This is a genomic window from Providencia sp. (assembly GCF_040396775.1).
Lineage (GTDB): Bacteria > Pseudomonadota > Gammaproteobacteria > Enterobacterales > Enterobacteriaceae > Providencia.
Genome location: NZ_JBEBNT010000015.1, coordinates 1 through 57,671, shown reverse-complemented (window position 1 = coordinate 57,671; position 57,671 = coordinate 1). Strand labels below are relative to the sequence as shown.

At 41.6% G+C, this 57,671-nt stretch carries 50 protein-coding genes (1 of these 50 running past the window's edge); 22 read left to right on the top strand and 28 right to left on the bottom strand.

Annotated elements, in window-relative coordinates; genetic code table 11:
* The 5 genes from ABWP91_RS15055 to soxR all read right to left on the bottom strand — a co-directional run.
* Positions 1–474 carry the 5' portion of a cyclase family protein gene (locus tag ABWP91_RS15055; RefSeq protein WP_219245536.1) on the bottom strand. It extends 309 nt beyond the left edge of the window, so 474 of the gene's 783 nt are visible here — the first part of the coding sequence; it begins with the start codon at positions 472–474; its stop codon lies off the left edge, out of view.
* A 10-nt stretch (positions 475–484) separates the two neighbouring features.
* The gene (locus ABWP91_RS15050) at positions 485–1,027 is read right to left on the bottom strand and encodes a flavin reductase family protein (protein WP_353243931.1); all 543 of its coding nucleotides are present in this window, start codon (positions 1,025–1,027) and stop codon (positions 485–487) included.
* A 15-nt stretch (positions 1,028–1,042) separates the two neighbouring features.
* The gene (locus ABWP91_RS15045) at positions 1,043–2,287 is read right to left on the bottom strand and encodes a styrene monooxygenase/indole monooxygenase family protein (RefSeq protein WP_353243930.1); all 1,245 of its coding nucleotides are present in this window, start codon (positions 2,285–2,287) and stop codon (positions 1,043–1,045) included.
* A 32-nt stretch (positions 2,288–2,319) separates the two neighbouring features.
* Entirely contained in the window at positions 2,320–3,105 is a 786-nt protein-coding gene (locus tag ABWP91_RS15040; RefSeq protein ID WP_353243929.1) for an SDR family oxidoreductase, read from the bottom strand.
* A 236-nt stretch (positions 3,106–3,341) separates the two neighbouring features.
* Positions 3,342–3,839, bottom strand: coding sequence for a redox-sensitive transcriptional activator SoxR (soxR, locus tag ABWP91_RS15035; RefSeq protein WP_353243928.1), 498 nt, complete (start codon positions 3,837–3,839; stop codon positions 3,342–3,344).
* A 99-nt stretch (positions 3,840–3,938) separates the two neighbouring features.
* Between soxR and ABWP91_RS15030 the strand changes: the two genes are divergently transcribed.
* From ABWP91_RS15030 to ABWP91_RS15015, 4 genes are read left to right on the top strand one after another with little or no spacing between them, the layout of a single operon-like run.
* Positions 3,939–4,367: a DoxX family protein gene (locus ABWP91_RS15030; protein ID WP_353243927.1), complete on the top strand. Its 429-nt coding sequence runs from the start codon at positions 3,939–3,941 to the stop codon at positions 4,365–4,367.
* 12 nt (positions 4,368–4,379) lie between these two features.
* Positions 4,380–5,489 (top strand): efflux RND transporter periplasmic adaptor subunit, encoded by a 1,110-nt coding sequence (locus tag ABWP91_RS15025; protein WP_353243926.1) that lies wholly within the window; start codon positions 4,380–4,382, stop codon positions 5,487–5,489.
* A 9-nt stretch (positions 5,490–5,498) separates the two neighbouring features.
* The gene (locus tag ABWP91_RS15020; RefSeq protein ID WP_353243925.1) at positions 5,499–8,603 is read left to right on the top strand and encodes a MexW/MexI family multidrug efflux RND transporter permease subunit; all 3,105 of its coding nucleotides are present in this window, start codon (positions 5,499–5,501) and stop codon (positions 8,601–8,603) included.
* Positions 8,600–8,782, top strand: a complete 183-nt coding sequence (locus ABWP91_RS15015; RefSeq protein ID WP_353243924.1) for a hypothetical protein — start codon at positions 8,600–8,602, stop codon at positions 8,780–8,782. Before ABWP91_RS15020 ends, ABWP91_RS15015 begins: the two co-directional genes overlap by 4 nt.
* Positions 8,783–8,842: 60 nt before the next feature.
* On the opposite strand, the gene arnT is transcribed toward ABWP91_RS15015, so the two are convergent.
* The 6 genes from arnT to ABWP91_RS14985 form a co-directional block, all read right to left on the bottom strand.
* Positions 8,843–10,486 (bottom strand): lipid IV(A) 4-amino-4-deoxy-L-arabinosyltransferase, encoded by a 1,644-nt coding sequence (arnT, locus tag ABWP91_RS15010; RefSeq protein WP_353243923.1) that lies wholly within the window; start codon positions 10,484–10,486, stop codon positions 8,843–8,845.
* 389 nt (positions 10,487–10,875) lie between these two features.
* Complete coding sequence (locus ABWP91_RS15005) at positions 10,876–12,150, bottom strand: bifunctional O-acetylhomoserine aminocarboxypropyltransferase/cysteine synthase (protein ID WP_353243922.1); 1,275 nt, start codon at positions 12,148–12,150, stop codon at positions 10,876–10,878.
* A 297-nt stretch (positions 12,151–12,447) separates the two neighbouring features.
* A complete protein-coding gene (locus tag ABWP91_RS15000; protein WP_353243921.1) occupies positions 12,448–13,707 on the bottom strand; it encodes an aromatic amino acid transport family protein in 1,260 nt (419 codons plus the stop codon).
* Positions 13,708–13,983: 276 nt separating this feature from the next.
* Positions 13,984–15,342: an anaerobic C4-dicarboxylate transporter DcuC gene (gene dcuC / locus ABWP91_RS14995; protein WP_353243920.1), complete on the bottom strand. Its 1,359-nt coding sequence runs from the start codon at positions 15,340–15,342 to the stop codon at positions 13,984–13,986.
* 289 nt (positions 15,343–15,631) lie between these two features.
* Positions 15,632–16,090: a regulatory protein RecX gene (locus ABWP91_RS14990; protein WP_353243919.1), complete on the bottom strand. Its 459-nt coding sequence runs from the start codon at positions 16,088–16,090 to the stop codon at positions 15,632–15,634.
* 63 nt (positions 16,091–16,153) lie between these two features.
* Complete coding sequence (locus tag ABWP91_RS14985; RefSeq protein ID WP_353243918.1) at positions 16,154–17,611, bottom strand: DUF4026 domain-containing protein; 1,458 nt, start codon at positions 17,609–17,611, stop codon at positions 16,154–16,156.
* 253 nt (positions 17,612–17,864) lie between these two features.
* On the opposite strand from ABWP91_RS14985, the gene ABWP91_RS14980 reads away from it, so the two are divergent.
* From ABWP91_RS14980 to ABWP91_RS14945, 8 genes are all read left to right on the top strand, one after another.
* Positions 17,865–18,047, top strand: a complete 183-nt coding sequence (locus ABWP91_RS14980; RefSeq protein WP_353243917.1) for a hypothetical protein — start codon at positions 17,865–17,867, stop codon at positions 18,045–18,047.
* Positions 18,048–18,280: 233 nt separating this feature from the next.
* Complete coding sequence (locus ABWP91_RS14975) at positions 18,281–19,282, top strand: hypothetical protein (RefSeq protein WP_353243916.1); 1,002 nt, start codon at positions 18,281–18,283, stop codon at positions 19,280–19,282.
* Positions 19,282–20,427 (top strand): BamA/TamA family outer membrane protein, encoded by a 1,146-nt coding sequence (locus ABWP91_RS14970; RefSeq protein ID WP_353243915.1) that lies wholly within the window; start codon positions 19,282–19,284, stop codon positions 20,425–20,427. Before ABWP91_RS14975 ends, ABWP91_RS14970 begins: the two co-directional genes overlap by 1 nt.
* Positions 20,427–21,572, top strand: a complete 1,146-nt coding sequence (locus ABWP91_RS14965; protein WP_353243914.1) for a DUF4056 domain-containing protein — start codon at positions 20,427–20,429, stop codon at positions 21,570–21,572. Before ABWP91_RS14970 ends, ABWP91_RS14965 begins: the two co-directional genes overlap by 1 nt.
* A 480-nt stretch (positions 21,573–22,052) precedes the next feature.
* Positions 22,053–22,859 carry a protein bax gene (locus tag ABWP91_RS14960; protein ID WP_353243913.1) on the top strand — a complete coding sequence of 269 codons (807 nt, stop codon included), beginning with the start codon at positions 22,053–22,055 and terminating at the stop codon, positions 22,857–22,859.
* A 346-nt stretch (positions 22,860–23,205) separates the two neighbouring features.
* Complete coding sequence (locus tag ABWP91_RS14955; protein WP_353243912.1) at positions 23,206–24,624, top strand: MBOAT family O-acyltransferase; 1,419 nt, start codon at positions 23,206–23,208, stop codon at positions 24,622–24,624.
* Positions 24,611–25,777, top strand: coding sequence for an SGNH/GDSL hydrolase family protein (locus ABWP91_RS14950; protein ID WP_353243911.1), 1,167 nt, complete (start codon positions 24,611–24,613; stop codon positions 25,775–25,777). The genes ABWP91_RS14955 and ABWP91_RS14950 overlap by 14 nt, the downstream gene beginning before the upstream one ends.
* Positions 25,749–26,975 carry an SGNH/GDSL hydrolase family protein gene (locus ABWP91_RS14945; protein WP_353243910.1) on the top strand — a complete coding sequence of 409 codons (1,227 nt, stop codon included), beginning with the start codon at positions 25,749–25,751 and terminating at the stop codon, positions 26,973–26,975. The genes ABWP91_RS14950 and ABWP91_RS14945 overlap by 29 nt, the downstream gene beginning before the upstream one ends.
* 70 nt (positions 26,976–27,045) lie before the next feature.
* On the opposite strand, the gene gntU is transcribed toward ABWP91_RS14945, so the two are convergent.
* The 3 genes from gntU to gntR all read right to left on the bottom strand — a co-directional run bounded on the left by gntU (position 27,046) and on the right by gntR (position 30,439).
* Positions 27,046–28,401 carry a gluconate transporter gene (gntU, locus tag ABWP91_RS14940; protein ID WP_353243909.1) on the bottom strand — a complete coding sequence of 452 codons (1,356 nt, stop codon included), beginning with the start codon at positions 28,399–28,401 and terminating at the stop codon, positions 27,046–27,048.
* Positions 28,398–28,940 (bottom strand): gluconokinase, encoded by a 543-nt coding sequence (gene gntK / locus ABWP91_RS14935; RefSeq protein ID WP_353243908.1) that lies wholly within the window; start codon positions 28,938–28,940, stop codon positions 28,398–28,400. The genes gntU and gntK overlap by 4 nt, the downstream gene beginning before the upstream one ends.
* A 503-nt stretch (positions 28,941–29,443) precedes the next feature.
* On the bottom strand, positions 29,444–30,439 hold the full coding sequence (gene gntR, locus ABWP91_RS14930; RefSeq protein ID WP_353243907.1) for a gluconate operon transcriptional repressor GntR: 996 nt from the start codon (positions 30,437–30,439) through the stop codon (positions 29,444–29,446).
* A gap of 200 nt (positions 30,440–30,639) precedes the next feature.
* On the opposite strand from gntR, the gene ABWP91_RS14925 reads away from it, so the two are divergent.
* The 8 genes from ABWP91_RS14925 (at position 30,640) to ABWP91_RS14890 (ending at position 39,142) form a co-directional block, all read left to right on the top strand.
* Positions 30,640–31,677, top strand: a complete 1,038-nt coding sequence (locus tag ABWP91_RS14925) for an ABC transporter substrate-binding protein (protein ID WP_353243906.1) — start codon at positions 30,640–30,642, stop codon at positions 31,675–31,677.
* Positions 31,678–31,685: 8 nt separating this feature from the next.
* Positions 31,686–32,690: a FecCD family ABC transporter permease gene (locus ABWP91_RS14920; RefSeq protein ID WP_353243954.1), complete on the top strand. Its 1,005-nt coding sequence runs from the start codon at positions 31,686–31,688 to the stop codon at positions 32,688–32,690.
* Positions 32,687–33,454: an ABC transporter ATP-binding protein gene (locus ABWP91_RS14915; RefSeq protein WP_353243905.1), complete on the top strand. Its 768-nt coding sequence runs from the start codon at positions 32,687–32,689 to the stop codon at positions 33,452–33,454. The genes ABWP91_RS14920 and ABWP91_RS14915 overlap by 4 nt, the downstream gene beginning before the upstream one ends.
* Positions 33,455–33,465: 11 nt before the next feature.
* Positions 33,466–34,284 (top strand): class I SAM-dependent methyltransferase, encoded by an 819-nt coding sequence (locus ABWP91_RS14910; RefSeq protein WP_353243904.1) that lies wholly within the window; start codon positions 33,466–33,468, stop codon positions 34,282–34,284.
* A complete protein-coding gene (gene modD, locus ABWP91_RS14905; protein ID WP_353243903.1) occupies positions 34,281–35,126 on the top strand; it encodes a ModD protein in 846 nt (281 codons plus the stop codon). The genes ABWP91_RS14910 and modD overlap by 4 nt, the downstream gene beginning before the upstream one ends.
* Before the next feature lie 131 nt (positions 35,127–35,257).
* Entirely contained in the window at positions 35,258–37,255 is a 1,998-nt protein-coding gene (locus tag ABWP91_RS14900) for a TonB-dependent receptor plug domain-containing protein (protein ID WP_353243902.1), read from the top strand.
* Positions 37,256–37,708: 453 nt separating this feature from the next.
* Positions 37,709–38,665, top strand: a complete 957-nt coding sequence (locus tag ABWP91_RS14895) for a winged helix-turn-helix domain-containing protein (RefSeq protein ID WP_353243901.1) — start codon at positions 37,709–37,711, stop codon at positions 38,663–38,665.
* Positions 38,666–39,142 (top strand): FidL-like protein, encoded by a 477-nt coding sequence (locus ABWP91_RS14890; protein ID WP_353243900.1) that lies wholly within the window; start codon positions 38,666–38,668, stop codon positions 39,140–39,142.
* A 104-nt stretch (positions 39,143–39,246) separates the two neighbouring features.
* Here ABWP91_RS14890 and ABWP91_RS14885 read toward each other — a convergent pair whose 3' ends face one another.
* From ABWP91_RS14885 to ABWP91_RS14845, 9 genes are all read right to left on the bottom strand, one after another.
* Positions 39,247–40,281: an isoaspartyl peptidase/L-asparaginase family protein gene (locus ABWP91_RS14885; protein WP_502935817.1), complete on the bottom strand. Its 1,035-nt coding sequence runs from the start codon at positions 40,279–40,281 to the stop codon at positions 39,247–39,249.
* 51 nt (positions 40,282–40,332) lie between these two features.
* Positions 40,333–41,076 carry a fimbrial biogenesis chaperone gene (locus ABWP91_RS14880; RefSeq protein WP_353243898.1) on the bottom strand — a complete coding sequence of 248 codons (744 nt, stop codon included), beginning with the start codon at positions 41,074–41,076 and terminating at the stop codon, positions 40,333–40,335.
* Between the two features lie 66 nt (positions 41,077–41,142).
* Positions 41,143–42,306 carry a hypothetical protein gene (locus tag ABWP91_RS14875; protein WP_353243897.1) on the bottom strand — a complete coding sequence of 388 codons (1,164 nt, stop codon included), beginning with the start codon at positions 42,304–42,306 and terminating at the stop codon, positions 41,143–41,145.
* Between the two features lie 53 nt (positions 42,307–42,359).
* On the bottom strand, positions 42,360–44,915 hold the full coding sequence (locus ABWP91_RS14870; RefSeq protein ID WP_353243896.1) for a fimbria/pilus outer membrane usher protein: 2,556 nt from the start codon (positions 44,913–44,915) through the stop codon (positions 42,360–42,362).
* Positions 44,916–45,036: 121 nt separating this feature from the next.
* Positions 45,037–45,729, bottom strand: coding sequence for a fimbrial biogenesis chaperone (locus ABWP91_RS14865; protein ID WP_353243895.1), 693 nt, complete (start codon positions 45,727–45,729; stop codon positions 45,037–45,039).
* A gap of 9 nt (positions 45,730–45,738) precedes the next feature.
* Positions 45,739–46,290 (bottom strand): fimbrial protein, encoded by a 552-nt coding sequence (locus tag ABWP91_RS14860; protein ID WP_353243894.1) that lies wholly within the window; start codon positions 46,288–46,290, stop codon positions 45,739–45,741.
* A 17-nt stretch (positions 46,291–46,307) separates the two neighbouring features.
* On the bottom strand, positions 46,308–46,880 hold the full coding sequence (locus ABWP91_RS14855; RefSeq protein WP_353243893.1) for a fimbrial protein: 573 nt from the start codon (positions 46,878–46,880) through the stop codon (positions 46,308–46,310).
* On the bottom strand, positions 46,864–47,610 hold the full coding sequence (locus ABWP91_RS14850; protein WP_353243892.1) for a fimbrial biogenesis chaperone: 747 nt from the start codon (positions 47,608–47,610) through the stop codon (positions 46,864–46,866). Before ABWP91_RS14850 ends, ABWP91_RS14855 begins: the two co-directional genes overlap by 17 nt.
* 77 nt (positions 47,611–47,687) lie before the next feature.
* Positions 47,688–48,239: a fimbrial protein gene (locus ABWP91_RS14845; RefSeq protein WP_353243891.1), complete on the bottom strand. Its 552-nt coding sequence runs from the start codon at positions 48,237–48,239 to the stop codon at positions 47,688–47,690.
* Between the two features lie 1,086 nt (positions 48,240–49,325).
* Between ABWP91_RS14845 and zur the strand changes: the two genes are divergently transcribed.
* Positions 49,326–49,841, top strand: coding sequence for a zinc uptake transcriptional repressor Zur (gene zur, locus ABWP91_RS14840; protein ID WP_353243890.1), 516 nt, complete (start codon positions 49,326–49,328; stop codon positions 49,839–49,841).
* A 189-nt stretch (positions 49,842–50,030) separates the two neighbouring features.
* Here the strand turns inward: zur and lexA are convergent, their stop codons facing one another.
* Both lexA and ABWP91_RS14830 read right to left on the bottom strand, forming a co-directional pair.
* Positions 50,031–50,648: a transcriptional repressor LexA gene (gene lexA, locus ABWP91_RS14835; protein ID WP_353243889.1), complete on the bottom strand. Its 618-nt coding sequence runs from the start codon at positions 50,646–50,648 to the stop codon at positions 50,031–50,033.
* Positions 50,649–50,784: 136 nt separating this feature from the next.
* Positions 50,785–51,159: a diacylglycerol kinase gene (locus ABWP91_RS14830; RefSeq protein ID WP_353243888.1), complete on the bottom strand. Its 375-nt coding sequence runs from the start codon at positions 51,157–51,159 to the stop codon at positions 50,785–50,787.
* Between the two features lie 126 nt (positions 51,160–51,285).
* Between ABWP91_RS14830 and plsB the strand changes: the two genes are divergently transcribed.
* A complete protein-coding gene (gene plsB, locus ABWP91_RS14825; protein WP_353243887.1) occupies positions 51,286–53,787 on the top strand; it encodes a glycerol-3-phosphate 1-O-acyltransferase PlsB in 2,502 nt (833 codons plus the stop codon).
* Between the two features lie 86 nt (positions 53,788–53,873).
* On the opposite strand, the gene ubiA is transcribed toward plsB, so the two are convergent.
* The 3 genes from ubiA to pgi all read right to left on the bottom strand — a co-directional run bounded on the left by ubiA (position 53,874) and on the right by pgi (position 57,336).
* On the bottom strand, positions 53,874–54,728 hold the full coding sequence (ubiA, locus tag ABWP91_RS14820) for a 4-hydroxybenzoate octaprenyltransferase (RefSeq protein WP_353243886.1): 855 nt from the start codon (positions 54,726–54,728) through the stop codon (positions 53,874–53,876).
* Between the two features lie 150 nt (positions 54,729–54,878).
* Complete coding sequence (gene ubiC / locus ABWP91_RS14815; RefSeq protein WP_353243885.1) at positions 54,879–55,382, bottom strand: chorismate lyase; 504 nt, start codon at positions 55,380–55,382, stop codon at positions 54,879–54,881.
* Positions 55,383–55,689: 307 nt separating this feature from the next.
* Entirely contained in the window at positions 55,690–57,336 is a 1,647-nt protein-coding gene (gene pgi / locus ABWP91_RS14810; RefSeq protein ID WP_353243884.1) for a glucose-6-phosphate isomerase, read from the bottom strand.
* Between the last annotated feature and the right edge of the window lie 335 nt (positions 57,337–57,671).

The following is a 57,671-nucleotide window of genomic DNA, read 5'->3' as shown; positions in this document are numbered from 1 at the left end:
AGCTGCTGGATCATCCGCTTTTTTCGACCAATCCGTTCTAAAAAGTACCCAAGCCGCTTTAGGGATTTTGCCGTGTTTTTCTTCCCATTTTTGCAGAAATTCGACCGTTAGCACCCAGTCAGGGTTTTGCGCCACTTCTTTGCTCGCATCAACGACCACGGCTGGGGCAACAAAGTTTTCAACCGGAATGGTATCAACCGTGTTGTTCGCTTGGTCTTTACCACTGATCCAGTGAATAGGGGCATCAAAGTGCGTACCGGTATGTTCACCGCAACTAAAGTTATTCCAATACCAAGCAGGGCCGTTATCATCGTAACGGGAGATTTGCTCCATACTGAACGACCACACCTGCCCAAACTGCTCAGGTAATTGCAGCGCAGGGAATGATGGCGATAAGGTTTGTGTTAGATCGACAACCTGAATATTGCCTTGCTGTAATTCTTTCGCGAATGTCATCAATGCTTGCTGATTCATGGTGTTTCTCCTACGCCAACGGCGATTCATGTAAAGCGGTAAAGCCACCGCCATGGAACACTAACGGTTTCCCTGTTTCACTACCGATACGGCGCACATGCCCCACCATCAATAAGTGGTCGCCGATGGTGTCTTGCTTATGGTTATCACAAACTAATGTGGCAATAGCGCCGTGCAATGCAGGCACACCTTCAGGGGTTAAATGGATAGCCACATCTTCAAACTTGTTTTCAATACGTGGATTCGCAAAGCGCATAGCAAGTTCTTGGTGCCCGTGTCCTAAGATATTGATGGTGAAATGTGCGCAATCACGAAATACCGCTAAGTTTGGTGAATGATTCACTAAGCTCCATAAAACTAATGGTGGGTCGAGTGATAACGACGCAAACGAGTTAATGGTTAGCCCCACATCACGGCCATCTGCGGTTCGTGTTGTCACGATTGCGACCCCTGTTGGGTAGCACCCGAGCAAGTTGCGCAAGGTTTTAGATTCAAATTCGGTATGACCCCATTCCCTTTCGCACATGAATGTATCCTCTGCAATCATAGACATAGTCAATCCTCCTCGCTAAGCGCGGGCTTCTTCCATCATTTGTGATTGAATGTAGGCCTCACATGCCGCGCCATCTTTCCACCATGGGAACAGCACTGGCGGGTAGTTAAAGGCGTTCGCGATGGTATGTGCGAGGGATGGCAATTGCTGGGCTGCACCTAACAGGTGCAGAATATGTGGCTCTGGTGGCGCTAATAATGAGTTTGTCCATTCCACAACATGGCGACCATATTTCCAGAACTGTTCGAAAGTGTCGTCCATCCACTGTGCGGTATACGGTTTATCACCGTGGGCGAGAATTGCGTCATAGTAGACCTTGCAAGCCTTAGTCGCGTTATTCGAACCTTGGCCTGTTAATGGGTCATTTGTAACTAATGCATCCCCTAAGCCAAACACAATCTTGCCCGATGGCAGGGTTAATACAGGCTTGCGCACCGTTGGTGCAAATCGCCCAGCTAAGATGCCGTTATCATCCGTTAATTCGATATTGCGACAGCGTGACGCTTCCCAAGGTAAATAGGTGTTGAGGATTTTTTTACTGTACGCCAAATGTTCTTGTGGAGTACGCGCTTCACCCCACTGATCCATTGGGCCTCCCGGAATACCCTCGAAAACCATAATGTGGCAATCACCGCTGTTGGTCAGGGATGGAAACACAAAGTATTCGCCAATACCGGGGATCAAGTTAAACGACACTTGAGAGTATTCAGGTGTCGGTAACATGCCGTGCACATACGTCAGTGCCAAAGCGCGTTGGGGTTTATCATATGGCGAGCGAGTTTCATCGCGCTCAAGCAGTTTAACAATTTCCCCTTTCCCACCCGCTAGCACAACAAGGTCATGGGTTTCAGCCAAACGCTCCAGCTCCGCAACGCCAACATCTTCAATACGTAAATTGCCGCCACGTGCTGCAAACAGCTCCATCCAATACGGCATTTTGATACGCTGATCGACAGCTTGCGCATAGTTATCTAAGCGTGAGCGCCAAGAAATCGCTTTTTCACCCGCTTTTTCAGGGTGAGGAACGGTAAAACCAATGCCTTCGACAGGAGGGCATTTGTCTTCCCAAAAGTTAATTCCTAAATCACGTTCAAATTGCAGCGAAATATCAAACATGCATTGGCTCGACATCACACGGCCATTTTTAACATCATCTGGCGTACGGTTTGTGGCGACAGTTACTTCATAGCCTTTATCTAACAGACCTAAAGCCAACGGCATACCCGCTTGACCACCACCTACGATAGCAATACGACGCATAGTATTTTCCTCAGTAACGTTAAAATGGTGTCTTATTGTGCAAGACGGGGAATTGCAGGTTTAGCCTGTTCAGGCCCCATAGCGGAGTAACCGCCATCAACAGCGTAATCTGCACCAGTCACGAAACTCGCCAGATCAGAAAGAAGGAACGCAACAACTTGAGCCACCTCTTCAGGGTCGCCCACGCGTTTTAATAAATGGTAATCCGCAGCAACACGGTCAGTTTTTTGGCGGTCGCCACCAGTGATTTCATCCATCACACGGGACCATGTCCAACCAGGGGAAACAGAATTCACGCGAATGCCGTCATCGGCATAATCCATCGCTTGGCTGCGAGTGACTTCCAACATGGTGGCTTTCGATGCGGGGTAGAGCCAACGACCCGTTTGAGCGACAGAAGACGAAATACTGGTAAAGTTGACGATGGCGCCTTTACCCACTTTCACAAAGTGTGTTTTGGCAAATTGCGCCGCCATAACGGCACTGACCACATTAATATTTAACGCAGTTAACCAATCTTGTCGTGAAGATGACTGGCCTTCATCAAGGTAAGTCGCGGCCAGATTAACCAAAAAATCGAGTTGCCCATACTTTTGCGCAACGCGGTCAATACCCTGCTTGAGTTGTTGGTCATCAGTGATATCCACAGGTAAGAAATCAATATTTAGCTCACTTTGCGCGACTTTTTCACCATTGGCGGCGTCAATATCAAAAATAGTGACTTTAACACCATAACTGCTCAGCACTTTTGCCACTGTTGCACCAATTTTGGTCGCACCCCCAGTCACAATTGCAATTTTGTTATTCAAACCTTTCATCTTTGGCGCCCTCTTTTCGCTCTCATTTCATTACAACGAATTCACAAAAAATTAACATGATTGATAATTACGCAGAATGAGCGAAAAGCTGTAGCCGCTGGGCGCAAAAAATATCCACCCAGTGCGGCAATTTAGTCAATAAGGCGATGATATATGAAGAGAAATAGCCACTTTTCGCAGCAGCTATCCAAAAAATGAAAAGTGTGAATGATGACGGGAAAAGAGTTTATTGCTATTTAAGGTCGCTCTAAAATTCGGGCGCCCGGGCCTTTTTTACCCAATACGTCATCAGGGTTACGTAACGGGCAATCACTTAACGATAAGCAGCCGCAACCAATACAATTATCCAATTCATTACGTAAACGCGTAAGTTGCCGAATACGTTTATCTAATGACACACGCCATTGGGTGGACATCTCTTTCCACTGTTCCGATGTCAGCGCGCTATTCGCGGGGAAGCGCCCTAATGCCTCTTGGATTTCTTGTAATGGAATACCTGTACTTTGCGCGACTTTAATAATGGCGATATAGCGCAACACCACCGCATGGAATCGCCGTTGATTACCGTGTGTTCGGGTACTTTTTATTAATCCCTTTGATTCATAAAAATGCACAGTAGAAACAGGAACACCTGAACGTTTTGCGACCTCACCAACCGTTAATGCTCTTTTAGGATCAATATTTATTTCCCCATTTTTTTGGGGTTTTATCGCTTTTGTGTCTTTATCTGCCATTTTTGCTTACCTTCGCTTGACCTCAACTTAACTTAAGGTTTTATAGTGCAGCCCTATGACTTTGTCAATTGATGTTATTTTTTAAAAGGGGATAGGTTCATGCCATTGGTGATCGCCAAAATGTTAGAAAGCAATAGCTTATGGTTTATTGCTCGCTTACTCGTCTTGGTTTTATTTATTTCATCTGGATTAGCCAAAGTACTTAATTATGAAAATAGCCTCGCTGAAATGCGTGCAGCTGGTTTGAATCCAGATTGGTTCTTCAATATTGCCTCTGCCGCCGTGATGCTGATTGGCTCTGTTTTCGTGTTACTTAACCGCTTGTTATGGCTGGCAACAGGGGCGCTTGCCGTCTTTTTATTTCTCACCATTGTGATTGTGCACACTTTTTGGAGTTACACGGGAGAACACGCACAAATCGCCATGTTTTGGGCTATTGAACATATTGCCGTCATTGGTGGGTTAATGGCAGTGGCAATTGCAGGGCATTTTCGCCGTCTTTATTTCGCGCTGAAAACGCAGAAATAGAAGGAAAATTAAATGAGTAAAAAAACAATAATCACACTGTGTACTATTTTGGTCGCAGCAGGGGGCGGTAGCGCCATTTATTCGACTTATGCACAAAACGATGAAGGCGAAAAAGCCGCTTATCAATATCCACCAACCAAAGTTGCTCTCGCTTCAGTCAGTTTAGATACTGCGCCACGAACGTTTTATGGTGTCGGGGAACTGGAAGCAGGCAGCCAAGTGCAAGTGGCAGCGGAAACGAATGGCCGCATTACCCAAATTACCTTTGAGTCCGGCCAACAGGTTAAAAAAGGCCAAATTTTAGTGCAACTTAACGATGCAGTTGAGCAAGCGGATTTATCTCGCTACCAAGCGCAGATGCGCAATGCGGCACGCTTATATCAAAGAACAAGCTCGTTATCCGCACAGCATTTAGTGGCAGAAGCGCAAGTCGATAGTACTCGCGCAGAACGCGATATTGCCCAAGGACTCATTCGCCAAACTCAAGCATTAATCGCACAAAAAACCATTCGCGCGCCTTTTGATGGCACGATTGGTATTCGCCAAGTGCATGAAGGTCAGTATTTAACCCCTGGTGAAACTATCGCAAGCTTAGTCGATACCAAAACGCTAAAACTTAATTTCTCGTTAGATGAGCAAGCGTCCCCGGAGTTACATCAAGGGCAAGTGGTTGATGTTACTGTGGATGCCTATCCAAACAAAACCTTCCCTGCTCGCATCACCGCTATTGACCCGCTCATTGGTAAGTCTCGCACCGTTGCGCTGCAAGCAACGTTAGAAAATAGCGATGGCACCCTCAAAGCTGGTATGTATGCCAACGTGAATGTGGTTCGCCAAGCCAGTAATGAAGTGCTCACTATCCCAGAAACGGCGGTCACTTACACAGCTTACGGGGACACTGTTTTTATTACAGAAGGTGAAGGTGATGCCATGGTCGTCAAGCGCGTTTCCGTCAAAACTGGCCAACGTTGGGATGGCAAAATTGAAATTGAACATGGGTTAAGTGCTAACGATAAAGTGGTCACATCAGGCCAATTACGCCTTAATAATGGTTCTGCAATTACGCCAGTTGCGCAAGATACGTTGTCTGAACCCACGGCACAAACTGAGCAAGGTTCATAAGGAGGCGCTATGAAATTTACGGATATTTTTGTACGCCGCCCTGTTTTAGCCTTAGTGGTCAGTGCATTAATTGTGTTGATTGGTTTATTTGCCCTGAGCAAATTACCCATCCGCCAATACCCACAGTTAGAAAGTGCCACAGTGACTATCACCACACAATACCCCGGAGCATCAGCAAAACTGATGCAAGGGTTTGTCACCCAGCCTATCGCCCAAGCAGTTTCTTCGGTTGAAGGCGTCGATTACTTGTCGTCGTCATCTGTGCAGGGCAGCAGCCTTGTCACGGTACGTATGGAATTAAACCGCGACTCCACTCAAGCCCTTACGCAGGTGATGGCGAAAGTTAACCAAGTGCGCTACAAGTTGCCAAAAGAAGCGTATGACCCAGTCATTGAGTTATCTTCTGGGGAATCAACCGCGGTCGCCTATATTGGGTTTTCAAGTACGGATTTATCCATACCTGCGTTGACCGACTATATTTCTCGCGTGGTTGAGCCGATGTATTCCTCCATTGAGGGCGTTGCGAAGGTACAGGTATTTGGTGGGCAGCAACTCGCGATGCGCTTATGGCTTGATGCCGACAAACTGGCAGGGCGCGGGCTATCAGCGGCTGATGTTGCACAAGCCGTGCGCCAAAATAACTACCAAGCCGCACCGGGTAAAGTCAAAGGCGAATATGTCATTTCTAACGTCTATGTGAATACCGACTTAACTAATGTGGATGAGTTCCGCGACTTAGTGATCCGCAACGATGGCAACGGTTTAGTTCGTTTAAAAGATGTGGGAACCATTGAGCTGGGAGCAGCCTCGACAGAAACCAGTGGTTTAATGAATGGTGAACCCGCAATTTACCTTGGCTTGTTTGCGACACCAACGGGTAATCCGCTCGTTATTGTTGATGGCATGAATAAATTAATGCCAGATATTGATAAAACGCTACCACCGGGTGTGAAAGTGGAGATGGCCTTTGAAACATCACGGTTTATTAAGGCCTCTATTGACCAAGTTATCAATACGTTAGTCGAGGCTTTGCTGATTGTTATAGCCGTGATTTACCTGTGTTTAGGGTCGATTCGCAGCGTGATTATTCCTATCTTAGCGATCCCGTTGTCCATGTTGGGTGCCGCTGCTCTTATGATGGCTTTTGGCTTTAGTATCAACTTATTAACCTTATTAGCCATGGTCTTGGCTATTGGGTTGGTGGTCGATGATGCTATCGTAGTGGTGGAAAACGTCCATCGCCATATCGAAGAAGGTAAGTCCCCTGTATTAGCCGCCTTAATTGGTGCGCGGGAAGTGGCAGGGCCCATCATTGCGATGACCATTACCTTAGCCGCCGTTTATGCGCCAATTGGTTTGATGTCTGGCCTAACAGGCGCGTTATTTAAAGAGTTCGCCCTAACCCTTGCAGGTGCAGTGATTGTTTCTGGTATTGTGGCATTGACTCTTTCCCCTGTCATGAGCTCCTTTATGCTGAACTCAAAACAGAATGAAGGCCGCATGGCACGAATGGCAGAAAAGTTCTTTACCACGCTGGCACACTATTACACCATTTTATTGAATTTTTCGTTAAAAAACCGCTGGATAACGGGTGTGATTGCCGTGGTAGTATTCATCAGCTTACCCATGCTTTACCAATCCGCCCCGCGCGAATTAGCCCCTGTTGAAGACCAATCCGTGGTATTAACCGCGATTAAGTCCCCTCAACATGCCAACCTTGAGTATGTCGAACGGTTTTCTCGTAAATTGCACGATGTTTTCATGGAGCTCCCTGAAACCGAAAGTACGTGGATTATTAACGGAACTGATGGCCCTTCCGCTAGCTTCGGGGGAACTAACTTGTCTTCTTGGGAAGAACGGGATAGACCTGCTTCTACCATTCAAGCGGATTTACAGGGACGCGTTGGCGATGTCGAAGGGAACAGTATTTTTGTTTTCCAATTACCTGCGTTACCCGGTTCCACTGGGGGGTTACCGATTCAAATGGTGCTAAAAAGCCCGCAAGATTACTCGGTGCTGTATAAAACCATGGAGGAAATCAAGCAACAGGCACGAGAAAGCGGCTTATTTATGGTCGTGGACAGTGACCTCGACTATAACAACCCTGTGGTTGAGGTGCGAATTAACCGCTCCAAAGCCAATAGTTTAGGTATTCGTATGCAAGATATTGGTGAGTCCCTGAACTTATTAGTCGGCGAAAATTATATTAACCGTTTTGGGATGGATGGTCGCTCTTACGATGTGATCCCACAAAGTATGCGTAGCCAAAGGCTAACACCAGAGGCGCTTTCCCGCCACTATGTGAAAGCCGAAACAGGCACGATGATCCCGCTGTCTACGGTCGTGGATATCCATACGCAGGTTGAACCGAACAAACTCACGCAATTTAACCAACAAAATGCGGCAATTTTCCAAGCTATTCCTGCACCAGGCGTAACTTTAGGACAGGCAGTCGCTTACCTTGATAACATTGCCAATGAACTTCCAGCGGGCTTTAGCCATGACTGGCAATCCGATTCGCGCCAATATAAACAAGAAGGTAACACCCTCGCCTTTGCCTTTATGGCGGCGCTCATCATTATTTATTTAGTACTCGCAGCGCAGTACGAAAGCTTGGTCGACCCGCTGATCATTCTTATCACCGTTCCATTGTCGATTTGTGGTGCGCTAATCCCACTCGCATTGGGATATGCCACATTGAATATTTACACCCAAATCGGCCTTGTAACCTTGATAGGTTTAATCAGTAAACATGGAATATTGATGGTGGAATTTGCCAATGAATTACAGGCAAATGAAGGATTAGACCGCCGCCATGCCATATTAAAAGCAGCACAAATTCGTTTACGCCCAATTTTAATGACCACCGCAGCGATGGTGATTGGTCTAGTTCCATTGTTATTCGCCACAGGCGCCGGTGCCAATAGCCGCTTTGGCCTCGGGTTAGTCATTGTCACTGGGATGTTAGTTGGGACGTTGTTTACACTGTTTGTTTTGCCAACCATTTATTCATTATTAGCCCGTAATCACAGTGCGACTGCATTGACACCAAGGCGTTATGAGCTTGCTGAAGCCAATCGCCTGATCAAAGAAACTCAGGAGACTTCACTATGAGAAATACCGTAATAAACACACAGAATAATCGCCGAACGGCCAATGCTGTAGAAATGAGTGCAATGAGTGCAATGAGTAACAGTATGGCTATGCTATTAATTTACCATGGATTATCCACTAACACAGGAAAGACTAGCACGGAAGATAATGGAATAATTTCCACTAAACCAACCCGTTAGTTCGCTTTTCTTTCAGACCAAACCGCATAATTCAGACTGAATTATGCGGTTTTTTCTCTTTTACCCTTCGTAGAAAGCTAAAACCAGATTACCCTCGCGGATAATTATCGGGTTACCAGGAAGCGCGTCAATCAGTTCGTGTTTCGAACCCTCCACCACCACCGCTACATTTTTGTATTGATGGCTTTCCAGTAATGCAGGTAATTGGCCTAAACCGTAAAAACGGTTTGCAGCATCAGGATACTGTAGCCCATAGCCTAATTCCCCTGTTTGATGCAACATCGTAATATCACTGCGTTTTAATACCCAAGCCAGCGCTGTACCTAAGCCAACATTGTTAGTTAATAATACCGATTTGTTTTCCAATTGATTGTAATACTTAGCAATCAACTTTTGGGGGGTATTATTGCTTGCCACATAATTTGGGATCACATGGCCCACACTTAAGCTAATGGCAACCGTGCATACTGCGGCTAAATACCAGAGCCGCTGCTTCATTGAAATAGCCGCCACCACTAGCCAAAAAATAAATGCCCCTGCCGCCAGCCATAATTTATGACTTTCATCTGCTTGGTAAATATTAATTTTAGGGATATACGGTGAAGCAATGATTACCCCCGCAGCAAGGCCGCCAACGACCATATTGATCACCGCATTTGCACGGATGGCGAGTGTTTTTTTCTCCGTTAAGATTTTTTCAATATACGCTGCCATTAAAATCGCAACGGGTGCAATACATGGCAAAATATAGGTAAGTAGCTTGCCTTTCGTGATACTAAAAAAGACAAACGGCGCAAGGAACCATAATAAGAAATAAAAATGCATCCCTTTTTGCTGCCATGCTTGGCGTAAAGCGCCAAATAAGTAGCCTAACCACGGCAAAACTGCCGCCATCATGATAGGAATATAAAACCAAAATGGGGATTTGTTTTGGGCGTTATCGGCCATAAACCGTTGAATATGTTCAACCCAGAAGAAATAACGCCAAAAGTCAGGCTCACGGCTGGCGATCACAAATGCCCATGGCAGACAAACTACAAACGCCGTGAAAATCGACACAAATGAAAAAACAAAGACTTCTTTGAACTTTTTAAAGTAAAACCCGGCAATCGAGCACACTAACACAGGTAAAACTAAAACTAAGAACCCCTTCGTTAATACCCCTAAACCGCAGGCCACCCCCAGCAAAATATACGCTAAGAGTTGATGAGAAAATCGCTTAGTGGTCAGCCCCCATTGAAAAAAGAAAATGACCATGGTGATAAATGCGGTCACGATAGGGTCAAGGATGTTATAAGTGCCAATGGTAAACACCATCAACATGGAGAGATAAATAAACGTGGCATTAAACGCAATACGTGGGTTCTTCCACGCCATTTTAGCGCTAAGATAAACAAATAACCCACTGATTAATGTACTAAATACAACACCAAGACGAACAGAAACGTTATTCTCGCCAAATAACATTTGGAAAACAGCGCCAACCCAGTACCCAAAAATCGGTTTTTCGAAATAGCGAACATCCAGCAGTTCTGGCACGCTCCAATTATAACTGATGATTAATTCACGGCTAATTTCAGCATAACGGAGTTCATCGGGTTGCCACAACAGCCGCCCGTTTAACGGTAAAAAATAGGTTACAACAATAAATACAAATAGCAGGCACCACTTAAGGCAGGCAATTTTATTATTTGCCATAATCATCTCATCTCAACCATTCTTGTTATTAATATTTAATATTTTTAAGTTGTTAGCGTGCAAGCAACGCTCATCCTTCTTTATTAGGCTATTATCATTGCGACAATTAAACCCCACATAAACAAATCAATAATTACACGGCTTTCGCATTGCTGTTTATAAACAATCAATAAATGAATACCCTATTTTATTCATCATCAAAAAAGAGATAAGAATCACGAGTTAAGACTCGTTATATAAAAAATAGTTCACTCCATAACGGTACGCTATGAATATTAAAAATTAATTAATTCTTAATATTTAAAATTAAAATAAAATCATTTTTATTTACACCCAAAAACAAAAACCAGCCATGGTATTACCCATCACTGGCTTTTATTGGTAGTAGCTAACGATTATTTTGCAGCGATTAGTGCTTGCTCAAGGTCTGCGAGGATATCATCGATATGTTCAATCCCTATCGATAAACGGATCATATCCCGTGAAACCCCTGCTTGAGCGAGTTCTACATCATTCAATTGGCGGTGAGTCGTGGATGCAGGGTGGCAAGCCAGTGACTTCGCATCACCAATATTCACCAGTCGAACAATCAGCTGCAACGCATCAATAAAACGCGCTCCCGCTTCTTGACCACCTTTAATACCGAACGACATAATACTGGCAGGTTTACCGTTCATGTATTTTTGCGCTAACGCGTGTTCTGGGTTGCTTGGTAGCCCTGCATATTTAACCCATTCCACTTGTGGGTGCTTTTCAAGGAAATTTGCCACTTTTAGCGCATTTTCTGTGTGTCTATCCATTCTTAGCGCCAAGGTTTCTAAGCCTTGTAAAATTAAGAATGCATTAAATGGGGACAGTGCCGCCCCTGTTCCACGTAAAGGCGCAACACGGCAACGGGCGATGAAAGCGGCTGCACCAAAGTGTTCTGTGTAGCTCACACCATGATAGGCCACATCTGGCTCAATCAATAATGAGAAACGGTTTGGGTATTTCGTCCATGGGAACTTCCCTGAGTCAATGACCATACCGCCCAGTGATGTACCGTGACCACCGATATACTTGGTTAATGAGTGAACAACAATATCCGCACCATGTTCAAAAGGACGGCATAAATACGGTGTTGCAACGGTATTGTCCACAATCAGCGGTACACCATGGCGATGGGCGACTTCCGCCAGCGCAGCAATATCAACGATAAACCCAGCGGGGTTCGAAATAGACTCACAAAAAACCGCACGGGTTTTTTCATCAATCAACGCTTCCAATGCAGCTAAATCATCATGTTCTGCAAAACGGGTTTCGATACCTAAGCGGGGTAAAGCATGAGCCAATAAGTTATAGGTTCCACCATACAATTTTGCGACGGAAACAATGTTATCCCCAGCTTGGGCAATGGTTTGAATCGCGTAAGTAATCGCCGCCATTCCAGAGGCAACCGCTAGACCTGCGACACCACCTTCCAGTGCAGCAACACGTTTTTCCAACACATCGTTGGTCGGGTTCATAATTCGCGTGTAAATATTACCTGCGACTTTTAAATCGAATAGATCCGCACCATGCTGCGTATCATCAAATGCATAAGAGGTAGTTTGGTAAATCGGAACGGCGACAGACTTCGTTGTCGGGTCAGGAGAGTAGCCAGCGTGAATCGATAATGTTTCTAATTTCATTTGTTATCCTTGTTATGATGCACTGGAAAAACACTGCCAGATTAGGTATCTAATAAGAGGTTTGATGCTGTGTTAACTCTAGATATTACCTAAGACTCTTCGCTAGACAACTATCTTAACTTGAAATTATTTCATATGAGTTAGTTCATTTAGTTATAAATGAGCGTGATTTTCACTCTCTTTAGCTTAACCATCTGGTTATATTAATGTCGATACTTATAACCTATTGCCTATTGATATAAAAAAGCCACCGCTCATTAGGCAGTGGCTTTATCTAAATATCATTCTTTCTATTATTTACTGAAATGCGCCGTAAATAACGGAAGTAATTGACGCTAATCCGCAGATAAACGTAAAGATTTGCGCCAGTTTTGAGGTGCTAAATTTCTTCATTGCAGGAATAATATTCATCGACACCACAGGCAGAATGAATAGAATAGCAGCAATCATTGGTGCCCCCATCGTTTCAATCATACCTAGAATGCTTGGATTGCGAATGGTGACAATCCATGTGGTGATCACGATAAACAGCATTGACGCCATTTCAATTTTCTTCAGTGAGAAAGAAGAACGTGATTTGATTAAACCCACTAAGCCTTCATGCGCCCCTAAGAAGTGACCAAAATAGCTTGATACGATGGCAGCAAAAGCAACGATTGGGCCTAAATAGGATAGAATCGGAGATGGGTTAATATTTGCAATGTGTGATAACACACTAATATTTTGCTCCTTCGCGACCGTCAATTCTGCTGGGCTCAACGATAACACCACCGAGAAAACAAAGAACATCACGAAACCTGTGAGCATCAGTGCCGCGCCGCCCGTGATCATATCCGTTTTAATAATCGCTTTATCACCAAACTGCTGGCGTTGGTCTTTGGTAAATTGACTAATGATTGGGCTATGGTTAAATGAGAATACAATCAATGGGATAGCCATCCACACCACCACGGGCATTGAGCTCCAATCTGGTGCAACTTCGAGCATTGACATATTCCATTCAGGAACCAAATACAAAGACAGCGCTAATAAAATAAACACCAGTGGATAGACCATAAGGGAGGTTAGCTTTAGCATTAAATCACGGCCAAAAACTACGCCCGCCGTCATCGCCGCAATCAGTACCCCAGAGAGCAACCAGCGAGGAAGTGGGTCCATGCCAATCTGATTAACTAAGAATGAATCAACGGTATTTGTTATTCCAACGCCATAAATCAACACGATGGGGTAAATCGCAAAGAAATAAGCAAAGGTAATAATGTTCGCGCCTGTTTTACCGAAATGTTCTTCAACTGTATCAGTAATATCCGCATTTGGGTTTTTAGACGATAAAACAAACCGTGCAAGCCCTTTATGTGCCAACCAAATCATCGGCGTTGCAATTAATGCCAAAACAACTAACGGCCAAAAACCGCCAGCACCTGCTTTGATAGGGAGAAATAAAACCCCTGCGCCAACTGCTGTGCCAAATAAAGAAAGTACCCAAGTAAAATCTTTATACGTCCATTTACTTACTGGTTTATCTGTTGCAGTAGCAACTTTTTCAATTGTGCTCATTATGTAATTTTCATCATTAACGTTATTGTAAAAAGATGAGCCGATTTTGCATTAAATGCGTATCAGTACCTAATTTAATCGATTTATTTCGTTCAACTTTTTGGCACAGATCTCGTTAATAACGTTAAATAAGAAAATGTATTGTCATTATTCTGCTAAAAAATATTTTTCCATGTTATTGAAATAATATTTTTTCTATATAAAGCATTTAATTTTATGTGTGATAAAAAAATGGCTGGGTCATTAACCCAGCCATTGATAAAAGCAATTAATAATTTACAGGTAAATAGGGACTAAAATCTCAGTGGCAATAACCACCACAACGAGGCCCACTAATACTGGCACAGACGTTCTTTTCACCACTTCAAACGGTGAAATTTTCGCCATACCTGAAACCGCAACCACAACCCCGGAAACTGGGGATAAAGTACGACCCAAGTTAGATGCTTGTAGCATAGGAATAACCAAGTAAGCTGGGTTAACACCCATTTGTTTTGCTAAGTGCGGGATCAATTCCACAAAAGCATAGAATGGTGCATTACCTGAACCCGTTGTCATCGCGGCTAACATAGTGATGATCACTAAAGCAATCATCATCACAATAGCGCCTGAACCAAAGGATTGAGCAAGGTTAATCAGCCCTGAAATAAAGCCGATAGTGCTTAAACCTTGTGCAAATACCCCAGCTGCCACTAATAACATCACCACGGTCGCAAATGCATCTGCCATGCCTTTATAGCAAACTTCTAAACCGCCATAGACGTGTTTGGCACTGAAACTACGCAAAAACTCAATGATTGCCGCTAAAATAATACAGCCAACAATAATTGTGACAATGTGCAGTTCAGGCGCCCATTTACCATCAAACACTAACACGCCAATGATTGGAGTGAAGGGTAAGATGGCATAAAAAGAAGGCGCATGGGTTTTGATTTCATTCACATCTAGCATTTCTGTTTTAACGTGCTCTTTTCTGTCCAGATAACGTTGCCAGAAGAAATGCGCAATCGACATCGCCACAATCGCCGCGATGGAAATCGGTAATGTGGTTTTAAAAGCAAAATCAATTAATGGCATTTCCGCAGCTTGTGCCGCCAAAATCACGTCACCCGATGTGGGTGCCAAGATAATCGCCGCAGGTGAAGCACAAATTGCAGCGGCGGCACCACGGCTGATCCCAACATTTACCATCACGGGGAACAAGGTTGCCATTAACAGCACCCCTAATCCGGTTGCTGATGAAACCGCTAGTGACATTAAACATGCCACAATATAAGCCGCTACCATTAATAAGTAAGGGGAGTTGATCATTTTCAATGGTTTAGAAGCAATTTTCACCACCACATCATTGGCACCAATGTGAGTCATATACGACGCAAACCCACATAACACCATGATCATCATACCAAGGTCACCGCCTCGGCTCATGAGGAGGAATTTAATGTATTCCAAAATGTCTGTTACACGCCACCCCGTCGTTGGAACAGAACCTGGTAGAATACTTTTCCCCATAATCGCGGTAATGATCAGCAGTAAAATACCCCCAGTCATTAACACGCCCGTTGCCGAATACCCTTTTATGATATAACGCCCAACTCCAATGGCGACAATAACGCCGATTAAGAGCTCAATCATTTGTTTCTCCTGCCTGTCTTATTTTGTAATTATAAAAAAATTACTCTGCCTAATAGTTAAGCAAAATTCACTGACAATGATCATGTCAGAAGATGTTTTTTAATATAGAAATGCGTAAAAACACAAGAGAAATAAATAATAAATATTTTGATTAACTGGGTTCGCAGTTAAATTTGTCGATTATTCTTTAAGCAATGGAAGATAAGGCTTTTATTCATAAGGAAATGATTAGCACAACACGCCAACTTAATGGCATTTCAGTTTATAAAGATTGATTAAAGCAGTAGATTTACCCATTAAAGAGTTCGTAAATCATATCACCAAAAAAACCGCGATATTGCAGATAACGAATTTGCTTACTTTTCTCTTTAAAGTCGTTTGGTATGTCATCACCAAACTTTTTGCTGCGCACATCGGCGGCTTTTTCAAACCAATCCACCTCGATATTGGCAAAATGTTGATCGACAAGTGTTTGTGGGAAACCCTTTTGGCGCATTTCTTGTTTGATGCGTAACGGCCCGTAACCTTTGCGTATATAGCCTTGCAGCAATAAGGCAACCACGCGGTTATCATCCAGGAAATGTTGTTCACTTAACCTTTCCAATACCCTTTCAATTAAGGTTTCGTCGATGATACCGTCATTTTTTTCATACATACGCCGTTTCATTCGAGCAAATAACTCCGCTTTTCCATAATCACGGCGTGAAAGCATAAATAGAGCGTATTGGTAGAGGTCAGATTCATTCATGAAATTAAGCTTTTAACGGTAAAATGGGCGCATTGCGCGCCCAGTCTACCATGGCAAACGCAACTAATGAACTTGTGCGCCACTGAGCAATTTGTAAATGGTGTCAGGCGTGTAGCTGCCGTCTTGGAAATAGATTGTCCAATCAGTAATATCATCACGGGTTAACGGATAAACCTCCCCTTCTTGCATCGTTTGCACATAGAACGGATGGTTGATTAAGCGCCCTTCAAATTGGTTACCATTCCATGAAACAGGCTCGAACCACATATGTTCATGACCATCAAAGTCCTCTTCTGCATCGTGGTAACCAATGCCACATTTCACCAAGAAGCGCCATTCTGACTCTTGCTCTTCATCATTTTTACCGAGGAATTTAGCAAAGAAGCCTTTTTTCTGCGCCACGGGTTTCGGCCCATAGTTATCCAGCATATGAGTGAAGTATTCCCAACGCAGCTTCGCTTTACGGGACATATCCGCGGTTTCTTCATCGGTGCGCATAAACATCATCGCATTTTGCTCTTCAAACCCCTCAAAGAAGCTTTCCAGTGTTGGGTTTTCTTGCGTTACGCGAAATAACATGGCGGAAGGGTGCTGGTGAGATTCATCTCTATCATGCCAATCCCCCATAAAGCGCTCTGAAGTTTCATCACCAAATTCGAAATTCATCTCTTCCAGCGGTTTTAAATCGTCTATTGGCGTTGATTTGCCCACGTGCAACAAACCTTCTTCAAAAGGTAATGCCACCAAGTATTCATAACCTGATTGTGTTTGCCCAATAAAAATCGGTTCATTGAAGACAATTTTACCGTGGGTGATGCTGTTATTCACGAAACTCCAGAACAGTTCGGGAATACCATAATAAGACGAAATTGGGTGCGGGATAATGATTTCGGCTTCAGATAACCCACAACGAGCTAAGCCGTGTGTGTGGAACCAATACATGGTCGGTGCACGTTCATCTTCAGGTTTATCTTCATTGTCGTCTTGGTCGTAAATCGCATGAACAACATATAAAGAATCAATGCTTGGCATTAAATCATCAATTAATTGGAAGTTTAGCCACTCACGGGTAAACACTTTCCCTGCCGCTGAAATATCTAGCCCCAATAATAAATCGGGTACTAAAATCTGGATGATTTTTAATTGTTGCAGGTAATTGACCAGCGGTTGGTCTTGGAAGACACACTCAACAATCACTGCTTGCGGTGCAGCACTGGCTTCGGCATACAGTTCAGGGGAAATTGGGTCAGTCGCAAAATAAGGGTTAATCGCATAATCTGGGTCGCTGTCCACTAACGCCACATAAAAACGCAGCGCTTCTTCCCCTTTTTTACAGCTAAAAAAGAAGCCATCTTCATCAGGAATATAATCAATTTCACCTTCAGTGAAATAGGTTTGTTCTTCTAAGCGCTGTTCAAGTAATGCAGAGGTCAATTCAGATGCGGGAATAGCAACCATCATGGAAGCTTCTTTTTCACCTTCACCCGCAGCTGTATCAAGGTAGTATTGTTTATTGTTCATTATTCAGACCTGTTAAGAAGTGACTGAGGCGAGGATATCAGCTTATATTCATTAAGAATATTGTGAATATTCTTAACCAATTCAGATTGTGATTTGATCCCCCACATTTCATCTAAGTAGATAAATTATCATTATTCGACAATGATTTATTCTACTTTTCATACGCTATTGGCTGAGGCACAATAGTGCTCTTTCTCTTATTTACCTTAAAATAACGGGTAAATAATTCCATTCCAATATAGGTAATGAAAATATGGCTGACTTAACACAAGCGCAAAAAGAATACGTTGATGACCTCGCGATGCAGCGTGTTTTCAATATGAATAATGACGACGTCTTTGTGAATGCATTGGAACAAAAAATTCACCAGATGGAAGATCATCTAAAAGCATACTTCCATGAGCGTGTTCGTTTTCACCAACAAAATAAGCCATAAGCCCATTTTTTGTTCAAGCCGATATGGTTCTATATCGGCCTTGTTTCTTATATCAGAATAACGCTCTTAAACATTCCTTCAACAGGTTCTACATTAACTAAATCCTAATAGATAAAAAGCATTAAGCGCCACCCACATAACCTGTATTAATGATAAAATTCCGACTATCATTGCAAGATTATCAATGAACCACTTTGTACACTTCGTTATTCCCTAAATATTGAGTTAACTTTATGAGACGCATTCAACTCAGCACTGCGCTGATCCTTTCATCCGTTATAAGCATTCCCGCCAGTTTTGCCGACAGCGATCGCCCTTTATTTTCGGTCACAATGAGTGAGTCTGGTGTACCCCAAAGTAATGACCAAGGGGGTATTACTCGTTCTTCTTCCTCAGAGTCACGAGTACTGCCTATTTGGGGGGATGAAGCCCGCGCCAGAGGTTATGACTTGCCTGAACCTTTTGGGGTGAGCTATGGGTATATGAATATGCGTCAGGATATTGTAGTGGATAGAATTGGTTTTATTACCCCTGAAAACCCTGGTTTTTCAAATGCATTACATATTGAAGCAGGCCACACTCGTCAAAAAAGTGAAACTCACACATTAAAGCTTGATTCATGGGTATTTCCCTTTCTAAATGTCTACGGTTTATATGGCCACACGAAAGGTAAATCGCATACCACACTAAAAGGTGGAAATATCGACTTTGGTGGTGGTTTTGTTATCCCATTAGATCCTATCCTCAAAGGCGAACCCTTTGATTTAGATTTTAAAGGGAAAACTTACGGTGCTGGCTTTACATTAGCCGGTGGCTATAACGACTTTTTCACCACGTTAGATTTAAACTATACAAAAACCGATCTTGATATTATTGATGGTGATATAAAAGCACTAATTATTTCTCCACGCGTTGGTTATACCTTTACTTTCAATCCACTCATTGAAGGACAAGGGGATACCAAAGTTCAAATATGGACAGGTGCGATGTACCAAGACATCACCCAGCGTTTTAAAGGTGATATTAGTAAGCTTAGCTTACCAGCTAAATTCCAAGGTATTATTGACTCCATGGATGAGCCAGGCATGAAATTTGATGTTAAACAACATCTTGCCCATAAATGGAATAATACAGTTGGGGCACGCGTCGAATTTACACGTAACTTTAACGTGCTCACTGAATTTGGTTTTAATAATCGCAATACTTTCTTTGTTTCTGGGGAATTCCGTTTTTAATGAAGCAATTAGCTCTCATACAGGGGCTGGCACTCGCCAGCCTTTTTATTCTCTTCCCTGCGAAAGCCGATATTCTCCCCGACCGTCCGCAAATTGATGGTTGGCTCAATGAGCTTGGGGGCGAAAACCACTTTGATGAAAGTAAAACGATTGATTGGGGCGTTTTGCCTGGCCCGTTTTATACCCCAGAAATGGGCATTGGTATTGGCACCGCGCTGGTTGGGCTCTACCGAATAGACAAAGACGATAAAGCAACGCAGCCATCTTCTATTGGGCTCAGTGGCTTTGCCTCTTCCACTGGCGCTTTTGGTTTAAATTTCACCAATTATAATTTTCTCGATAACGACCAATGGCGGTTATTTGTCTCTGGTACAATAAATAATGTGCCCACCTATTATTGGGGAAAAGGCTATGCAGCGGGGAAAAATGACCATAATAAAGAAAAATACCATTCCCAAGAATTTCAAATCACCCCAAGAGCACTCTATAAGCTAACGGATGCCACCTATGTAGGCCTTGGCTGGAACTTTTCATCGATCAATGCCAGTGACCCCGATGACGGAGCAAAAACCTATTTTGCGAAATCCGTAGGGGGGCGGTCAGTGTTAAATTCAGGGATCAGCGCTTACTATAGCTTTGATACCCGTGATTTTTTACCCAACGCGCATCAAGGCCAGACTTTTGAGGTGGTTTATACCTATTTCACCCCTGATCTGGGTAGCGATACTCGTTTTCAAACCACACAGTTACAATATGCGTACTATCATGAATTAACACCAAGCACCGTTGTTGCCCTTGATAACTATGCCCGTTTTGCCACAGGCAATGTGCCGTGGAATCAGCTTTCACTACTCGGTAATGGCAACCGCATGCGGGGTTATTACGAAGGGCGTTATCGCGATAACAATATATTTACTAGCCAAATAGAAGTACGACAAAAGCTGGATTGGCGCCATGGTGTAGTTGGTTGGTTAGGCACGGGAACGATGAGTGATGCATCATCAGATTTAGGTAAAGGTCACTGGTTGCCAACTGTTGGTGTAGGCTATCGATTTGAATTTAAACCGAGAATGAATGTACGTTTGGACTTTGGTATGGGCCGTAATAGCTCTGGGGTCTACTTTCAGGTGGGAGAAGCATTTTAATGGGCAAGTGGTTGACTGCACTAAGCTTTACACTCTTTTTGGCCGCTTGCCAAAGCCGCGAGCCACTTGAGCTCCCCGCAGTAAAACCTGTGCTAACCACACATTCATTCGAAGAAGCCCCTAAAGCTTGGCCTGTTATTACCGCATTGTCCCCACCACAAGGCTTACGTGCCTGCTGTGCTTTTGGCTATAACTTACAAGCCGAGCTGTGGGGCATGCCCGTTCCATTTTATACTATCGATAATATTGTCGAAGCCGATAAGCTTGGCGATCACCATTATAATGATAGCTTTTTGGGCGCTACCGCAGCGTTAATGGGACTCAGCAATGAGAAAATCGGCTTACTCTATACTGAACAAGGCGGGTTTATTGATATCTCCCATGTTAGGGATACCGCCGATTATACATTCTACTTGTTCAGTCAAATTTATCCGCGCTTAGGTGAAGCATGGTCACTCACCCTCAGTGATGAGCTTGCGAGTCGACAGATCCATTTTAGTGCATTTACGCCGCCAAAATCCCCTGAGCAGCGCTATACCCTCAGTGCCTATCTTGCTGCAAAGCTCGCTTTTCAACTGGCCGCTTGGCATGAAATCGCGCAATGGTATGGTTATCAGTCTGTCCCAGGGTTTTCTGAGGGTATTTCTGCATTTTCGCCAGAAGACCTTTACTCGAACCTCCTCGGTGCACGCCTTGCGATGACGCTAGTGATACAAGGGCGCGCAGCCTCCTTACCCGTTTATTCACAATCAATGGCGGATATTTTACCCCCCGCCCTTGAGCAATTAGGCAAAGCGGATAGAAAAACCACCCAGAAAATGTTTGATAGTGTCGATGGCTTATGGTGGAACAGTTATCGGCGTGTCCCTGAAAAATTTCTTGTTTTAACAAGGGACTATGAGACTGCTGATAGCCGACTTCCGCTGCTTCCCATGCAAATGGTGCCCTTTGAAAAATTAATGCTAACCTTGCCAAACCAATACCATCAGTATGATTTATCCTTATTAGCACAGCTTCGCTTGCTACCCACAAAGCATATGGAAAAATTGCCCGTTCCTATTCAATATTGGACTCAGAGTGATTTTTCTAGGTTAGCCGAAGAGGCAAAAAAGCAGGATTTACAGCAACAAATATTGCAACATTAGGCCTGCTTTTTCTGTGATTTTAACACACCAAATTCCCTTCATTCCCCTTATTATTTGATGAGCAAAAAAGGCATTTTTTTTCGTTATCGAACGTAATTTTTATTGCACTTAGGTCTCGGTCATCACATCTAAGAAAAGGACGAGTTTCTCATTTTGACCAAAAAACAGGCTGTTGATCGCTTATTTTTTACACAAAATACCCTTATAGTAACCACGTGATCTGTTTGCTTTTTAACCTAATTTAACTTAAGTTAACTCATAAGATAGGAAAATAGTGAAATCTTTTTTATACATCAACATGCGTGAATATACCGAAAATGACGAATAGGTGATTTTAAATCATCACATTCACAAAAATATAAAAAACACAACAAAATAATACAGTAATTTTACTAATGTCAGCGGGATATATGTAGCTCGTGAAAAATTATTCTGCTACTATTCGCTCGAATTTTGTTCAGAGAAACTTAGGAGAAGCAAATGCCCTCTCGAACGATGAGGACAAAAGCCGTCTTCGCTTTCTTATTTTTATTGTTATTTTCGAGCTTGAGTATCGGCTCCACCAGTACCAGCAAAATGCTCAGTAAAGACTACTCAAGTAGCACTGTGCAAAATGTCAGTCAGGCGAAAACCTCACTGCCTGACTTGCGAAAATACCCCTCTGGTACGCCACGAAAGAAAGCATTTTTGAAAACGGTTGTCCCTGTAATTGAAAAAGTGAACAAGCAAATTTTGGAAGAACGTAACTGGTTGTTATCCGTTCGTGCAAACAAGAAGTGGAGCGCTCAAGAATTGCGCCGTCTTAGCCAAATTTGTGATAGCTATGGTGTGAAATGTAGTAACCCAAAACGTGTTAATTGGGACAAACTACTTAGTCGTGTTGACATCATGCCGACGCACTTAGTTGCAACACAAGCAGCAACAGAGTCTGGTTGGGGTACATCACAACTTGCTCAACAAAATGGTAATTTATTTGGTATGCGCTGCGGTAGCGGTTGTAAGACCAATAAAGGTAAGATTAAAGGTTACTCAACTTACTCAACAGTAGAAGAAACAGTAACCGCCTACATGAAGAATATGAATACTCACAATGCTTATGAGTCTCTGCGTAATTCGCGCGCTAAGCAACGTTTATCAAAAGATGAGTTAGATACAAACAAACTTATCAGTGATATGAAAGGGTACTCAGAGTTAGGTTCAACCTATAACCGTTATCTACAAGAGATGTACGCGAGTAACGAAGAATTGATTACACAAGCTCAAAAAAGAGCATCCACTCGCATCTAAATTTTTGTATCACCAGGTACAAGACATAAAAAATCCACTTTGCTAAGTGGATTTTTTTTATTCTTTTTTCAGCGCGTTTATTTGATTTTTGATTTTTGATTTTTGATTTTTGATTTTTCAGATCTCAAGAGTTGCTCTAAATAATTCAAGTGGTGGCAAGGCGGCAAGAGAAGATATCCCTAGGAACATACATAAGTATGTGACTAGGGTAGCTGAACGCAGCCAACAAAGTCACCACTTTAACTATGACGAGCAATTTGACGAGCAAGATTCTGATTGCATACAACCAGATAATAAATATCATAGGCTATCTTCTACCAAAATAATTAACATCTTTGAGTCTAATATGAATTTCTTCTCGTTTGAGTTTCTTGGCTCTTTTTTAATTTTTTTTCTTATTTATTGGGGTTGTCAGCCCAGTGCAAAACTACAAAATGGCCTTTTAATTACTGCTAGCTACTTTTTTGTTTATTCTTTTAGTCCTGAATTTGCTTATATTTTATTTGGTTATACCCTTTTTATCTATTTATTAACTAACTGGGTAACAAACTGGCTTTCCAATCGTTGGATTTATGTCATTCTTGCCACAGGTATTATTGGGTGTTTTACTTACTTCAAATATTATTCTTTCTTTCAAGAAAGCATCCAACAAACATTAGATAAACTCGGTTTTAGTGTTGGGCTACCTATTTTAGAAATACTGGCGCCGCTCGGGCTTTCTTTCTATGCGTTCCATTCCGTTAGCTATACGGTTTCTGTGTGCCGAAAAGAGATTCAAAAAGCCGATTTTTTTGATGTGACACTATACCTTGCATTTTTTCCGAGTATTGTTGCAGGCCCGATTAACCGTGCTAAAAACTTTCTCCCGCAAATCCAAGCTGAAACTCGCACGATTCTAGATAGCCGCAAAGCAATCCTTTTAATTTCATTAGCCTTGGTAAAACTGTTCTTATTTAGTTCTTATTTATCTGAGAACTTTGTTAACCCTGTTTTTGATGCCCCTGTGGGTTATAGTGCTGGCGAGATCCTTGTTGCCACTTACGCCTACGCTTGGAATATCTATTTTAACTTTTCAGGTTATACCAACCTTGTGACTGGAATTGCCTTATTATTAGGCTTTAGAGTACCCGTTAACTTTAATGCCCCGTATATAGCCGCTAACTTAAAAGAGTTCTGGGCACGCTGGCATATCAGTTTATCTACCTTTATTCGCGATTATATTTATATCCCCCTTGGTGGTAACCGCAAAGGTTTTAGCCGAATGAATACCAACGTCTTCCTTGCAATGGTAATTTCAGGGCTTTGGCACGGTGCAGCAATGACATTCGTCTTATGGGGGGCAATTCATGGGTTAGGCATTGTGTTACTTAACCTTAAGACTTTGTGCATGGAAAAGCTGGGCTGGACAAACGTCATCCCCAATAAAACACTCTCTACTTGGGTTTCACGCATTATTACATTCCATTTTGTCTGCTTTGCGTGGATCTTTTTCCGTAGCCAATCCTTTGATGATGCAATATTAATGCTTAACCAAATCATTGCACCGGGCTTTATTGCGTCTATTCAAGCCAGCCTTGGTTTATTGATTGCATTCTGGGTCTTATTCATTGTTTATCCTTATTTTGTGCAGGGCTACTATGTTGTCGCAAAACGCTATCAAGACGTGCCTTGGTATTATTACCCTATCCCCCTAGCCATTATTTTAACCATTATGTTTATGCTTTCGCCTTCAGGAATGCCGGGGTTCATTTATGCTAACTTCTGAGTTTAAAAAGACCCTTGCTAGAATGGTTCAGGTGCTGCTGATTGTCTTAGTGGCAGGTTCGCTATTGATTTGGCTCAACCAAGGCTCTCTAGAGCGCTTCTGGCAGCAAAAATACCACCAAGATACGCCATGGGCGAAAATGGCAGGTAACCCCGTCTGGGACTATGGCGCTTATTTGCATGATGGTGCGTTAGAAGCAGGCTCCACATTTGCTTACCACGCTTCAGGGCAAAAAGCCCAAGAAGAGAAAGAAGCAGCGCAGCTCGCACTGGAAAACCAAGGCAAAAAATTGGCTTTCCCAACGGACTTCCAAGTGGGTCTGCACTTTCTTCATGGCTATATTTACCCAGCTGAAAGTTTGTCTGTCACTTTCCCTGAATTACTGAAACGCCCGCAAGCGAGAGAAAAAGTAAAAGGGGTGAATTTTGGCGGCTTTACTGTCAAAAAAAACCAGCCGATTGTTACCAAACACATCGCCAATATCGAAAAAGGTCAGCAGGTATTATTTGCGGGTGACTCCATGATGCAAGGCGTAGCACCTCATGTAAAAAACATGCTATTGAAAAAATATAATATCGATAGCATTAATTTAAGTAAGCAAAGTACTGGCCTCGCTTACCCACGCTTTTTCAACTGGCCACAGACGATTGCTAAAGCGTTGAATGATAATCCAAACATTAAAGTATTAGTCGTATTTTTAGGGCCTAATGACCCGTGGGATATGCCACCACAAACGGGTTATAAATACGTCAAGTTTAAGAGTGAAGATTGGGAAAACGTTTACCGTGAGCGGATTAGTGATATAATATCCACCGCCCGCCAGCACAATGTTGATGTTATTTGGGTTGGCCCCCCTAATATGCGTAAAAATACGCTATCTGATGGTATGAAATTCTTACGAAGCCTCTACCAATCTGAAGTCGAGAGCAACGGTGAAATCTACTTCTCCGTCAATGATGTCTTTAAATATAAAGGCGATACCTACTCTGACTATATCGGCGACGAAAGCAGCACAATTAAATTACGAAGTGGTGATGGCATTCATTTCAGCGGAAAAGGCCAACAGATCATCGCGGAAAAAGTGTTCTCACTGATCCACTTCGCAGAGGAAGAAAAGGAACCTCATGAAACTGAACAACCTGCGTCAAGCTAAGTCCAAAATTTTGGCTGGCAGCGTTATTGCGCTGCTGTCATTGGGCTTATTGTCTTGCCAGAACACATCAGACAAAGCACGTACACCGAGCTCGACAAAAGGTCAGAGCGCGGTTGAACGTGGGCAATTAGTGAATAATGCAGAACCAAACCTGCGCCAATTCGCCAATAAATTGCGCCAAGGCAACCAACAAGTACATATTGTCCAAATTGGTGACTCTCACACTGCGGCTGATTTTTTCAGTGGCAATCTGAGAACGTTATTTCAGCAGCGCTATGGTGATGCAGGCCCCGGCTTTATTCCGCCAATTTCGGTTCCAGGTCAACGCACTGCGACCATCAACCGCATGAGTGAGAAAAAAGAGTGGTCACTATCGTCAAGCCGCAAAGATGAGCGCTTTGATTACCCGCTAGGGGGCTTTATTGCAGAACCACAAGCGGCGAGCAGTAATGTGTTATTGAAACCATTACAGCCCGCACTAGGGGCTTACCAGTTACAAGCGTTGTATCAGGGCGCAAGTGACGCACAAATGCGTGTATCCCCTGCGGTTTCACCGAGTGTGGCGTTACCTGCCACAGGGAACCAGTGGCGCTTCTCAACGCCAGTAAATACCCAATTACCTGCGCAAGTTTCCGTGAGCAAAGATAGCAGTTTGAAAATCGGTGGTTGGTTAGTTCGCTCAACAAAGCCTGGCGTGATGGTGTCCGCACTCGGAATTAACGGTGCAACCTTGACGATGGTCGATAAATGGCAGCCTCAGTGGAGCGAAACCTTAGCGCAGATGTCCCCTGATATGGTGATTTTGGCCTACGGCACCAACGAAGCTTTCAATGACACATTAGATTTAGCCGCTTACGAGCAAAACTTGCGGGCAAAAATTCGTTTAATCCGCCAGCAAATGCCAAATAGTGTGATTCTATTGGTCGGCCCGAATGATTCACTGAAATTTAGTAATGCAGCCAGCTGCCAAGCCCAAATGCCTGTGAATTTAATGAGTGTGATTCAAATTCAAAAAGCCGTCGCTGCGCAAGAAAATACACTGTTTTGGGACTGGCAAGCCTTTATGGGCGGTCCATGCTCAATTCGTACGTGGGCAGCGCAAGACTTAGCGCGTCCTGATAATGTGCATTTATCTGTCGAAGGTTACAAGAAGAGCGCACAGGGCTTATACAGCCAGCTCAATCAGCTTCTACAATAATTACCTTCAGTTCATAAACAAAAAAAGGTCAGCCTCATGTGCTGACCTTTTGTATTTTATCTAAATGAAATTATAAGAAAACGAAGAAAATCATCCCTACCACAGCCCCTGTTGTACCGAGGATAGTTTCCATTACTGTCCACGTTTTCAGGGTTTGTGCTTCTGTTGCACCCGTAAATTTACCAAATAACCAGAAGCCTGAGTCATTCACATGACTTAAAATAAGTGAACCACCCGAAATACAAATTGCTAATGCAGCTAGCTGTGCACCAGAGTAGCCCAGTTCACTGATAACAGGTAACACTAGGCCGACGGTTGTTAGACACGCGACTGTTGCAGAGCCTTGGATCACACGCACCGCGCCCGCTAATACGAAACACGCCACCGCAATTGGTAAACCCGCACCAATCAAAGAGTCACCTAACGCAGGGCCAACACCTGAATCCACCAAAATTTGTTTGAATACCCCACCGGCACCGGTAACCAGTAAGATGATCCCAGCTGGCTGAATCGCTGCCGAGCAGATCTCCATCACTTTTTCTTTGTTTAGGCCATAACGGAAGCCTAAACCATAGATTGCCACCAAACATGCCAACAATAGCGCAGTGAATGGGTGACCAATAAATTCTAACCAATGTTCAGCAGTTGAATTCGCCTCAACAAAATGGGTTCCAATGGTTTTTAAACCGACAAGAACGAGTGGAAATAACACTAAACATAAGCTGAATCCAAAACTTGGCATTTTGCCATGCTCCGTTTTCGGCGCTTGGTAATCCGCAGGGATATCAATATGAACAAACTTACTGATAAAACTACCAAATAATGGCCCCGCTAAAATCATACTTGGGATAGCAGCACATAAACCGATTAAGATCATCCAGCCATAATCCGCACCCATTTGCGATGCAACGAGCATTGGCGTTGGCCCAGGTAGTAAGAAGGCTGCCGCAGCCGCGACCCCAGCAAATAATGGGATTGCCAAGCGAACAACGTTATGACCAGTACGGTTAGCAACCGCAAAAACCACGCCAATCAATAAGACGATTGCCACATCAAAAAACAGGGGTAAAGCACAAATAAGCCCTGCAACACCCACAGCATAGTGCGCTCGTTTTTCACCGAATAGGCTCAGTAATTTATTGGCAACTTGGTCTAATGCACCTGTTTCATGCAAAATTTTACCAAACATGGCACCAAGCGCGACCACGATTGCTAAGAAGCCTAGGGTTCCAGCCATCCCTTTTTGCATGGTTTCCGTGATTTGCTGCACTGGCATCCCAGAAAATAGACCCGCACCAATGGAGACAATCATTAAGGCCACAAAGGCATGTAAGCGCGCATACATCACTAAAAATAATAATAAGACGACAGAACCCACCGCAGTGAGCACTAGCGTGAGCGTGCTAAGGGTTTCAACGGTATTCATACTTTATCTCCCGCAACAATCTGCGTAATCGTTGAGCAGGTATTACCGATGACGTCTTCAAGAGACTGGCGAATGTCCACAACATGCACATCAGTTTCTGCTTCGTTAGGTTCTTCTAAGGTCGCAAATTGCGTTTTGAGCATTTCAGGTTTGAAAAAGTGCCCTTTACGCGCTTTGAGTCGTTCCTCAATCACATTAGCATCGCCTTTTAAGTAGATAAAAAATAAATTTTTATTATCTTCTCTTAAAATATCACGATAAGTTTTTTTCAGTGCAGAACACACCACTAATGAAATATCATTGGTTCTTTGCATCGCAAAAATGGCTTGGTTCAGTGCCACCAGCCAAGGTTGGCGGTCTTCATCATTCAGGGCATGCCCTGATGCCATTTTTAAAATATTCGCTTTAGGGTGCAGAAAGTCACCGTCCAAAAAAGCGGCATGTAATTGCTGTGCAACCCCATTAGCAACCGCTGATTTACCGCTACCCGATACCCCCATTAAGACAAATGTGTAGTTTTGTTTTTGGGTATCACTCATAGGAAACTCCTCAGGCTTTATCGTTGTTCTATTTCATCACCCGGCGATATGTTACCGGTAACCTTGTTACGGGTAACATTATTATCAGTACGGGCTTATTGCAATATAATTGGCGAATAAGAGAACAGATCTGTGATGTTAATCTCAATCTGACTTTAGTGAAGATAGGTGAAGAAAAAAGCAAAGCTAACGATATTGAAATTAGTTAACTACTACCTTTAGTATTCCTCTAAATAATTCGAATTATAGGTAGGCGGCAAATTGAGGATATCTCAGGGAGCATACATAAGTATGTGATTAGGGTTGGTCAGTGCAGCCAATACTTTTAGTGCATACGCCGCAGTTTAGATTTAAAACTATATTAAACCACTCTATTTCCCTAAATAATTCGAATTATAGGTAGGCGGCAAATTGAGGATATCTCAGGGAGCATACATAAGTATGTGACCTGAGTAGCCGAAAGCAGCCAACACCCCTATAATTTGAAGTATGACGGGAAATAATTAGATGCTCTCGCCCGTGAGTAGAGAAAACCCCACATCAAAATGCGTCCCCGCTAACTTCTTACCCGCCATTCGCGCCAACAATACCTCTGCCGCTTTACGCCCCATTTGGTCTCTTGGGGTAAGAATACTGGCCAACTTCGGTGTCATGACTTGCCCTACATCGTGCCCGTGAAAACCTGAAATGGCTAAATCTTGCGGAATATTAATCCCCAACCGTTGGCACTCAAATATTGCCCCAATAGCTAAGTCATCATTGGTACAAAACAAGCCATCAGTATCAGGGTATTTTGCGCGGCAATCATGCAATAGTTGTGCACCTAATGAATAGGATGAGCTGGCTTGCGTCATCACGTTACGCGGCTCAAGGTTGGCGTCTAACATTGCTTGTTCGTAGCCTTTTAAGCGGATAAACGTTCGCTCATCATGCCTCGCCCCGATATACACCACTTTGCGACAGCCTCTCTCAATCATGGCGTGAGTCATTTGGCGGGAAGCTTCAAAGTTATCAATCCCCACGGCAATATCTAAGCAAGGAGAAACACTGTCCATGATCTCAACAACAGGGATACCCGCCGTTTTTAACATCCGCAAGGTGCGCTCTGTGTGCGCTCGCTCAGCCAGAATAACGCCATCGATATTATACGATAACAGCGACGTGAGCCTTTCTTCTTCTTTTTCAGGCAAATAACCGTAGTGGGCTAACATGGTTTGATAACCATGGCGGTCTGTAACTGCCTCGATACCCCGGATCACTTCCGCAAATACTTGGTTGGTTAATGAAGGAAGCAGAACACCAATCGCGTGACTGGTCGCGTTCGATAAAATATCTGGTGCTTTATTAGGAATGTAACCTAAGTTTTCGAGCGCCTCGGCGATTTTTTCACGCAAGGACTCCGAAACCTGCTCTGGGTTGCGTAAAAAACGGCTCACTGTCATTTTCGTGACGCCAACTTGGTCTGCTACATCCTGCAACGAGGGTCTTTTCTTCTTCATAAGTCCAAAGTGATATTTATTAAGTTAACTTTCTCTATGTTCAGCTATCTTTTTATTGATAGCAATGTTTGTTACTGATTTACATCACACAAATGTCGAGTTTTTCTAACAACTCAACTTTTCAGGTTGACTCTCTAGTATGACTCCGCTAATTTTCGCGCTATATAACTATTATCATAACGAGCGTATTCACATTTATTATGGCAATCAATCGTAGACAATTTCTTCAATCCAGTGCCTTACTTGCTACTTTCTACAGCTTGCCAAGTTTTGCTAGGGGCCAGCGCCTTGTCGAAGAAGCCCTTTTTGGCAAGCTTCCTGCGGCAAACCATATTCAACGAGTGATCAGCTCAGGGCCGCCCTCTGATTTACTGATGTTTGCCCTCGCCCCTGAAAAAATGGTGGGGTTTGCCTCAATTTCATTGAAAAAAGGCCATACTGGGCTTTTTGCACAACAATGGCTCGATTTACCCGTTTACGGCCGCTTAGCGGGGCGAGGCAGTACGCTATCGTTAGAACAACTTTTGTCTTATAACCCTGACTTGATTATAGACACAGGTAATATCGATGACACTTATCGCTCACAAGCGGAGAAAGTGGCGAAACAGACCAATGTTCCCTATTTATTGATTGCTGGTGGGTTAAAAGACTCACCTCAGCAACTCACTCAGCTTGGTGAAACACTCGGTGTTGAACCCCAAGCACAAAAACTCAGCCAGCTTGCCCAACGTTATTTGGATGATGCTGTCGCCTTTGCCCATAAACCTCAACAAAAACCGTTAAGTTTTTTCCTCGCTCGTGGGGCAAAAGGGTTGGAAACAGGCGCTAAAGGTTCAATTCATACCGAGGCCATTGAAATACTTGGTTTTCGTAATGTTGTGGATATCCCAAATTTCCGTGGGCTCACCACTGTTTCCATGGAGCAACTCTATCAATGGGACCCTGACATCATTATAACGCAATATGATGAGGCCATTGAATTTATGACGACCTCCCCACTGTGGAAAGGGTTAGATGCCATCGCAAATCAGCAATTGCTTGTCTTTACGGGCATGCCATTTGGCTGGTTAGATGGCCCTCCTGGGGTTAATCGCCTTCTTGGCATGCGCCGTTTACAAAGCCACTTTGATGACCGTATTGCCGCGGCGATGAAGCAAGATATCGCTGAATTCTTTGAGCTTTTCTATCATTCGCCATTAACCGCTGAGCAGGTTGATTTACTGATGGAAAAATCATGAGTGGAATGATGAACAAAGGGGTTAAGCCCTTATTATTAATTCTCATTTTATTCGTTAGCTTAGTGATTGCTTTAACGAGTGGTAAGTATTCACTTACCCTTGATGAACTGTACCGCCTATTTGCCAGTGTATTTTCTTCTCAAGTTGATGTTAGCGATCCGCGTAATGAAACCGTTTTTTGGCAAATACGTTTCCCTCGTACATTAGCTGCAATTATTATTGGTGGGGGGTTATCCATTGCGGGCGCGGCTTACCAAGGCATGTTCCGCAATCCGTTGGTTTCCCCCGATATTTTAGGGGTATCAGCGGGTGCTGGAGTTGGTGCTGTTGTCGGGATTTTCTTCGGGCAATCACTGATTTATATTCAATTAGCCGCCTTTATTGGGGGCTTAATTACTGTGGCTATTGTGTGCTTTATTGCGCGTCTTGCTCGCCAACACGACCCCATTTTATCGCTAGTCCTTGTGGGTGTTGCCATCAGTGCCATTTGTGGCTCCGCCATTTCATTAATGAAAATCTTGGCAGACCCTTATACTCAATTACCCTCGATTACATTTTGGTTACTTGGCGGGCTGTCATCCATTACGCAGGAAGACCTTTTGTCTGTCTTGCCATTAATGTTAATAGGCATCATTCCCCTGCTATTATTGCGCTGGCGCATGAATTTACTGAGTTTATCTGATGAAGAAGCCAAAAGCCTTGGGGTAAATGTGAGTCTAACCCGCGCTATCTTTATCGTCTGCGCCACGTTACTCACGGCAAGCGCGGTATCCATTGCTGGTATTATTGGCTGGATAGGGCTGATTGTGCCCCATATTACGCGAATGATAGTGGGTGCTAACTTTCGCTACCAGCTCCCCGCATCATTGGCGATTGGGGCAATTATGCTGCTGATTACGGACACCCTCGCTCGAACCATCGCCGCGATTGAATTACCGCTGGGGATCCTCACCTCTGCGGTAGGTGCGCCGTTCTTTTTGGCAATTTTATTGCAAACAAGGCGGGTCAAATGAGCATAATAACCCTCAATAACGTTGCAATTGGCTATCACAACACCACAATCATTGACGGCATCAACCTTTCCCTACCTGAAAAGGAAATTACTTGCCTGCTTGGTGCGAATGGTTGTGGCAAAACCACGTTAATGAGGACGATATTAGGTTTACTGCCAGCTATCCACGGCGATATCTTACTCAATAATCAGTCTATAAAATCGCTAAAACAGCGGGACATCGCGAAAGTGATTGCTTACGTACCGCAAGCTCACGATACGCCTTTTACCTTTACTGTATTAGATATAGTGATGATGGGCTTAACCCCACATATTTCCCTATTTTCTGTCCCGGGTGACGCCGAAAAAAACCAAGCACTTCAACAACTCGAACGGTTGAACATCCCTCACCTTGCAACTCGCCTTTACAGCACTCTTAGTGGCGGCGAAAAGCAATTGGTTTTAATCGCCCGTGCATTAATCCAAAAACCTTTGCTACTGATTATGGATGAACCTGCCGCTAGCCTTGATTTTGGTAATCAAATTCGCCTACTTGAGCAAATTGAGAAATTGAAAGCCCATGGCATGACGGTGTTGATGTCGACCCATCACCCACAGCACGCCGCCGCCATCGCCAACAATGTCATTTTGCTGGATAAACAACAAAAAGCACGACAAGGCTTATCAAAAAGTATGTTAACACTTACTAACTTGGCAGCACTTTATAATGTGGATGAGCGCAGTATCCAAGCTCATTTCCAGCTTCCATCAACATTTTCTTATTAAGGTCAGGGATCATGTTAATCAACCAAATTGATTTTTCTAAAATGTACCAAGAACATATGCAGCAAGCGCATAGGACTCGTAAGGAACCCGAGCATTGGGATAAAAAAGCGCAGCAAATGGCGCAAAATTGTGCCAACCCTAATGACCCTTATTTAGTGCGTTTTCGTGAGCTGATGGATTTTACGGGTGCACAAACTTTGCTGGATGTGGGTTGTGGCCCCGGCTCAGTTAGCCTGTGCCTCGCCAATGCGTTTAAAGAGGTTATTGGCATTGATTATAGCGGTGGCATGTTAGAAATGGCGCGACTTCGTGCTAAAGAGCTCGGTATTTCCAATGCCCACTTTGAACAACTGGCGTGGGAAGATAGCTGGGATACACTGCCTAAAGTGGATATTTCTGTCGCCTCCCGCTCAACATTAGTCGATGATTTAAAAGCGGCGCTACTTAAGCTTAACCGCCAAACAAAGCTGCGCGTTTACACCACGCATACCATCAACCCAACCTTTATTGATGAACATATTATCCGTGAAATTGGCCGTGAAGTAATTCGTTTACCAACTTATATTTACGCGGTGAATATCCTGCACCAAATGGGAATCAATGCACGAGTCGATTTCATTAAGAGTCCAAATAAAGGTGGCTTTGATAACTTTGAAGCCTTTGTGGATAGCGTCAATTGGTCACTCAAAAATATCACACCAGAAGAAACCGATATTCTGCGCCGTTATTATGATGTTCAAACGGCATCAGGTAAGAAAATATCTTACCCATCAAGGGACTGGGCGATGGTCTCGTGGGATGTCGTGGATGAATCGGAACTTACACTATGATTTATCTACCTGATGCATTAATTGACCAGCTTTTGTTAGACGACATTCAATATGGCGATTTAACCACCCGCGCCTTGGGGCTGCACTCCCAACTTGGTGTGATGACATTCGCCTCCAAGCAAGGGGGCTGCGTTAGTGGTATTCACATTGCAAAACGCATGTTAGAAAAACTCGGCATCGCGTGTGAGTGCCTCTCTTATGATGGGCAACTTGTTGAACCGCAGAGTATTTTAATTCGTGCGACAGGGCCGATTGATGCCTTACACCAAGGCTGGAAAGCGGTGCAAAACGTCCTTGAATGGTGCGGTGGTGTCAGCCATTACACCCAGCAAATGGTCACTATCTTGCGCCAATATCAACCCAATGGGCAACTTGCCTGTACACGAAAAACCATTCCAAACACTAAGCCTCTTGCCTTAACTGCGATTTTGGCCGGGGGCGCCATTATTCACCGAACAGGCAGTGCGGAAAGTATTTTACTGTTTACGAACCATCGCCAATGCCTTGAAAACCCAGATGATTGGAATGCGCATGTGCAAGCTTTGCGCCAAAATGCCCCCGAAAAGTTAATCATTGTGGAAGCCGATGATTATCAACAAGCAGAGCTTGCTATCAAAGCGCAAGCCGATATTGTGCAGCTCGATAAATTGCCAACAGAGCAAATTCAGCAATTACAGCAGCTGGCTGGCGCGCAGGATCGGCCTTGTCAGTTATCTTTAGCAGGTGGAATAAATTTAAAAACCATTGAGGCGTTTGCCAAAACAGGTGTGTCATTGTTGGTCACATCAGCACCTTATTATGCAGCGCCTCGATATATAAAAGTGAAGATTTTTAAGCAGTAACCTAAGAAGTCTGCGTTAAAAGCCATTCGCTAAAACAGCCTACCCCCGTAGGCTGCATTGACTTATGGCTAACGACGCACATCGTTATATAAAAAATAATATATCGAAATTAATAAAACTGGAAAGACATAATGAAAATAAAACAAATAACCTATTTGGTTGGGATGGCTTTATTCGCAGCACAGGGGCACGCCGCGTCTGACTCTAAAGCAGAAAAAAATACGGACGTGATGTCTGTTTGGAGTACGCCATTAGCGGCGGATGCCAATGTCATCACGGAAGAACAAATGAAGCAACTGAATAAAACCAATGTAGCGCAGGCGCTGAGCACCATGCCCGGGGTTTCTATTCAAAAATCAGGTAACCGTAACGAAACACAGGTCAATGTGCGTGGCTTTGATAGCCGCCAAGTGCCTATCTTCTTTGATGGTATCCCGACCTATGTGCCTTATGATGGTACGTTAGACTTAGGCCGTTTTATGACTAGCGAGTTAGCGAGTGTTGAGCTTTCGACGGGCTATACCTCATTACTGCAAGGGCCAAACTTAATGGGTGGTGCAATTAACTTAACCACCGCAACACCGAAAAAGCCATTCGAAGCCAATATCAGCTTAAACCAAGGTTTCGCCCGCGGTGCAGATAATGCCCACAATATCAGTGCTCGCTTGGGTGGTCGTAATGACTTAGGGTTTATTCAAGTCAGTGGTAGTCAGTATAAGCAGCGTTTTATGGGGATCCCGGGCTCCGAGAGTGATAATCCATTAGCGGGAAATAATGGACGCCGTCCTAACTCTGCAACAGATGACAAACGAATGATGGTCAAGGTGGGTTGGACACCACGTGAAGCCGATGAGTATGTTGTGACCTATCTTAAACAAGATGGTGACAAGAACAGCGCACCGAGTGTCACGAATAAAAAACAGCAATACTGGCAATGGCCCGCTTACGATAAAGAAAGTATCTATTTTAATGGGACAACCCAAGTCACTGACGGCATAGCCTTACAAAGCCGTTTCTATCACGACACCTTTAAAAATACCTTACACCAATACAAATCTGTCAAAGATTACGAAAAAGGTATCTATAACTACAGCCGTTATGATGACTACAGCAACGGTGCCGATATGCGCATTGATTTCACCGTACGTGAACTCGATATGTTGTCATTCGCCGCACACTGGAAAGAAGACGTTCACCGTGCCCGTGCAAGAAAAGATGTGCCTTTCGACCGCTATAAAGACAATACCTATTCCATTGCAACCGAATATCAATGGGTCGCTACAGATAACTTAGATATTATCGGTGGCATTGGTTATGACTGGCGTAAAAGCGCTGATGGTAAGCGTTATGATTATAATAAGGAAAATTTCGAAAAATACGATGGTAATAACCAGCATGCCTTCAACTGGGAAGCCATGGCACGTTACCACTTAGCAAACGAGGATACAATCCAATTATCTATTTCTGAAAGAAGCCGTTTTCCAACACAAAAAGAACGCTATACCAAAGAAAAAATGAAAAGTGACGATACCTTCGTCATTAACCCTCATATCGATGCAGAACGCGCCCTAACCTATGACTTAACCTATAAAGGGCATATCAACCCGAAATGGTCATATACCTCCAGCGTATATTATAACCACGTTACTGATGCCATCATGGCACACCGCGTAGGTGTTAATAAAAATGGCGGCTATATCCTTGAAAACCGCAATAGCGGGAAAGTTGATTATTTTGGCTTAGATTTAGGAACCACTGGTGAAGTAACTGACTGGATGGAAGTTGGTTTAAGCTACGGTTATATCCATGCCGATCCTAAACATTACAGTATCAAACACGTTACTGAACTGCCAACCCATAAAGCCTTTGCTTGGGTGAAATTTACCCCTTATGAGCCATTTAGCATTACGGTGACTGAAGAAGCCAGAAGCTGGGCATTTAACTATGTGGATGCTGAAAGTAAAGTGCGCGGATTTGCCAAAACTGACCTGCGTTTAGATTATGACTTAGGCCAAGGTGTTTCAGTCAATACTTCAGTGAATAACCTATTTGATAAATCCTATGAATATACAAATGGCTATATCGAAGAAGGTCGTAACTATTGGTTAGGTCTTGAATATAAATACTAGCCCATAATATATTAGGCAGAGATTTAATTCTTTGCCTAATATTTATTATAACATTCAAAGAATTATTTAATTTATTATTAAAAAATAAAAACATTAATTCTATGTGAATATACCTAGGAATTATCTCAGTTCATAGGATAATTCCTACAAGAGATGATTTTATAGTTTTTTATATTTTATTAACATTAATAATGATTATTAATTGAAATTAAAATTCAAAAATAAAAGAAATACAGATTTAAATAACACCGAAGCTCTCAAATCAATAAATTTGCTAATTAATGACAAAATTGCTCACCCCACAATACTTGCAGTTAATTGATTCCCTAATTAGACTATAACAATAATAAAAATAAAATTTACCTAAAATTAATTTAAGTTAATTTAAATTAGCTACAATTTCTTTGTAGCTTTGCTATTTCCATTTAATTTAGAGAGAGCAAACAGCATTTTATGAATGAATTACATGACTATACGATTGATGAAAAATATATTTTTGAACAAAAAACAAGTTTAATTTACTTAAAACTTGATCACAATCAAAATATTGAATTATCTAAACCAGCAGCCAGGTTATTCAGTGAAATCATATTGTTAAACCTTAAAAAAGGTATTGCAACACGCGATGAACTTCTGACTAACGTTTGGGAGGAACACGGCCTTGTTGGCTCAAATAATAATTTAAATACTTATATTAGCGAAATAAGAAAGAAATTTGAGTTAATCGGGATAGATCCCCACCTGATTGTTACTGTTCCCAAGAAAGGTTTTCGCCTTGATACACCCGTTGTTTTTTTTAAAGAAGAAAACATTAATCAAGATAATCAATATGATGAAGAGACACCCTATCACCATAACAAGCTTGATTATGTCGAAAGCTTTACACAAAAAACAAAAACATCAGAGTTTATTAATGAGCCCAACACATTAGTCACAGAACTCCCTTTAACAATCACCAATGAAAATCATGAAGAAAATATCCCCATAATCGAGCCAATAACAATAGCAAAAAAAACATTAAAAAAAGAAAGAAAAAATGTTGGAAATAAAAAAATAAAGTTAGTACTTTTAGCAATTTCAACGCTAGCTGCTTGTTATCTAGTTTATTTATTGGCTTATGATGTTTCCCCTAAAAAACGTGATATCAATAATTACCTTACCGTTAGCACGCGAGAAAACTGTGTTATACAAACACCTATCGATATGATAGGAAAAACCTCAGATGAAAATATCGAATTTATTAATACTAAGCTAGAAAAATACAATATTTCTTGCGCTGAACCTAAAAGAGTTATTCTTTTATCTGATTTAAATAAAACCTATTCATTTGATAAAAATGTGGCAATTAGCATCTGCAAGGAAATGAATAACAAATATGATTGTGTATCAATTAACGATCAGAGAATTTAAATGAAAAAATATATTGTTGCCTCATTAATTTTAGTGACCTCCGTAACGGTTGCATCTTATGTGATAAATAAAGAAAAGAGTGATATAAGAATTTGCAATTCTGAAATTGTGTGGATCAAAGATAATGGCACACAAGATGGACTGAATTTAAAATCTAAAGTGACTATTCAACTTGCAGAAGATAGCAATGGTAGGATGAACATGTATGGGTACATTAAAAGCCACGAATTAACTTACCGATTAGATAGGGCGGTCTACTTCGATTATCAACAAGTTGACTATAAAGGTAATTTTTCCATAAATTTTACCTCTCTTTCTATCACCTCATCAAATAACACCCCACCAGACATATTTGCCAATTTTATCCAGTTAGAGCAAGATAAAATAAAATATTATGTAAATATTACTAAGATGGAAGATAACGTTTATATTCTAAAAGATGAGGCTTATTCTTCGTTTACTTGTAATATGCAATGATAAAAAAAAGCCTACTAATAAGTAGGCAAAACCGTCAACATGGGAAATCGTTTTTAATAACGTCGAAAGGTATAAAATAAATAGACTAGGATAGAAAAATTAAATCATGGCCCAAACATGGCTACTTGAGGGATCCCGTCAGAACCAATTGTTCCACGAAACATACCTTTAGTATTAAATTGCATAACAAAATTACCTTTGTTATCCACCGCAATAATACCGCCACTTCCCCCCATATCTTTTACTGAATTCAGCGTATTCATTGCCGCTTCTGCTAATGGAGTATCGCGATACTTCATTTGGGCCGCTACATCATAAGCTGCCACAGCACGAATAAAAACTTCACCTAAACCGGTGGTTGAAATAGCAATTGTGTTGTTATCTGCGTATGTCCCCGCCCCCACAATAGGCGAATCGCCAATACGGCCATAGTGTTTATTGGTGCTTCCACCGGTTGATGTTGCCGCGGCTAAATTACCTCGAATATCAACAGCCACCGCCCCTACTGTGCCATATTTGTAGTCGTACATTAATGGGTCTTGATATAACGCAGCATCAACACCTTTTTCTTGGTCAATCTTATGGCTAATTTCTTTAACTCTTTTTAACTGTTCAACACGTGATTCAATAACAAAATAAGATGGGTCGACAATATCTAACCCTTCAGCTGCCGCAAACTGTTCAGCACCAACGCCCCCCATCAGAACATAAGGGCTTTTCGTCATCACCTTATAAGCCGCCATAATTGGGTTTTTAACTTTGGAAACTCCAGCAACGGCGCCAGCTTTGTGGTCACGCCCATCCATGATTGAAGCATCTAACTCAACTTTATTATCGACTGTAAGTGATGAACCTTTGCCTGCATTATAAAGCGGGGAATCCTCCATAATAATCACCGCGGCTTGCACTGCATCTAAGCTATCGCCACCTTTGGATAAAATGTCATACCCAGCTTGTAAGGCTTCGGTTAATTTGGCTTCGTGTTCTTTTTTTTGTTCTGGTGAAATTAGCTTTTCAGTGATATCCCCCGCCCCACCGTGAATAACGAGGCGGAAATTGTTTTCTTCAGATAGCCCTACGCTAGTAAAAAAGATAAACAATAGACAAATGATATATATAGAATGCTTGAATATTTTCATATTAGGATAAAATGCAATCATTTATCAATAACTTATGATTTATGTACGGTTTTAATTTAATTTGCTATTTTGTTTCTCTAACGAAAATGAATATTCATCCAGCAAATTCCACTCCACATTTGAATCAATTGGCGTGTTTTTCGGCAAATTAAATGTTTGTTCTGCAAATGGAGGAAGCGGTTTAAATAGCTCCTTTTCATCAACGACCGTTTTGCCAATACTTACTTTGTCAAAAACCAAATATAGAGGTGAATTATTTTTGACAATTAACAGCTCACCATCACGTCGAAAGGATAATTTATCTTCCATATCTTTAATTTCTAATGACGCTAACGATTTTGGGCGATAATAGATCTTAAATACCAGTGAACGCATCACGTTGAGATCAACATTAGGCGCTGCCTCTTTTTGCGATGGTGGAATAAGAAGATATTTGGCTAAATAAACCGACTCCCGATCTTTAGGCAGTAATTGGCTATTTCCCGAAAACATGACTCGCCAATCATAATATGTACCAACTTCCAATTTATGTAACGGAGGCGTAATAATAAATGGAACCGTTTCTTCATTATTAAGCTGTTTAACACCACTCGATTCATCCAATCGCGCTAGGCTTGCTTGAACAAGGTAAGGCGTACTTTCAGCATTCCTTAGGCCAATCGAAATACTGCGGTCACCTTCAATATAAGTATGACGCTGTAATGAAAATAAAATATTATTTTGTGCTTTTGTAGGTAAAGAAAAGCTTGCCAATAAAACTAACGTTAAAATAAAGAATGTCGCTATTTTTTGCATTTCTAACCACCTAATATTATTAGAATTTATTTTTTAACCTAGTGGTTAATTAGCCTATATTAAAAATTAAACTTTAGTATAGATGGTTACTAATGCTTTTCCACGGTACTTCCCAGCTGAAACAGAGTCTTTAGAACAAATCGCCCATTTGATACCTAAATTATAGGTTTCACCAATTTTAGCTATTTGAGGTAAAGAAATCTCCGCATTATTAAACTTAATTAGATCAGGTGAATCCCCTTCATTGCAGCTTAAAGCGGGACTGATACCATTCATAAACGGCTTACCCATTACCCAAGGTACATCCCCGCGATAAGAAGAGTTAGAAATGTTATTTAACATTAACTTAGCAGGGTTAGTAGTATCAGGATAGCCTTCTGTTGCGATCCCTGCCATATAAACTTGTTGGTTGTCACCTGTGCAAGTAAATGATAAAGATGACTCTTTAAACATTTCATTATTGCGGTTCATTACAACGCTAATGTCTTTGTTCACCACATTACTTATCTGACATACTCTAACAACTTTTAAATCCGTCGTAATATTAAGCCTAATATACGCATCTGCCTCATAATCTCGCCCTTGCGTCGTGATATAAAGAGGGGCACCGCGGTAATTATAAACGCCTGGTTTCACGCCTCCCGATAAATAAACAGGATAGCTAGTATTATTGGTGATATTTATTGTCTTTGAGCCCCCCTCCTTTGCAACCGTATTAGGGGGATAATAGCAAGCGTAACTAATTTTAGATAAACCATTAACACTTGAAAAAAATGCTCCTGAATATTTCTCTCCGTATATTCCCCCACCAGAAGCTGTGGCATTGAAAAGTAATTGTGGAATAACAAATGCGTCAAGGCTCGGATCATTTGAAGAATGGCTCAGTTTTATTCCCGCTAAAGAGGTATTTGGAATTCGTGAAAAAACACTTTCACCACCACTACATGCCCCATTATTACCTGAAATACCAATAAAAGAATAGCCACTTCCCCAAATATAATCTGCTCCAGGAAGACTAACTGCATATACAGGTGAGTGATATATTTGATTTGACCCTCTTAAAATACCTTTTAAATTATGAGCAACGCCTGGATCAGGGTTTTTAGCAAGATCGACAACCCCTAATATACCAAGCGTAAGCGTTCCATAAGATTCACCACTCATTGATTGTGTTGAATGCAACAAAAGAGCCGTAAAGCAGGAAATTAAAAGGGTATGTTTTATTTTCATTATTTATTCCACGCTAACAATATGAATTAAGTCCATAACTATTAAATGTGACATTATTTACATGTCGCAGAGAAAGATCTAATTGGCTGCTCTTGTGAAACTGGGATTGATTCAAGACCGACGAAATCAACACTACATTGCTGAGCTTGCCCATTACCCCAGCTAATTTTTGATTTCCCATTATTCGGAAGCCCACTCATAAATAATTGATTATTATCCCCAACAATACCGGTATTTTCTTCAAGTGCATTTATTTCAACAAGCGTTGCAATCGCACCAAATGGTATTAGGCTTCCATCGGCGCGTTTAAGGTTCATCAGTACTTGATACCCAACTTTAGTATCAAATTTAACTTTAATAACAGAGCCTGCTGTTGGGTAAACTGTTTTGGATGTCTCTTTGAGCATCACGTTATCTGGCAATGTATTCACATCCATATTGATTACGTTTGCGTTATACGCAGAAACATACGGGTATAATGCATAACCTTGACTATTAATGATGGCATCTTTACTGCCAACATCAGCCCCTTTAGCACCTTCGGCCTCGATGACCCCGACACTGTTCCCCATCGATTTACCTAAAAGTACCCCACCTGAGTGCAGCAAAACCCCACCATTAATACTAGCGTTATAGCCACTGTAGTTTTTCGAATAGTTATACCCTGCTGAGATATCACCTTTCGATCCCGCATAGCTCGCACTTAGGCCACCACTGTTACCGACACCTTTATTTTCATAGCCTTGAGAAATACCATAGGCTAATGAATTATCTAAGAAGCTGCCATTTAGCGTCATTTGCTGACTGACTCGGCTTTCATTATCTTGAGTAAACATATAGCTAGCACTCATGTTTCTCGCCATTTCATTGTTTGAGAATATGCTAAATGGCACATTCACATTGATCGAAACTTGGCGGTTTTCAGGCCAGTCAGAGCGCCCTTTTACCCTATCGATACTGTATCGAATAGAGTAATTAATTCGTTTATAGTTACCGTTATAGCCAAGTGCAACTTGGCGAACTTCACGGTCGATTTCCCAATAATCGGAAATGCTTCCTGATAAGAAAATACTGCCATATTGGCCTAATGACTGAGTTAATGAAGTTGTAAAGCTCGCTCTTTGGCGTTGATTTAACCAAGGGGCAACATCCTCTTTTAAGCGGCGATCATAGTTATTAAAATCCGCAAAACTAAAATATGAGCGGCTTGAATAACGTAATGCGGTTAAATCTATCGATGTCCCCGTTGTCATCATACTTTTTGAGTAACGGATACGGTAAGATTGCCCTGCTTTATCGCCTAGCTCTCCCCCCATATCTGCGCTAGAGTGGGTAATATCCGCAGATAATGCACCAAATGTACCTAGCGAAATACCTAAGCCCCCCACCGCAGAAAAATAGTCTTTCGCCATCAGCAATCCACCATACAGCGTGTTATTGCTTTGCAGGCCATAAATTAGAGAGCCTAATGCAAAATCGGATTCTTTAGAGCTAACAGTGTAGCCTCCGTTATAACGCCCTATACTCGTTTCATATTTATAGCCACCTGGGCGTAACATCACAGGTAGAGATGAAAATGCGATAGTGAATGTTTTTTCAGTACCATTTTCTTCCGTAACCGTTACATCTAAGTCACCCGCATTGCCTGTTGCATACACGTCTTTGAGTGTAAATGCACCAGGTGAAACATAGGTTTGGTAAACAATGTTACCATTTTGTCGCACTGTCACTCGTGCATTCGATGATGCAATACCATTAATTTCAGGTGCGTAACCACGCATACTACTCGGTAACATACTTTCGTCAGAAGATAATGAAACACCTTTGAATGGGATCGCATCAAATACTTCGTTACCTGTGGTGATCTCACCTGCCATCAATATAGAACGAATAGAATGCAGCGCTCTAAAGACATGCGTATTATTAAAATCCGTAGAAGAGGTCGTGCTATCGTCAGTGCGGCTACGGTTATAAGACATATTAGAACGCAGTCTCCATGGACCTACGTTTAACCCTGCCGCAATCGTTGCAAATAGATTATCGGTTTTATCCGTTCCAGAATAAGGCGAATCATTACGGTTGCGACTTCCACTTACAAAGTAATTGAAAAACATTGCAGGAATACCATCATCCAATAGGCTCGGGTCAATATACCCTTGAGCTTTCTCTAACATTGCAATTTGAGGAATAGTCACTTTCATATTAAGTTTAGACATGTCAGATACAACTGTCGCATCCTTAATATAATCATCAAGATTTAATATTTGTGTATTTGGGTCGATAGAATGAAGCTGCAGAATAGCTTTTACATTCACCCCCCATTCCGCTAATAAAGCAGGAGTAAAAACAGGAACAACCTTGCCTTGTTTATTTGGTGCAAACCGAATAGTTTGATTACCTAGTAAATTTCGATTAATTTCAACCTGAATACGATAATCACCTGCAGGCACACTATTTGATGACCCAAACTGCGATAAATCTAGCTGACTAGGGTCGACCCCTAATTGCGTTTCTAGCATACTTGGATCAAAATAATCATCACCATAAGAATATAGAGATAAACATATCAGTGAAGATAATAAGCTGATTTTAAAAAATTTGTTATCCATTACCCTAGCCTTTATTTATCTTTATATTAATATAAAATAATTAGTTTAATAATAAGGGGCTATAAATATTCAAATTGAAGAATTAATATTCCCTCGCTATGAAAACTATTTTTTTGACAAATTAACTTTTTTTGTTATCTTCACCAAAAATGTGTTTATCTGTTGTAACGCCAAAGTCATTTAAAAAATACCAACTCGTTGCAGTAGGGTTTTTAATTTGATAATCGATAGAGTAACTATCAAATGGTGCAATTAATATTGAGCCTTGTTTAATATCACCATCAATACTTAGTCCAACTAAAGTCATATAATATGGTGTTGGATTATTAAACTGCCATTTATTTCCTTTTCTATCTAAGGTGATCTTTTTAAAATCCGTTACATCAGGTACATCAATATTATCTGGTCGGTATATTAGCTTAATAACAAATGCAGTAACAAAAACCAAAGACTTACTATCTTCACTTTTATTTGTAGAGGGTATTACTCGTGTTTTCAAGTAAAAAATAGATTCTCTATCTTTAGGCAAATCACTAACATTATTTGGAAAAACCCGCATTGAAAATTCTTTTCTCGGTTCTACCTTGAATAAAGGTGGTGTGACAATAAATTTGTCAATACTTTCACCTTCAATATCCTTTAAGATTGTTGCTTGCACTAATACAGGCTTATCCGTATCATTTAATATTTGAGCCGTTTGGCTTTTTTCACTTTGTGGAAAAACAATACGACTCTGATTTAATGAGATCCCTTCTGCACTCACTGCTAGCGAAAAAAAAATTAAAGTAAAGGCAGCTAGAAATCGTAATAACATAATTTTCTTTTAGTCAGCGACGAAAGTTAATGTCAATGTAGATTTAAATTTACCTACGTTCTGGTCATCAGAGCAATTATTAACACCTGTCTTACACATAACATAAGCATAATAAGTATTAGACATATTTGTAGCTGTAATATTTGTCCATATTTTATTATTTGTGTTAGTAAAAAAATCAGTATCACTTTGAGTTGCATTTGCTTTTTTAGAAATACGGATTGCAAAAGTTTTACCCACATCATCTAAAAAACCATTATTTTGGTCATTATATATGCCTGATAGTGAAACATATGCGCCACTAAAACTGGTGTTTTTACAATTTGATAAATTAACTTTAAATTCTGATTTATATTTACCTTGAGGAACATCATCTTTAAATTTCTCAAGAGGTATACTTCCAAAATCAATTTTATTTTCAGATGTTCCAACAACAGAAACATCACACGTATTTTTAGGTATAGTTACATCAAAAGTAAACTCTTGTGATGAATAAGAAGAACCCACAAAACCACAAAGAAATAATAACGCACTGTTACTCAATATAAATAGAGTTTTCATTCTTTAACCCTTTTTATTTATGGCTGCAATAAAGTCACATCAACTGCAGCTTCAAGTGCACCTGGATTCGGTGTTTCTGCACCTAATTTAATAACACTAACCTCAAAATGGCTTTCTAAATCACTGTTACTAGTAATGTCGAAAGGCACGACCCCACCATTATGAAAGTCAATAATCGAGCAGCTATCTTTATTTTCGTCGCATTTTCTTAAAACAAATGCAGCTTTCGTTAAATTAGTCGTCGGATAAATTTTATTATTCGCATCAATAGAGGTTCCACTTCCTGCGGCTATTTTCATGGAATATTTCGCATTACCCGAAATAACATCAAACCCCGTGCAGTTATATTTTAATGAAAATGGCTTTATATGAGTTCGATCATTGATATCATCATTAACTGTTGAAGTAATAATCGCTGAATTAAATTTTACTTCCATATCTGATGTTAAAAACGAACAGGTCCCTTTAGTTACATTTCCAATAATTTCTAACTCTGCGGCTTGCAAATGATTAACAAACCCAAATATTCCCAAAGATGACAAACCAATTAAACTAATTAAAGAAAAATGACTGTTATTTAACTTGTCCACTGAACGCATCCTCGCCCCCTAAGTCGTTAATAATTGTCCATTTCGCTATTCCTAAACGAGCTTTAGAAGGAGCGACGTAATTAAACGAATCAAATGGGGATATCATGGTATTACGCTTACTCATACTCAAATCTATTTCAACGCCATTAACAACTAAATTGCTTAATGATATATAATAAGGAGAATTATTTACCACGGTAATACCCGTAGCATTTGCGACTACTTTTAAATTTTCATGTGCATCGCGGGGAGACATTTTTAAATTCGTTGGTCGATAAAATAATTTAATCACGTTGTTATAGCCAATATTCAGCGCATTACCACTAATAGGCCCATCTGTCGCAGGGATCATAGTTGCACTAAAGTAAAATATAGACTCCCTGTCTTTTGGTAGGCTATTTTGTTGCGCATAAACTCTAACTTCTTGTGATTTGCCGCTATCAATTTTAACTAATGGTGGCGTTACCATAAATGGGACAGCAGTATTTGATGTTCCATTTGCATTTTTTGTTACAATAAACTTCGCAAGGTAATTGATATTAGTATTATTTCTAGCGCCAATAGATGTACTTTCATCACCTTGCATATAGACAATACGGGTACCATTTAGACCCACCCCACTTCCGGCAGAATAAGCTAAAGAAGTTAATGCAAAAAATAAAACTGAAATATTACGGAATTCTTTAACCATTTCACAAAATAAGTTGTTTTTATTTTTTATTGTTTGCATTATCCCACCTACGCTTTAACGACTAATTAAGAGGCTTTAAATAAAGCCTCTTCTGATCAAACTAATTAATAGTAAAATTAGTTATAAGAAACAGTGAATGTTACTGGAACGTTTAACACATCAGGTGTTACGCCGCCAGCTTGAGTTAACAGCAAGTTAGCTTGGATAGGAATGATCGCACCGTCACCTTTAAGAACATCTTTAGTTAAAGTAACTTCAGAATCTTTATTTGGCAGAATTGCAGTTGTACCTGATTTCAATTCAACCGCTAAAGATTTAGCATCTTTATTTGCGAATAATTCAGAATAACCATTAGCTTCTTGACCTTGTGCATAAACAAACATTGTTTTGTTTGCTGCATCGTGTGAACAATTAGTTAATACTAAATCGAATTTCTTCTCGTCACCTAATTTCCCTTTTAGGCCTACCGCTGAAGCGTCATCAGTTGTGAACACACCCCAGTTAATTTCATCACCAACAGTTGTTGAAGATACATCACAAGAAGCAGCACGTAATTGAGCTTTAAAGTCAACTTTAGCGCCTTTGTTACCATCAGCTGCTAATGCAGAACCAGCGACCATAGAACCTGCTAATACTGCTAAAACTGCTAATTTTTTGTTGAATAACATATGTAAATACCTCTGTATTTATGTCGTCATGTAAGTAGTGAAAGACACATTTTTTTATTAAAAGCCAAACCCACAACATCCATTTACAGTACTAAAGTCATTTTTATGAGCTTGGCGAAATTGTTGTTAACTTTATTCAAGCCAACATTAAGAGCATTAAAAATCCTTTTAATCCTCTTTTTAAAACCAAGTCAGCTGAGCTGGCTTTAAAAAAAAGCTATTTCTATATCGCCAAATTTGAGAGACCAGATTCAATATAGAAATAGTAAAAATGGACAAAAATTTAAAACATTAGAGAGTTCAATTAATTCTTATTACTTACTGTGCTAAAATTAAGGCTTATATAAACTGAACTCTATTTAGTTGTTCACTTCTTGCTTAACCCACCTATTTGTAACAAGTAAAAAAGCTTGGTCAAATCTTCAAACGCTCTGTTGCTTGCTGAGACTAATTTTAAGGTAACAATATTTATTGTCAAAACCACACCTTTAAAGACAAACAAAAGGTCAATAAATCTATATATAAATATTTATATAGATTTAAATTCTATTTTATAAGTTTTATGATATATTTAGAATTGTTACTTAGGTTAATTTATATAAATTGAAACCCTGTTACTTATAATTATTTCAAGTTGTAAGAGGTTGTGTAAATGAACATCATTTTATTTAAAACTAACATTAATTAAATTTAATGAATATAAGAACTACAATAAAACAAATAACCACTTAAAACACAGTAAATTAAGTTAAAGCCAGATTATTATCTCTTACCGAACAAATATCATAAGATAAGTCTTAATTGAAATTTACGTTAAATAACAAACAAGAACCGCATACTTTGTATCTGTTTTGTTAAAGCCGATACTCATTTTTGTTTCAGCTAAATTCATCTACTGTATTCATTTCAACCTCGCATATTTTCAGATAATCGTTTGCTTATGTTTATTTTTAAATAAAAATTATATAGATAACATGTTTACTTAGTTATTTTCTGTCCCCTGAAAGCCAATGCGCTTTCAATATCAAAAATATGATAAACTTATGGCCAGTAAATTTTACGTTTTTCGAAGCTGGGGTCAGTAAAATGAAAAAAATGAGTGAAGATAAGATACTTGTGATGGCAGAGCGTATTTGCCAATCAAGAGGCGTTAGATTGACTCCACAAAGAGAAACTGTGTTACGCCTTATCGCACAACAGCACGGCGCTATCAGTGCCTATGATTTATTAGACTTGCTACGCGAAGTTGAACCACAGGCAAAGCCCCCTACTGTTTACCGTGGGTTAGAGTTTTTAATGGAACAAGGCTTTATTCATAAAATAGAGTCAACCAACAGTTACGTCGTTTGCCACCACTTTGATAACCCCAGCCATATTTCAGTGATGTTAATCTGCGACCACTGTGGCAGTGTGACGGAAAGTGATTGCACAACAATAGAAGCTGCGATTATCAGTTTGGCAGAAACCAACCAGTTTCGCTTAAGGCATACTGTGGTTGAAAACCACGGCTTATGTAAAAACTGTGATGAAGTCGCTAGCTGCCAAGATCACACTCACTGTAACCATGACCATGAGCAACCCGCGGCCACAAAGAAAAAGTAACGAATGAGATTGTAGAATTCACACTGTTACTTATATAAGAAAAGAATACGAGAAGTAATATAAAGAAAGGATGTAAAAAACAAGAACCAAGTAAAGCAGGCAGATCTCTATACATCAAGATGAAATCTGCTAGCAATCATGGCAAAATCAAACAAGCAGCACACCGCTGCCCACCTGATAATCTAAGAATTAATACCAATCGCTATTACGGATCACGCCAACAGCCAAGCCTTCAATAGTGAAGCTTTGTTCGCGTAAATCGACCACAATCGGTGCAAACTCTGGGTTTTCAGCAATTAATTCAACACGATTACCTTGCTGTTTAAAACGTTTAACAGTCACTTCATCATCAATACGCGCCACAATCACTTGGCCATTGTGTGCATTTTGTGTTTTATGAACTGCTAATAAGTCACCATCCATAATACCGATATCTTTCATCGACATACCATTCACACGTAAGAGAAAATCTGCGTGAGGCTTGAAGAGTTCTGGATCAACTTGGTAGTGACTTTCGATATGCTCTTGTGCTAATAAAGGTTCGCCAGCGGCAACACGCCCAATTAAAGGTAACCCTTGATCGTCAGGTTCTTCTTCAAGAAGAAGGCGGATACCCCGTGATGCCCCAGAAACAATTTCAATTACGCCCTTACGTGCCAAGGCTTTTAAGTGTTCTTCTGCCGCATTAGGCGAACGAAAACCAAGGCTTGCTGCTATTTCAGCACGTGTAGGAGGCATACCTGTTTGCGAAATGTGGTCACGCACCAGATCGTAAACCTGCTGTTGTCGAGCCGTCAGTGCTTTCATCCCGTTCCCCTGTTTGTTTATACAGTCAGACTGTGAGTATATACAGGTAAATGAAGATTTGAAACAGTTAAATCACTGAATTTAGTATTTGTTATCGATTTACTTTCTTTTCCCAAATTCCAATGGCTTTTCGGGGCTACCCTGCAAAATAACGCTGCCATAATACCAACGCCCAAATAAACAGTGCTAAGCCAATACTGACAAACACCGCCGCAGAGCCAATATCTTTAGCCCGCCCTGAAAGTTCATGATATTCACTGCCAATACGATCAACAACGGCTTCAATGGCACTATTTAATAACTCAACAACCGCCACCAACACAACAGAGCTAATCAGCAATATTCTATCCACATAACTGATATCTAAGAAAAAGGCGATAATAATCGCAATCACTGCCGCAACAGATTCCTGGCGAAATGCCGCTTCATTTACCCACGCTGCTTTTAGCCCTTTAAGGGAGTATCCCGCTGCTTTAATCACACGGGTAAAGCCCTTAGTTTGACTTGCCATATTTATTCCTTAAAAAATACAAACAATAATCGATTTTTACGGTCAAAGTGAATTGTCAGTAACAGATCTACCAGTGGATTTCTGGTATGATTGCGCAGCATTGTTAACAAGAGGCTATAATCATTTATGTCACTATGGCGTAAAATATATTACAACACGTTGAATTTACCACTTAAATTATTGGTAAAAAGTAAACTAATTCCATCGGACCCAATTGCAGAGTTACAGCTTGATACCAACAGGCCAACGCTGTATGTATTGCCTTATCACTCTAAGTCCGATCTCCTAACGCTACGGCACCAATGCTTGGCTATCGGTCTGCCTGATCCTCTGGTTGATAACGACATCAATGGAACCAAGCTTCCTGCCTATGTGTTTATCGATGATGGCCCACGCGTATTTCGCTATTATTCACCGGATCCGCGTAAAGATTCCGTCAAAACATTCCATGCTTATTTAGATTTGCATAAAAACAATCCAAATCTCGATATTCAAATGCTACCCGCATCGGTCATGTTTGGGCGATCACCTGGTCGTGAAGGGCATACGCCAGCTCCCCCACTCAAGCTATTAAATGGGGTGCAAAAATTCTTTGCTGTCCTGTGGTTAGGTCGAGATAGCTTTGTTCGCCTATCGCCACCAGTTTCGATTGGGAAAATGGCGCAGGACCACGGCACAGACACCATTATTGCCAATAAATTAGCACGTGTCGCCCGTATTCACTATTCGCGCCAACGCCTTGCGGCGGTCGGCCCGAAACTGCCTGCTCGCTATGAACTATTCAATAAGCTTTTAACTTCAAAAGCGATTGAAAAAGCAGTGGAAGACGAAGCTCGCAGTAAAAAAATTCCGTTGAAAAAAGCGCAGCAAAACGCGGTGAATATGATGGAAGAAATTGCCGCTAATTTCTCCTATGAGGCCGTGCGGTTAACTGACCGTGTGCTGAGCTGGACGTGGAACCGCCTCTATCAAGGCATTAACGTGCAGCATGCTGAGCGCGTCCGCCAATTAGCGCAAGATGGCCATGAAATTGTGTATGTGCCTTCCCACCGAAGTCACATGGACTACTTACTGCTTTCTTATGTCCTTTACCATCAAGGCTTAGTCCCGCCACATATCGCCGCTGGGATCAACTTGAACTTCTGGCCTGCTGGCCCAATTTTCCGTCGCCTTGGCGCGTTCTTTATCCGCCGAACCTTTAAAGGAAATAAACTCTATTCCACGGTTTTCCGTGAATATTTAAGTGAGCTATTTGCTCGCGGCTACTCTATTGAGTATTTCGTTGAAGGTGGACGTTCCCGTACAGGCCGTTTATTGCAACCAAAAACCGGAACGCTGTCGATGACACTGCAAGCCATGTTGCGCGGTGACTCTCGCCCTATCACGATTGTGCCTATTTATATTGGTTACGAGCACGTGATGGAAGTGGGTACTTACGCAAAAGAACTACGCGGTGCAGAAAAAGAGAAAGAAGGCTTATTTTCAATGATCCGCGGCTTGCGTAAACTGCGTAACTTAGGCCAAGGATATGTTAACTTTGGTCAGCCAATTTCCCTTTCTCACTACCTGAATCAACGTGTACCTGATTGGCGTGATTCGATTGACCCCATTGAGCCACAGCGCCCGTCTTGGTTAAACCCAACGGTCAGCTCGTTGGCAGATAATATCATGGTGAACATCAATAATGCTGCCGCAGCTAATGCCATCAATTTATGCGCAACAGCTTTGTTGGCCTCACGTCAGCGTTCATTAACCCGTGAACAGCTTATTGAGCAAGTGGAATGCTATCTGCAATTATTGCGCAATGTGCCATACACCGCAGATGCAACAACGCCAAATAAAACCGCGGAGCAGCTGCTCGAACATGCGTTGCAGATGGATAAATTCGAAGTAGAAAAAGACAGCATGGGGGATATTATTATTCTTCCTCGCGAAAATGCCGTTTTAATGACCTACTATCGTAATAATATCCACCACTTACTGGTATTACCGTCTTTGATAACCAGTATGGTGTTACACCATGAGCGTATTAGCCGCCAAGAAATTCACCATCAGGTCAGCCAAATCTACCCATTCTTAAAAGCAGAACTGTTTATGCGTTATAACGACGAACAGCTGCGTGAAACGGTTGATACTCTAATTGATGAGCTGAATAATCAGCAACTTATCTGTTTAAGAGACGACGAAATGGTGGTGTTGAACCCGCGCCGTATTCGTCCATTACAGCTCTTAGCCGCTGGTGTCCGTGAAACACTACAACGCTACGCTATCACGCTGTCATTACTTAATGCCAGCCCTGAAATCAGCCGTAATACGTTGGAAAAAGAAAGCCGTATTCTTGCGCAGCGTCTTTCTGTACTGCACGGCATTAACGCTCCTGAGTTCTTTGATAAAGCGGTCTTTTCAACGCTCGTTGATACACTTAGGGAAGAAGGCTATATCGATAACAATGAAAACGATATCTTCACGACTAACGCCAAGAAACTGTATGCAGTTCTTGCGCGGTTAATGTCACCAGAAATTCGTTTGACCATTGAAAGCGTTAGCCAAGGCGATGAGTTCTCAGAAGTGAAAAAAGAAACTAAGCCTGATGAGCCCGCTCAAATCACCGAGCCAGAAAAAGACTAATCGAGTTTTGTAAGCTGATAAAAAGCAAAAAGGTAATGTTGAAAAACATTACCTTTTTTGTTGGGCTATTGAACACCATTCACACGCTAAAAATAGCTCACCATGATGCCAATAAACAAAATCAAGCCAACGAAGTTATTATTCATGAAAGCTTTAAAGCAAGGAGCACGTTCGCGGTTCACCATCAACTGTTGTTGATAAACAAATAACCCCGCAACTAGCGCCAGAGAAAGATAGTAAACGATCCCTAAGCCAGCTAAAGCCCCAACAGCCACCAGCAAGCCGACCATCAACAATTGCAGCAACCCAATAATCAATTTGTCATACTGACCAAATAAAATCGCCGTTGATTTCACGCCAATTTTCAAGTCATCATCACGGTCAACCATCGCATACTGTGTATCGTAAATCACTGACCAAATAATATTCACGATAAATAATACCCAACATACTAACGGGAGTGATTCACCCACTGCCGAGAAGGACATCGGTATCGACCAGCCAAACGCCGCACCCAATACAACCTGAGGTAAATGACTGACTCTTTTAACAAACGGATAAACCCATGCCAAGGCTAGCCCCGCAATGGACAACCAAATTGTCATTGAATTGAGTGTTAATACTAGCAAGAAAGACAACCCCACTAAGCTAGCAAACAAAATTTTGGCTTCTTTTTCCGTCACATCCCCACTGGGTAATGGGCGATGTTTGGTGCGTTCCACGTGACCGTCAAAATGGCGGTCTGCGAAATCATTGATCACACAACCTGCGGCGCGCATAAAGAACACTCCCGCAGTAAACACAATCAAAATGTGCAAATTGGGTGTGCTTTGAGCGGCTATCCAGAGTGCCCAATACGTCGGCCACAGTAACAGCAGCGAGCCAATGGGTCTATCAATACGCATTAAACGGCTGTATGCATGCCATTTACTTAGCGTCATACTTCCCTCCACTTTGTCGTGCTCCTTTTCTCTCTCCATCATACTTCAAAATAGGTAGGTGTTCACACCACTCTGTCGAGCAAATCACGGATTTTTGTGTATTAGTATCGTGTTTTTGTCAAAATCTATAATTTGAAATAGTTTGGATAATTAACGATATGCAGGTGATTCTGGTAAAAATATTTCGGTTAGCAATAAAGGTTTATCTGATAACCTTAATCGAGAGCGGCGAACCCAACGTTCTGCGCAGCAGCCAATATGAATGTAATCACGCGTTAGGTTATCTCGACTAAATAAATAGCGCCCTAAGGGCATGCGGCCAATATCCACCAATTGTTGGTCATCATCAGTGAGTGTTTCTTCAGGAATGACCGTCCGGCCTAACAACCACGGGATACCATCCCCGTACATAACCACTTCACGTACCCAATAACGGTGACTTACCGGTAAATTTTGTACTTCTTCCGCACTTAGCATTGCTTGCGACACATAGCGTTCTAAATACGGTATGACGGTAACTTGCTGGCTGTGTTGTTCAAAACGTTTTGTCATGGAGCCAAGTTCGAGTAACCAATCGAGTGTGTTAGCGGGAACTCTTTCATCATCCTGCGCAATCCATTCGATTAGCTGCGAGGTAAATAGCGTTTCATCCATTACGTAAATTCCACCATGAATAACATGGTTATGATTTCTGTATTTCTTGCCAAATAGGATATCACGTTGTTTTGCTACAAGGTTAAAGTTAGCTAACAATTTATATAAAAAGTCACAAATTCAACACAAAATGTAAAAGAACAGTGAAAAATTTTCTAATTAATAACAAGTTATGAACAATAATAAAATTCATTAACATATGAACAATTAAGCTTATATCAAACTGCTTTTACGATTTTTAACGAAAAGAAAACGGGAAGCTGTCTACTCTTCCCGCTTAATTTTACGACGTTATTTCAATGAATCATTAACGCCAAGCTTTATAGTTGTTAATCAAGCCGTTGGTTGAGCTGTCATGGCTACTGACTTTTTCACTGTTTTCTAATTCAGGCAGGATACGGCTCGCTAATTGCTTACCTAATTCTACGCCCCATTGGTCAAACGTGAAGATGTTCAAAATTGCCCCTTGGGTAAAGATTTTGTGCTCATACATCGCAATTAATGCACCTAATGAATATGGCGTGATTTCTTTGAGTAAAATCGAGTTAGTAGGGCGATTACCTTCAAATACTTTATACGGCGCAACATATTCCATATCCGCCACGGATTTACCTTGTGCTGCAAACTCGGCATCGACCACTTCACGCGTTTTCCCAAATGCCAGAGCTTCTGTTTGCGCAAAAAAGTTAGAGAGCAGCTTCTCGTGGTGATCACCCAGCGGGTTATGTGTGACGGCTGGCGCAATAAAGTCACAAGGGATCATTTTTGTCCCTTGGTGGATTAATTGATAAAACGCATGTTGCCCGTTTGTCCCAGGCTCACCCCAAATAATTGGGCCTGTTTGGTAAGAAACGGCTTTTCCATCACGGCCAATGTACTTACCGTTAGATTCCATATTGCCTTGTTGGAAGTATGCCGCAAAGCGGTGCATGTATTGATCGTATGGCAGAATCGCTTCAGTTTCTGATTCAAAAAAATTGTTGTACCAAATACCAATCAGCCCTAACAATACTGGGATGTTTTTCTCCAGTGGCGTTTGGGTGAAATGCTTATCCATGGCATGAGCACCATTCAATAATTGAACAAAATTATCAAAACCAACAGATAAAATGATGGATAAACCTATCGCTGACCATAATGAATAGCGACCACCAACCCAATCCCAGAACTCAAACATATTGCTGGTATCAATACCAAACTTAGCGACTTCTTCACCATTGGTAGAAAGCGCCACAAAGTGCTTAGCGACTTGGCTTTCATCTTTTGCGGATGCTAAAAACCAATCACGGGCTGAATGTGCGTTGGTCATGGTCTCTTGCGTGGTGAATGTTTTAGACGCAATTAGGAACAATGTGGTTTCTGGATTCAGTTTTTTCAACGTTTCTGCAATTTGAGTGCCATCCACGTTAGAAACAAAATGCATATTCAAGTGGTTTTTATAAGGGCGTAATGCTTCAGTCACCATGAATGGGCCAAGGTCAGAACCGCCAATCCCGATATTCACCACATCGGTAATCACCTTACCCGTAAAACCTTTCCACTCACCGCTAATAATGCGTTGGCTAAACTGCTGCATTTTTTCCAGCACCGCATTGACGTCTAGCATGACATCTTTGCCATCCACATAAACAGGCGTGTTATCGCGATTACGTAATGCTGTGTGCAGCACCGCGCGGTCTTCCGTACGGTTAATTTTCTCACCCTTGAACATGCTATTAATGGCATTTTCTAGCTCAGTTTCTTTTGCCAGCGCCAATAAATTGTCTAAGGTTTCTTGCGTTATTCTGTTTTTGGAGAAATCCACTAAGATTTGACCATCGAACGTTGCCGAAAATTTAGTAAAGCGGTCTTTATCTTGCTCGAACAAATCACGCATATGCACATCTTTCATTTGCGCAAAATGTTGCTCTAGCGCCCGCCATGCAGCCGTTTGGCTTGGATTAATACTTCTCATGGATAACACTCTCCAAACAATTTTTAATAGAAATAGATTGTAACCCGTCAAGGAAACAGGACTTATCGGTTTTCTGCGTTATATTGATATTCCCCAATTCTGCCGCACTTTTCCAGACTTAATTATCCCTTTTATTGAAATACGCACTTTCAATGCCATGCAGCTTGAAAAATAGCGCATATATACTCTAAATCATTCGAGTTGCATGTAGGCGGCAAGGGAAGATAGACCGATGAGCATACAAAAGTAGGTGATTCGGCTATCTGAGCGTAGCCAACACCCATGCAGCTTGAAAAATAGCGCATATATACTCTAAATCATTCGAGTTGCATGTA

What these genes read in the sequence shown, in the direction of transcription:
- ABWP91_RS15040 (WP_353243929.1), bottom strand. Translation starts at nt 3,105, where the DNA reads ATGAAAGGTTTGAATAACAAAATTGCAATTGTGACTGGGGGTGCGACC.
- gntR (WP_353243907.1), bottom strand. Translation starts at nt 30,439, where the DNA reads ATGAAGAAGAAAAGACCCTCGTTGCAGGATGTAGCAGACCAAGTTGGC.
- ABWP91_RS14965 (WP_353243914.1), top strand. Translation starts at nt 20,427, where the DNA reads ATGGGCAAGTGGTTGACTGCACTAAGCTTTACACTCTTTTTGGCCGCT.
- ABWP91_RS15050 (WP_353243931.1), bottom strand. Translation starts at nt 1,027, where the DNA reads ATGTCTATGATTGCAGAGGATACATTCATGTGCGAAAGGGAATGGGGT.
- ABWP91_RS14860 (WP_353243894.1), bottom strand. Translation starts at nt 46,290, where the DNA reads ATGAAAACTCTATTTATATTGAGTAACAGTGCGTTATTATTTCTTTGT.
- ABWP91_RS14985 (WP_353243918.1), bottom strand. Translation starts at nt 17,611, where the DNA reads ATGAACAATAAACAATACTACCTTGATACAGCTGCGGGTGAAGGTGAA.
- pgi (WP_353243884.1), bottom strand. Translation starts at nt 57,336, where the DNA reads ATGAGAAGTATTAATCCAAGCCAAACGGCTGCATGGCGGGCGCTAGAG.
- ABWP91_RS15005 (WP_353243922.1), bottom strand. Translation starts at nt 12,150, where the DNA reads ATGAAATTAGAAACATTATCGATTCACGCTGGCTACTCTCCTGACCCG.
- ABWP91_RS15045 (WP_353243930.1), bottom strand. Translation starts at nt 2,287, where the DNA reads ATGCGTCGTATTGCTATCGTAGGTGGTGGTCAAGCGGGTATGCCGTTG.
- plsB (WP_353243887.1), top strand. Translation starts at nt 51,286, where the DNA reads ATGTCACTATGGCGTAAAATATATTACAACACGTTGAATTTACCACTT.
- ABWP91_RS14970 (WP_353243915.1), top strand. Translation starts at nt 19,282, where the DNA reads ATGAAGCAATTAGCTCTCATACAGGGGCTGGCACTCGCCAGCCTTTTT.
- ABWP91_RS14890 (WP_353243900.1), top strand. Translation starts at nt 38,666, where the DNA reads ATGAAAAAATATATTGTTGCCTCATTAATTTTAGTGACCTCCGTAACG.
- ABWP91_RS14875 (WP_353243897.1), bottom strand. Translation starts at nt 42,306, where the DNA reads ATGAAAATAAAACATACCCTTTTAATTTCCTGCTTTACGGCTCTTTTG.
- ABWP91_RS14920 (WP_353243954.1), top strand. Translation starts at nt 31,686, where the DNA reads ATGAACAAAGGGGTTAAGCCCTTATTATTAATTCTCATTTTATTCGTT.
- soxR (WP_353243928.1), bottom strand. Translation starts at nt 3,839, where the DNA reads ATGGCAGATAAAGACACAAAAGCGATAAAACCCCAAAAAAATGGGGAA.
- ABWP91_RS14960 (WP_353243913.1), top strand. Translation starts at nt 22,053, where the DNA reads ATGCCCTCTCGAACGATGAGGACAAAAGCCGTCTTCGCTTTCTTATTT.
- ABWP91_RS14885 (WP_502935817.1), bottom strand. Translation starts at nt 40,281, where the DNA reads ATGAAAATATTCAAGCATTCTATATATATCATTTGTCTATTGTTTATC.
- ABWP91_RS14870 (WP_353243896.1), bottom strand. Translation starts at nt 44,915, where the DNA reads ATGGATAACAAATTTTTTAAAATCAGCTTATTATCTTCACTGATATGT.
- ubiA (WP_353243886.1), bottom strand. Translation starts at nt 54,728, where the DNA reads ATGACGCTAAGTAAATGGCATGCATACAGCCGTTTAATGCGTATTGAT.
- ABWP91_RS14925 (WP_353243906.1), top strand. Translation starts at nt 30,640, where the DNA reads ATGGCAATCAATCGTAGACAATTTCTTCAATCCAGTGCCTTACTTGCT.
- ABWP91_RS14980 (WP_353243917.1), top strand. Translation starts at nt 17,865, where the DNA reads ATGGCTGACTTAACACAAGCGCAAAAAGAATACGTTGATGACCTCGCG.
- dcuC (WP_353243920.1), bottom strand. Translation starts at nt 15,342, where the DNA reads ATGATTGAGCTCTTAATCGGCGTTATTGTCGCCATTGGAGTTGGGCGT.
- ABWP91_RS14845 (WP_353243891.1), bottom strand. Translation starts at nt 48,239, where the DNA reads ATGTTATTCAACAAAAAATTAGCAGTTTTAGCAGTATTAGCAGGTTCT.
- ABWP91_RS14850 (WP_353243892.1), bottom strand. Translation starts at nt 47,610, where the DNA reads ATGCAAACAATAAAAAATAAAAACAACTTATTTTGTGAAATGGTTAAA.
- lexA (WP_353243889.1), bottom strand. Translation starts at nt 50,648, where the DNA reads ATGAAAGCACTGACGGCTCGACAACAGCAGGTTTACGATCTGGTGCGT.
- ABWP91_RS15000 (WP_353243921.1), bottom strand. Translation starts at nt 13,707, where the DNA reads ATGAGCACAATTGAAAAAGTTGCTACTGCAACAGATAAACCAGTAAGT.
- ubiC (WP_353243885.1), bottom strand. Translation starts at nt 55,382, where the DNA reads ATGGATGAAACGCTATTTACCTCGCAGCTAATCGAATGGATTGCGCAG.
- ABWP91_RS14945 (WP_353243910.1), top strand. Translation starts at nt 25,749, where the DNA reads ATGAAACTGAACAACCTGCGTCAAGCTAAGTCCAAAATTTTGGCTGGC.
- arnT (WP_353243923.1), bottom strand. Translation starts at nt 10,486, where the DNA reads ATGATTATGGCAAATAATAAAATTGCCTGCCTTAAGTGGTGCCTGCTA.
- gntK (WP_353243908.1), bottom strand. Translation starts at nt 28,940, where the DNA reads ATGAGTGATACCCAAAAACAAAACTACACATTTGTCTTAATGGGGGTA.
- ABWP91_RS14830 (WP_353243888.1), bottom strand. Translation starts at nt 51,159, where the DNA reads ATGGCAAGTCAAACTAAGGGCTTTACCCGTGTGATTAAAGCAGCGGGA.
- zur (WP_353243890.1), top strand. Translation starts at nt 49,326, where the DNA reads ATGAAAAAAATGAGTGAAGATAAGATACTTGTGATGGCAGAGCGTATT.
- ABWP91_RS15030 (WP_353243927.1), top strand. Translation starts at nt 3,939, where the DNA reads ATGCCATTGGTGATCGCCAAAATGTTAGAAAGCAATAGCTTATGGTTT.
- modD (WP_353243903.1), top strand. Translation starts at nt 34,281, where the DNA reads ATGATTTATCTACCTGATGCATTAATTGACCAGCTTTTGTTAGACGAC.
- ABWP91_RS14880 (WP_353243898.1), bottom strand. Translation starts at nt 41,076, where the DNA reads ATGCAAAAAATAGCGACATTCTTTATTTTAACGTTAGTTTTATTGGCA.
- gntU (WP_353243909.1), bottom strand. Translation starts at nt 28,401, where the DNA reads ATGAATACCGTTGAAACCCTTAGCACGCTCACGCTAGTGCTCACTGCG.
- ABWP91_RS15015 (WP_353243924.1), top strand. Translation starts at nt 8,600, where the DNA reads ATGAGAAATACCGTAATAAACACACAGAATAATCGCCGAACGGCCAAT.
- ABWP91_RS14895 (WP_353243901.1), top strand. Translation starts at nt 37,709, where the DNA reads ATGAATGAATTACATGACTATACGATTGATGAAAAATATATTTTTGAA.
- ABWP91_RS15020 (WP_353243925.1), top strand. Translation starts at nt 5,499, where the DNA reads ATGAAATTTACGGATATTTTTGTACGCCGCCCTGTTTTAGCCTTAGTG.
- ABWP91_RS15025 (WP_353243926.1), top strand. Translation starts at nt 4,380, where the DNA reads ATGAGTAAAAAAACAATAATCACACTGTGTACTATTTTGGTCGCAGCA.
- ABWP91_RS14975 (WP_353243916.1), top strand. Translation starts at nt 18,281, where the DNA reads ATGAGACGCATTCAACTCAGCACTGCGCTGATCCTTTCATCCGTTATA.
- ABWP91_RS14950 (WP_353243911.1), top strand. Translation starts at nt 24,611, where the DNA reads ATGCTAACTTCTGAGTTTAAAAAGACCCTTGCTAGAATGGTTCAGGTG.
- ABWP91_RS14915 (WP_353243905.1), top strand. Translation starts at nt 32,687, where the DNA reads ATGAGCATAATAACCCTCAATAACGTTGCAATTGGCTATCACAACACC.
- ABWP91_RS14990 (WP_353243919.1), bottom strand. Translation starts at nt 16,090, where the DNA reads ATGAATGAATCTGACCTCTACCAATACGCTCTATTTATGCTTTCACGC.
- ABWP91_RS14910 (WP_353243904.1), top strand. Translation starts at nt 33,466, where the DNA reads ATGTTAATCAACCAAATTGATTTTTCTAAAATGTACCAAGAACATATG.
- ABWP91_RS14900 (WP_353243902.1), top strand. Translation starts at nt 35,258, where the DNA reads ATGAAAATAAAACAAATAACCTATTTGGTTGGGATGGCTTTATTCGCA.
- ABWP91_RS14955 (WP_353243912.1), top strand. Translation starts at nt 23,206, where the DNA reads ATGAATTTCTTCTCGTTTGAGTTTCTTGGCTCTTTTTTAATTTTTTTT.
- ABWP91_RS14865 (WP_353243895.1), bottom strand. Translation starts at nt 45,729, where the DNA reads ATGTTATTACGATTTCTAGCTGCCTTTACTTTAATTTTTTTTTCGCTA.